40 protein-coding genes (1 of these 40 cut by a window edge) are annotated in these 49,953 nt (G+C 59.3%); 18 read left to right on the top strand and 22 right to left on the bottom strand.

What is annotated here, in order from left to right; translation table 11 throughout:
* Positions 1–208: 208 nt before the first annotated feature.
* The gene (locus tag ACIOU6_RS08235) at positions 209–811 is read right to left on the bottom strand and encodes a LysE/ArgO family amino acid transporter (RefSeq protein ID WP_221732065.1); all 603 of its coding nucleotides are present in this window, start codon (positions 809–811) and stop codon (positions 209–211) included.
* Between the two features lie 5 nt (positions 812–816).
* Positions 817–1,218: an ACT domain-containing protein gene (locus ACIOU6_RS08230; protein WP_221732064.1), complete on the bottom strand. Its 402-nt coding sequence runs from the start codon at positions 1,216–1,218 to the stop codon at positions 817–819.
* Between the two features lie 95 nt (positions 1,219–1,313).
* Between ACIOU6_RS08230 and ACIOU6_RS08225 the strand changes: the two genes are divergently transcribed.
* The 4 genes from ACIOU6_RS08225 to ACIOU6_RS08210 all read left to right on the top strand — a co-directional run bounded on the left by ACIOU6_RS08225 (position 1,314) and on the right by ACIOU6_RS08210 (position 5,211).
* Positions 1,314–2,207, top strand: a complete 894-nt coding sequence (locus ACIOU6_RS08225) for a LysR family transcriptional regulator ArgP (RefSeq protein WP_401135285.1) — start codon at positions 1,314–1,316, stop codon at positions 2,205–2,207.
* Between the two features lie 54 nt (positions 2,208–2,261).
* Positions 2,262–3,254: an NAD(P)-dependent oxidoreductase gene (locus tag ACIOU6_RS08220; RefSeq protein ID WP_221732062.1), complete on the top strand. Its 993-nt coding sequence runs from the start codon at positions 2,262–2,264 to the stop codon at positions 3,252–3,254.
* Between the two features lie 116 nt (positions 3,255–3,370).
* Positions 3,371–4,225, top strand: a complete 855-nt coding sequence (locus tag ACIOU6_RS08215; protein WP_221732061.1) for an ATPase — start codon at positions 3,371–3,373, stop codon at positions 4,223–4,225.
* 137 nt (positions 4,226–4,362) lie between these two features.
* The gene (locus ACIOU6_RS08210; RefSeq protein WP_401135281.1) at positions 4,363–5,211 is read left to right on the top strand and encodes a cache domain-containing protein; all 849 of its coding nucleotides are present in this window, start codon (positions 4,363–4,365) and stop codon (positions 5,209–5,211) included.
* Positions 5,212–5,331: 120 nt separating this feature from the next.
* On the opposite strand, the gene ACIOU6_RS08205 is transcribed toward ACIOU6_RS08210, so the two are convergent.
* Both ACIOU6_RS08205 and pobA read right to left on the bottom strand, forming a co-directional pair.
* Complete coding sequence (locus tag ACIOU6_RS08205; protein ID WP_401135279.1) at positions 5,332–6,849, bottom strand: MDR family MFS transporter; 1,518 nt, start codon at positions 6,847–6,849, stop codon at positions 5,332–5,334.
* 79 nt (positions 6,850–6,928) lie between these two features.
* The gene (gene pobA / locus ACIOU6_RS08200) at positions 6,929–8,122 is read right to left on the bottom strand and encodes a 4-hydroxybenzoate 3-monooxygenase (protein ID WP_401135276.1); all 1,194 of its coding nucleotides are present in this window, start codon (positions 8,120–8,122) and stop codon (positions 6,929–6,931) included.
* A 177-nt stretch (positions 8,123–8,299) separates the two neighbouring features.
* On the opposite strand from pobA, the gene ACIOU6_RS08195 reads away from it, so the two are divergent.
* Positions 8,300–9,184 carry a helix-turn-helix domain-containing protein gene (locus tag ACIOU6_RS08195; protein WP_339434067.1) on the top strand — a complete coding sequence of 295 codons (885 nt, stop codon included), beginning with the start codon at positions 8,300–8,302 and terminating at the stop codon, positions 9,182–9,184.
* A gap of 56 nt (positions 9,185–9,240) precedes the next feature.
* On the opposite strand, the gene ACIOU6_RS08190 is transcribed toward ACIOU6_RS08195, so the two are convergent.
* Positions 9,241–9,417, bottom strand: a complete 177-nt coding sequence (locus ACIOU6_RS08190; RefSeq protein ID WP_221732056.1) for a hypothetical protein — start codon at positions 9,415–9,417, stop codon at positions 9,241–9,243.
* Positions 9,418–9,537: 120 nt separating this feature from the next.
* Complete coding sequence (locus ACIOU6_RS08185) at positions 9,538–10,443, bottom strand: LysR family transcriptional regulator (protein ID WP_221732055.1); 906 nt, start codon at positions 10,441–10,443, stop codon at positions 9,538–9,540.
* A gap of 114 nt (positions 10,444–10,557) precedes the next feature.
* Here ACIOU6_RS08185 and ACIOU6_RS08180 point away from each other — a divergent pair, with 114 nt between their 5' ends.
* Positions 10,558–11,436: an MBL fold metallo-hydrolase gene (locus ACIOU6_RS08180; RefSeq protein WP_401135271.1), complete on the top strand. Its 879-nt coding sequence runs from the start codon at positions 10,558–10,560 to the stop codon at positions 11,434–11,436.
* Between the two features lie 45 nt (positions 11,437–11,481).
* A complete protein-coding gene (locus ACIOU6_RS08175) occupies positions 11,482–12,096 on the top strand; it encodes an NAD(P)-dependent oxidoreductase (protein ID WP_221732053.1) in 615 nt (204 codons plus the stop codon).
* Between the two features lie 122 nt (positions 12,097–12,218).
* Here the strand turns inward: ACIOU6_RS08175 and ACIOU6_RS08170 are convergent, their stop codons facing one another.
* A complete protein-coding gene (locus ACIOU6_RS08170; RefSeq protein ID WP_221732052.1) occupies positions 12,219–13,100 on the bottom strand; it encodes a LysR substrate-binding domain-containing protein in 882 nt (293 codons plus the stop codon).
* 146 nt (positions 13,101–13,246) lie between these two features.
* Between ACIOU6_RS08170 and ACIOU6_RS08165 the strand changes: the two genes are divergently transcribed.
* Both ACIOU6_RS08165 and ACIOU6_RS08160 read left to right on the top strand, forming a co-directional pair.
* Positions 13,247–14,884 carry a 5-guanidino-2-oxopentanoate decarboxylase gene (locus ACIOU6_RS08165; RefSeq protein WP_221732051.1) on the top strand — a complete coding sequence of 546 codons (1,638 nt, stop codon included), beginning with the start codon at positions 13,247–13,249 and terminating at the stop codon, positions 14,882–14,884.
* Positions 14,884–16,332, top strand: coding sequence for an aldehyde dehydrogenase family protein (locus ACIOU6_RS08160; protein WP_401135266.1), 1,449 nt, complete (start codon positions 14,884–14,886; stop codon positions 16,330–16,332). The genes ACIOU6_RS08165 and ACIOU6_RS08160 overlap by 1 nt, the downstream gene beginning before the upstream one ends.
* A gap of 141 nt (positions 16,333–16,473) precedes the next feature.
* Here the strand turns inward: ACIOU6_RS08160 and ACIOU6_RS08155 are convergent, their stop codons facing one another.
* A complete protein-coding gene (locus ACIOU6_RS08155) occupies positions 16,474–17,403 on the bottom strand; it encodes an AraC family transcriptional regulator N-terminal domain-containing protein (RefSeq protein ID WP_401135264.1) in 930 nt (309 codons plus the stop codon).
* A 336-nt stretch (positions 17,404–17,739) separates the two neighbouring features.
* Between ACIOU6_RS08155 and ACIOU6_RS08150 the strand changes: the two genes are divergently transcribed.
* Together ACIOU6_RS08150 and ACIOU6_RS08145 are read left to right on the top strand one after the other, a co-directional pair.
* Complete coding sequence (locus ACIOU6_RS08150) at positions 17,740–18,093, top strand: antibiotic biosynthesis monooxygenase family protein (RefSeq protein ID WP_221732049.1); 354 nt, start codon at positions 17,740–17,742, stop codon at positions 18,091–18,093.
* Positions 18,094–18,136: 43 nt separating this feature from the next.
* A complete protein-coding gene (locus ACIOU6_RS08145) occupies positions 18,137–18,379 on the top strand; it encodes a hypothetical protein (RefSeq protein WP_221732048.1) in 243 nt (80 codons plus the stop codon).
* 4 nt (positions 18,380–18,383) lie between these two features.
* Here ACIOU6_RS08145 and ACIOU6_RS08140 read toward each other — a convergent pair whose 3' ends face one another.
* Positions 18,384–19,013, bottom strand: a complete 630-nt coding sequence (locus ACIOU6_RS08140) for a flavin reductase family protein (protein WP_221732047.1) — start codon at positions 19,011–19,013, stop codon at positions 18,384–18,386.
* Between the two features lie 254 nt (positions 19,014–19,267).
* Positions 19,268–19,678 (bottom strand): heme utilization protein, encoded by a 411-nt coding sequence (locus ACIOU6_RS08135; protein ID WP_401135259.1) that lies wholly within the window; start codon positions 19,676–19,678, stop codon positions 19,268–19,270.
* A 341-nt stretch (positions 19,679–20,019) separates the two neighbouring features.
* On the opposite strand from ACIOU6_RS08135, the gene ACIOU6_RS08130 reads away from it, so the two are divergent.
* The gene (locus tag ACIOU6_RS08130) at positions 20,020–20,778 is read left to right on the top strand and encodes a hypothetical protein (RefSeq protein ID WP_221734372.1); all 759 of its coding nucleotides are present in this window, start codon (positions 20,020–20,022) and stop codon (positions 20,776–20,778) included.
* 144 nt (positions 20,779–20,922) lie between these two features.
* Here ACIOU6_RS08130 and ACIOU6_RS08125 read toward each other — a convergent pair whose 3' ends face one another.
* The 7 genes from ACIOU6_RS08125 to ACIOU6_RS08095 form a co-directional block, all read right to left on the bottom strand.
* Positions 20,923–22,242: an MFS transporter gene (locus ACIOU6_RS08125; RefSeq protein WP_221734371.1), complete on the bottom strand. Its 1,320-nt coding sequence runs from the start codon at positions 22,240–22,242 to the stop codon at positions 20,923–20,925.
* A 322-nt stretch (positions 22,243–22,564) separates the two neighbouring features.
* Positions 22,565–23,896: a sigma-54 dependent transcriptional regulator gene (locus ACIOU6_RS08120; protein ID WP_221734370.1), complete on the bottom strand. Its 1,332-nt coding sequence runs from the start codon at positions 23,894–23,896 to the stop codon at positions 22,565–22,567.
* Complete coding sequence (locus ACIOU6_RS08115; RefSeq protein WP_221734369.1) at positions 23,896–25,656, bottom strand: ATP-binding protein; 1,761 nt, start codon at positions 25,654–25,656, stop codon at positions 23,896–23,898. The genes ACIOU6_RS08120 and ACIOU6_RS08115 overlap by 1 nt, the downstream gene beginning before the upstream one ends.
* A gap of 84 nt (positions 25,657–25,740) precedes the next feature.
* A complete protein-coding gene (locus ACIOU6_RS08110) occupies positions 25,741–28,242 on the bottom strand; it encodes an RHS repeat-associated core domain-containing protein (RefSeq protein WP_401135256.1) in 2,502 nt (833 codons plus the stop codon).
* Positions 28,243–28,387: 145 nt separating this feature from the next.
* The gene (locus ACIOU6_RS08105; RefSeq protein WP_401135253.1) at positions 28,388–31,105 is read right to left on the bottom strand and encodes an RHS repeat domain-containing protein; all 2,718 of its coding nucleotides are present in this window, start codon (positions 31,103–31,105) and stop codon (positions 28,388–28,390) included.
* Positions 31,102–35,604, bottom strand: coding sequence for a SpvB/TcaC N-terminal domain-containing protein (locus tag ACIOU6_RS08100; RefSeq protein WP_401135250.1), 4,503 nt, complete (start codon positions 35,602–35,604; stop codon positions 31,102–31,104). The genes ACIOU6_RS08105 and ACIOU6_RS08100 overlap by 4 nt, the downstream gene beginning before the upstream one ends.
* A gap of 220 nt (positions 35,605–35,824) precedes the next feature.
* Positions 35,825–37,348: a fumarate hydratase gene (locus ACIOU6_RS08095; RefSeq protein ID WP_221730643.1), complete on the bottom strand. Its 1,524-nt coding sequence runs from the start codon at positions 37,346–37,348 to the stop codon at positions 35,825–35,827.
* Between the two features lie 459 nt (positions 37,349–37,807).
* Between ACIOU6_RS08095 and ACIOU6_RS08090 the strand changes: the two genes are divergently transcribed.
* The 3 genes from ACIOU6_RS08090 to ACIOU6_RS08080 are packed head-to-tail and all read left to right on the top strand — an operon-like array spanning position 37,808 to position 40,621.
* On the top strand, positions 37,808–38,914 hold the full coding sequence (locus ACIOU6_RS08090) for a diguanylate cyclase (RefSeq protein ID WP_221730644.1): 1,107 nt from the start codon (positions 37,808–37,810) through the stop codon (positions 38,912–38,914).
* Positions 38,907–39,842, top strand: coding sequence for an iron-sulfur-binding ferredoxin reductase (locus ACIOU6_RS08085; RefSeq protein ID WP_221730645.1), 936 nt, complete (start codon positions 38,907–38,909; stop codon positions 39,840–39,842). Before ACIOU6_RS08090 ends, ACIOU6_RS08085 begins: the two co-directional genes overlap by 8 nt.
* A 29-nt stretch (positions 39,843–39,871) precedes the next feature.
* A complete protein-coding gene (locus ACIOU6_RS08080; RefSeq protein ID WP_221730646.1) occupies positions 39,872–40,621 on the top strand; it encodes an enoyl-CoA hydratase-related protein in 750 nt (249 codons plus the stop codon).
* Between the two features lie 186 nt (positions 40,622–40,807).
* Here ACIOU6_RS08080 and ACIOU6_RS08075 read toward each other — a convergent pair whose 3' ends face one another.
* The 4 genes from ACIOU6_RS08075 to pyk all read right to left on the bottom strand — a co-directional run bounded on the left by ACIOU6_RS08075 (position 40,808) and on the right by pyk (position 46,806).
* Positions 40,808–42,094, bottom strand: a complete 1,287-nt coding sequence (locus ACIOU6_RS08075; protein WP_401135245.1) for a hypothetical protein — start codon at positions 42,092–42,094, stop codon at positions 40,808–40,810.
* A 213-nt stretch (positions 42,095–42,307) separates the two neighbouring features.
* Positions 42,308–43,591, bottom strand: a complete 1,284-nt coding sequence (locus ACIOU6_RS08070) for a delta-60 repeat domain-containing protein (RefSeq protein ID WP_401135242.1) — start codon at positions 43,589–43,591, stop codon at positions 42,308–42,310.
* 276 nt (positions 43,592–43,867) lie between these two features.
* A complete protein-coding gene (locus ACIOU6_RS08065) occupies positions 43,868–45,148 on the bottom strand; it encodes a hypothetical protein (protein ID WP_401135239.1) in 1,281 nt (426 codons plus the stop codon).
* Between the two features lie 206 nt (positions 45,149–45,354).
* The gene (gene pyk / locus ACIOU6_RS08060; protein WP_221730650.1) at positions 45,355–46,806 is read right to left on the bottom strand and encodes a pyruvate kinase; all 1,452 of its coding nucleotides are present in this window, start codon (positions 46,804–46,806) and stop codon (positions 45,355–45,357) included.
* Between the two features lie 172 nt (positions 46,807–46,978).
* Between pyk and ACIOU6_RS08055 the strand changes: the two genes are divergently transcribed.
* Both ACIOU6_RS08055 and ACIOU6_RS08050 read left to right on the top strand, forming a co-directional pair.
* On the top strand, positions 46,979–47,365 hold the full coding sequence (locus ACIOU6_RS08055; RefSeq protein ID WP_221730651.1) for a tol-pal system YbgF family protein: 387 nt from the start codon (positions 46,979–46,981) through the stop codon (positions 47,363–47,365).
* A gap of 228 nt (positions 47,366–47,593) precedes the next feature.
* Entirely contained in the window at positions 47,594–47,953 is a 360-nt protein-coding gene (locus tag ACIOU6_RS08050) for a PilZ domain-containing protein (RefSeq protein ID WP_221730652.1), read from the top strand.
* Between the two features lie 132 nt (positions 47,954–48,085).
* Here the strand turns inward: ACIOU6_RS08050 and ACIOU6_RS08045 are convergent, their stop codons facing one another.
* Positions 48,086–48,454: a DUF6124 family protein gene (locus ACIOU6_RS08045; RefSeq protein WP_401135235.1), complete on the bottom strand. Its 369-nt coding sequence runs from the start codon at positions 48,452–48,454 to the stop codon at positions 48,086–48,088.
* 465 nt (positions 48,455–48,919) lie between these two features.
* Between ACIOU6_RS08045 and ACIOU6_RS08040 the strand changes: the two genes are divergently transcribed.
* Positions 48,920–49,953, top strand: partial view of a hypothetical protein gene (locus ACIOU6_RS08040; protein ID WP_401135233.1) — the 5' end (the start) only. It continues 2,146 nt past the right edge of the window; only the first 1,034 of its 3,180 coding nucleotides appear in the window; it begins with the start codon at positions 48,920–48,922; the stop codon falls past the right edge of the window.

Genomic DNA, 49,953 nt, shown 5'->3' with positions numbered 1-49,953 from the left:
TAAAAACTCGTCGGCGGCAATTCGAAAGCCATGATGATTCTCCTAATCAGGTCTGTTGCGGTGAGCGCAAGGCCGATCACGGGCGGCCAGAAATGCGACGACGAGTTTTTACTCTTTGCGGCGCAGGGTTCGGATCATAGCACCGGGGTTGCGGCTTAACCACGCAACAACTGTGTGGGATAGAGGTTCCAGAGCCTTTTGGAATAAATCACGGAGCGAGTATCAATTGTCCTGCCACCGCGAACATCATCACCGCCACCAGCAGATCGAGGATCCGCCACGTACTCGGCCGAGCCAGCCACGGCGCGAGCCACGCCGCACCCAGCGCCAGCGTGAAAAACCACAGCAACGACGCACTGGCTGCGCCCACCACATAAGCGCCCGGCACCGATTGTTGCGCGCCAAGAGAGCCGATCAACAACACGGTATCCAGATAAACGTGCGGGTTGAGCAAGGTCACTGCCAAGGCGCTGAGCATCACTGCCCGCAGCGAGCGCACGGTCTGGTTTTCGCCTTGATTCAGGCTCTGTTTCGAGAACGCCCGGCGCAGCGCCTGGCTGCCGTACCAGATCAGGAACACCGCGCCACCCCAGCGCGCCACCGCCAGCAATGTCGGGTTCTGTGCCAGTACGGTGGCAAGGCCGAACACCCCAGCGGCCACCAGCAGCGCGTCGCACGCAACGCATAGCGCGGCGACCGGCAAGTGATGCTCACGACGCAGACTTTGTGCCAGTACAAAAGCATTCTGGGTGCCGATCGCCATGATCAGCCCCAACGCCACCAGCAAACCGTTCACATAGCTTTGCCACATAAGATTCACTCCGCGTTGGCTGCGAGATCGCGCAGCACTTGCATGGCGCGTTCGGCGTCGGCCTGACCGACAAACAGGTGATCGTGGTAGTAACCGGCGATCACGTTGCAACTGATCCCGGCCTTGCCCAGTGCGGTGGCGAATGCGGCAGTGAGGCCGACGGCTTCCAGCGCCGAATGCACGTTAAGGGTGATCCACGCGGCCACGTAATCGAAACTGAAGCCGGCCCGCTCGGCCAGTGAGCGATGCACAATCACGGTCAGGCCTTCTTGTTCACGAAAGCAGCCGACAATCTCCAGGCCATTTGGCAGATGCCCGTCGGGCAAGGTGCAAAACACATAGTCGCCGGCGTTGAGCTGCGGGCTCATGCTGCGCAGCAGAGTCGAGAGTGAGGTTTCGCCAGCCATGGAAAGGTCCTTGAGAGAGAGTGCTTGCTGGCTATTCTCCAGTCGGACGCGTTATAAGAAAAACCAATAATACTGATCGCTCATTAGGAAAAGTGATGTTCGATTACAAATTGCTCTCTGCCTTGGCCGCCGTGGTCGAGCAAGCCGGATTCGAGCGCGCGGCGCAGGTGTTGGGCCTGTCGCAATCGGCGGTCTCGCAGCGGATCAAACTCCTTGAGGCGCGGGTCGGCCAACCCGTGCTGGTGCGTGGTACGCCGCCGTCGCCGACCGAGATTGGCCGGCGCCTGCTCAACCATGTGCAACAGGTACGTTTGCTTGAACGTGATTTGCAGACCCTCGTGCCGGCGTTGGACGAAGAAGGTCTACCCGAGCGTCTGCGCATTGCGATCAATGCCGACAGCCTCGCCACCTGGTGGGCGGACGCCGTGGGTGATTTCTGTGCTGAACAGCATTTGTTGCTGGATCTGGTGGTGGAGGATCAGACCGTCGGCCTCAAACGCATGCGCGCCGGTGAAGTGGCGGCGTGTGTTTGCGCCAGCGAGCGGCCGGTGGCCGGCGCCCGCAGCGTCTTGCTCGGGGCCATGCGGTATCGCGCGCTGGCCAGCCCGGCGTTCATCGCCCGGCATTTCCCCGATGGCGTGCGCGCCGAACAACTGCCGCGCACCCCGGCGCTGGTGTTCGGTCCGGACGATTTCCTTCAGCATCGCTACCTCGCTTCCCTCGGCGTCGACGGCGGTTTCGAGCACCATTTGTGCCCATCCTCTGAAGGTTTTATCCGCCTGACTGAAGCCGGGCTGGGCTGGGGGCTGGTGCCGGAACTGCAAGTGCGTGAGCAATTGCAACGCGGTGTACTGCGCGAACTGTTGCCAGATAAACCGATCGACGTGCCGCTCTACTGGCATCATTGGCGCAACGGCGGTCAGTTGCTGGGCTTGCTGACCGAGCAATTGGTGCGATCTTCGCCACAATGGCTGGTGCCGTTGGACTGACAGCCAGCGTCAAGACACACGAATCAGGCAAATCGAAAGACAGCGGAGCTTTACATGAAAATTCTGGTCACCGGCGCAAGCGGTTTCATTGGCGGACGCTTTGCGCGTTTCGCTCTGGAGCAGGGCCTGGATGTGCGGGTCAACGGCCGCCGGGCCGAGAGCGTCGAGCATCTGGTACGCCGTGGCGCCGAGTTTGTCCCCGGCGATCTGACTGACCCGGATCTGGTGCGCGAACTCTGCACCGACGTCGAGGCCGTGGTGCATTGCGCCGGTGCCGTCGGGCTGTGGGGTCGCTATCAGGATTTTCATCAAGGTAACGTGCAGATCACCGAAAACGTTGTTGAGGCCTGCCTGAAGCGACGGGTTCGACGGCTGGTGCATTTGTCGTCACCGTCGATCTACTTCGATGGCCGCGACCACCTGAACCTGACCGAAGAACAAGTGCCCAAGCGCTTCAAGCATCACTACGCGGCGACCAAATATCTGGCCGAGCAAAAGGTTTTCGGCGCGCAGGAATTCGGTCTGGAAACCATCGCCCTGCGCCCGCGCTTCGTCACCGGTGCCGGCGACATGAGCATCTTCCCGCGCCTGTTGAACATGCAGCGCAAGGGCCGTCTGGCAATCATTGGCAATGGCCTGAACAAGGTCGATTTCACCAGCGTGCAAAACCTCAACGAAGCCATGCTCAGCAGTTTGCTGGCCGCCGGTTCCGCGCTGGGCAAGGCCTACAACATCAGCAACGGTACGCCGGTGCCGCTGTGGGATGTGGTCAATTACGTGATGCGCAAAATGGAGATCCCAGAGGTCACCCGGTATCGCTCCTACGGTCTGGCCTACAGCGTGGCCGCGCTCAATGAAGGGGCGTGCAAGCTCTGGCCGGGACGTCCGGAGCCGACGCTGTCGCGGCTGGGGATGCAAGTGATGAACAAAAATTTCACCCTCGACATCAGTCGCGCCCGGCATTATCTGGACTACGATCCGAAAGTCAGTCTGTGGACCGCCCTCGACGAGTTCTGCGGTTGGTGGAAAGCTCAGGACATTCGTTGAAACGAATCGGCCGACCGGCAATGAACCGCACTACAGGTTGAGGGTCAATCCCTGCGGCTGTGGGGTTTATACTTCGCCCCAATCTGCCATCACCGCGTTTCACAAAGGTTGCCTCAATGTCCATGCGTAATGATGCCCACGACGATTTCGATGATGTACCGAGCCTGCGTGCCGACACTTTCGACGACGATGACATTCCGACCACCGCCCGCACCTCCGTGCACTCGCGCACGCCGCCCGTGGTCAGGGTCAAAGCGGCGAGCACCGGGCCTTTGTGGGCGCTGGTTGGCGCATTGTTTTTCGCCTTCATCGGCCTTGCCTGGTGGAGCTTTCAGCAGATCTCGCTGATGGAGCAGCAACTGGTCGCAACCCAGGAAAGCTTCGCGCGCATCAGCGAAGAAGCCGCGGGGCGCCTGCAAGATATTTCCGGCAAGGTCGTCGCCAGTCAATCCAACGTCACCAGCGACAGCGAAGCGTTGAAGTTGCAGATCAAGCAACTGGAAGGCAAGTTGCTCGATCAGAGCAAACAGCAGCAGGGCGTTGCCGGCCAGACCAGTGAGCTGGACAAGCGTCTGGCGCAGATGAGCGCCCAGACCACCGAGCAACAAAACGCCAACAGCCAGTTACAGGCGCAGGTCAAAGCCCTGAGCGCAGAGCTGACCACGCTGAAAAACGCCCCGGCCGATACCAGCAAGGTCGACGCCCAGCTCAAGGGTTTCGATGCGCAGTTCAAGAGCCTCGGCGCGGACATCGCCGCACTGAAGAAACAGGGCAATCCGAGCGCGGCGATTGATCGTCTGGAGCAGGAAATCGTGGTCCTCAAAAGCGAACAGGAGAACCGCCCGGCAGCACCGCAAAGTGCCGCCAATACCGCCGAGTTCGATGCGTTCCGTCGCCAGATGACCCGCAACATCAACACGCTTCAGGCGCAGATCCAGAACTTGCAGCAGCAGATCAATGCCCGGCCTTAAAGCCTGATCAAACGTGTGGCGAGTGGGCACGTTCCCTCGCCACAACACGGTGTAATCTCCAGAAACCTTCTGAATATCCCTACATCATCCCAAGCCGTCTACGCTCTTGAAACACCAACAAGAACGAGGGATGCGCTATGGGTTTTTTGCATAAAGTGGCCTGGCTCGGCGTGATGCTCTTGGCCGGATTCGGCCAGGCCAACGCCGCGACCACTGCCAAGGATGACAGCCAGGCCGCCATCGCCTTGCTGGAAAAAGCACTGGCCTACTACCACGACAACGGCGACAAGGCGTTCGCCGCGTTCAGTCGCCAGGGCGAGTTTGTCGACAAGGATCGCTATGTGTTTGTGCTCGACACCAAGGGCGTCATGCTCGCCAGCGGCGGGCCCTCGTCGGCGTTGATCGGCCGTGATGTGAGCGAGGTGCTCGGGCCTGACCTGCAGAAAGCCTTCAAAAATGCCTTGAAAGTGCCGGAGGGCAACGGCATCCAGCAAGCCGAGTACCGTTGGCAGAATTGGTCGGATGGCAAGGTCGAGCGCAAGCATGTGTTTTACCAGCGCATCGGCCAACGGATTCTGGCGGTCGGTTATTACCTGCCGCGGGCGTCGTCGGAGCAGGCGATGGCGTTGCTGAACAAGGCTGCTACCGATCTGGGCAAAGACGAGAAGGGCACATTGACGGCGATCAACTCGCTCAAGGGCGGCTATTTGCAGGATGACCTGTATGTGTTTGTCGTCGACCTCGATACCCGGCGCTATGTCGCCCATGGCACCAATCTGCGCTTGATCAATACCGACTTCAGCAAGGTCAAGGACCCGGAAGGCAAACCGGTGGGTGAGCCGATACTGGCGCTGATTGCCAAACAGGATGATGGCGAATACGAATACCGCTGGAAAAACCCGGTGACCGGCAAGGTCGAGGACAAGCACGCCTACCTGAAGAAGGTCGGCCATTTTCTGGTAGCGGTCGGTTACTACAGCCCTTGATCACCCAGATCCTGTGGGAGCGGGCTTGCTCGCGAAGCGGTGTGTCATCCAGCATTGTTGTCGACTGACACTGCGCATTCGCGAGCAAGCCCGCTCCCAAAGGGTTCTCTGGTATGGCTGCTATTGGGTGCCGTGCTCTCTGCCGCGCAGCAAGTTGTTCGGCATCGCAATCGCCGCCGTCAGCCCCAGCCCCGACACCGCCGCACTGACCCACAGCAAATGCCGGAAGGTCACCGAAAGCTCCGCGCGCAAAGCGTTCCGAGCATCACCCGGCGCCGCTTTCAAACCATCAAGCAACACATTGCCCGAATGCCCCTCGCTCATCAGCGAACTGCTCGCCAGATGGGCGAAACTGGAGTCCTGTAAAAATGCCAGTAACAGCGCCGACATCAACGCCACGCCCACCGCGCCGCCGAGCGAGCGGAACAGGTTGGTGGTGCTGGTGGCCACGCCAATGTCGCGTTGCGCCACCGAGTTCTGCGTGCCGACCAGGGAGGTAGGGAACTGCATGCCGCCGGCAATCCCGCTGAGCAACATGAACAAGCCGCTAAGCAAAGTGGCCTCTGGCGGACTGAAGGCCATGCCCAGGATCGAGATCGGCATCAACATCGCGCCGGTCAGAATCTGCGGCTTGTAGCGCCCGGTCACTGAGGTGCGACGCCCAGCAAAGTAGGCGCCGATCGGCAGGCCCATGGCCAATGGCAGCAAGTGCAACGCGGCGCTGTCGGCCCCGGCGCCGGTGACGCTTTGAAAGCGCAGCGGCATCAGCACAATCAGCGAAATCGCCTGGAAACTGGTGAAGAAAATCGTGCACCAGCACAGCAGGGCGTTGCGGTTGGCGAACAGGTGCATCGGCAGCAAGGGCTCACGCGCGCGGCGTTCATGCCAGACAAACAGCGACAGCACCAGCACCGCGCAAACGAACAGCCCAAGCACTTCGCTGCTGCGCCACGAATGACCCTGACCAACCTGGGTGATGCCGAGCAACAGGGCGGTCAGGCCGATGATCATCAGCAATGTGCCGAGGTAATCGATGATCGGTTTGCGCTGCGGGATCGGCAGGCCGCGCAGGTTACGCCGCGCCACCCAATAAGCGCCCAGGCCCAGCGGCAGGTTGATCAGAAACACCCATCGCCACGACAGGTACTCGGTCATGTAGCCGCCCAACACCGGCCCGGCGACGCTGGCCACCGCGTACATGCTGCTGAAGTAACCCTGATAGCGTCCGCGTTCGCGTGGCGGCACGATGTCGCCGATGATCGCCTGACTGACCGAAATCATCCCGCCGGCCCCGATGCCCTGGAGAATCCGCGCCAGCACCAGTTGCTCCATGCTTTGCGCCATGCCGCAAAACAATGAGGCGAGGGTGAACAGGCCCATGCCGAACAGCATCAGTTTGCGCCGGCCGTACAAATCACCGAGCTTGCCGTAGATCGGCACCGCCACGGTCATCGCCACCATGTACCCGGAAATCACCCAGGCCAACAGGTTGACGTCTTTGAATTGAGCGGAAATGGCCGGCATCGACACGGCGACAATGGTCTGATCCAGTGCGCCAAGAAAGATCGCCATCATCAGCGCGACCAGCACGCTGCGAATGGCCGGTTTGGGCGTTTCAGGATGATTGAGATGGGGCACGGACAACACCTGCGGGCAGTGAAAATCCCGCAAATGACCTGGCAAGCGGGGAGGCTTGCCAGTTTAAGTCGGTAGGAAGCTATTCGATAGCCTCGTAAGGAAGTCCGACGTAATTTTCTGCAATGGTTTTTCGCCCCGCTTGCGAGCTGACAAAGTAGTCCAGTTCCGAGGCGCTGATGCGCTGGCTGAAATCATCGTGATCGTCGAAGCGATGCAGCATCGACGTCATCCACCAGGAAAATCGCTCGGCTTTCCACACCCGACGCAGGCAGATTTCGGAATATTTATCGAGCAGGTCGACGCGTCCTTCGCGATAAACCTTCTGCAGAATATTGAACAGTGTGCTGACATCGCTGGCCGCCAGATTCAAACCCTTGGCGCCGGTAGGCGGGACGATGTGCGCGGCATCGCCGACCAGAAACATCCGTCCGTGTTGCATCGGTTCGACCACAAAACTGCGCAACGGCGCGATGCTTTTCTCGATCGACGGCCCAGTGACCAGTTGTTCTGCAAGCGCCATGGGCAGGCGGGACTTCAGTTCATCCCAGAAGCGCTGATCGCTCCAGTCATCGACGTTTTCATCCGCCGGCACTTGCAGGTAATAACGGGTACGCGTCGTTGAACGCATGCTGCACAGGGCGAAGCCGCGTTCGTGGCGGGCGTAAACCAGTTCTTCATGCACCGGCGGCGTGTCGGCCAGAATCCCCAGCCAGCCGAACGGATAAACCCGTTCGAAGACTTTCAGGCAGTCAGCCGGAATCGACTGCCGGGCGACGCCGTGGAAACCGTCGCAACCGGCGATGTAATCACAATCGACGCGCCAGGTTTCGCCGTCCTTTTCAAAGGTGACAAAGGCTTCGTCGGTTTTCATGCCGTGAGGAACGACATTGCTCGCCTGATAAATCGTCGGTGCGCCCGCGTCCCGACGAGCGGCCATCAGGTCACGGGTGACTTCGGTCTGGCCGTAGATCATCACGGTTTTGCCACCGGTCAACGCGTGCAGGTCGATGTGCACCTGGCGCCCGTCCAGCGCCAGATCGAAACCACCGTGAACCAGACCTTCGGCGTCCATCCGTTGACTCACGCCAGCCTGGCGCAACAGCTCTACCATGCCTTGTTCAAGCACACCGGCGCGGATGCGGCCGAGGACATAATCGGGTGTCTGGCGTTCGAGGATGAGGGTGTCGATGCCAGCGTTGTGCAGCAACTGGCCGAGGAGCAATCCGGATGGACCTGCGCCGATGATGGCGACTTGGGTTTTCAGCGTTTTCATTGTTTTTATGACTCGCAAGCTTCACACGGCCAAGGCCGTTGAATGATTTTTATGGATCGAGTGCTTGCATTTTTCCCTTGCGGGTCTGTCAATTGAAGGTGAAAACTGAGCCGATACCTGTACATTCTGCCAATCGGTGCGATTATCGCCCACTACCCCGAGGCCTGGATTGAAGTGATGAACAAGCCTGAGCTGCCTTCGATTCCGGTGTTCAAGCTCTACGGTGAAAGCCTGGACTGGCCAACCCCTGACTTGCTGCACTGTGAAACCATTTCCTCACGCAGTCGCGAACATCAATGGGAAATCAAACCCCACCGCCACGCCGATTTGTGCCAATTGCTCTTCGTCTTCAAAGGTCAGGCAGAGCTTGAAATCGAAGGTCAACGCACACAACTGCACACGCCCGCGATTCAGGTGCTGCCACCGCTGTCGGTGCACGGCTTCCGTTTTTCCGAGGACGTCGAAGGATTTATCGTCACCCTCGCCACGCCGCTGATCCATCATTTGCAGGCGCAACTGGGCGATTCGGTACACGCCCTGGCCCTGGCTGAAAGCTATTCGGCGGGCAAGGACGGCGATTATCTGAACAGCCTGTTTACCGCGTTGCAGGCCGAGTACAACGGCCACCAACCGGCGCGGGAAATGCTCATGCATTCGCTGGTCAGCGTGATCATGGTCTGGGTCAGTCGTCAGGCGATCGTGCGCCATAACGCCAGCCAGCGGCCGCAGCGCCAGCGCGAATACCTCAACGGTTTTATCCAATTGGTGGAAGAAACGTACCGCCAGCATGTGAAGGTCGAAGACCTGGCGCATCGGTTGGGGATCTCGGTGTCACACCTCAACGGCACTTGCCGTGAACTGGCGGGGCAGCCGGCGTTGCAGATCATGCACGAGCGTCAGTTACTGGAAGCCAAGCGCTTGCTGACGTACACCAGCATGACGATTTACGAGATGTCGGAGTTGTTGGGGTTTTCCGATCCGACCAACTTCACGCGCCTGTTCCGGCGGCGGGTGGGGATTTCGCCAAAGGCTTTCCGCGACCGCCTGAAGGCCGAGCAGTAAACCTGTAAACACCTCAATCCCTGTGTGGGAGCGGGCCGCGTTTGCGCGTTGTTACATCAACGCAACGCACTCAGCGTGGCATTGTGCGGAATGCAGTGCTCCACGTTGCAACTGGCGTATTCCCGAGGCAGTTGTCGCAGTTGCTCGACCCGCCAGGCTGCAGTGCCGTACAACGCCAGTGTGGCGGCGCAGGTGATGAAAATTGCGAGGTATCTTCTTGTTTTGATGTTCATGGTGTCCGACCTCTGACCGAATACCCTTGGGTATTACTTTGAGCATAGGTCAGCGGTGGGGACTTGCCAGCCCCAGCGTTTGCGCATCTATCGTGACATTCAGAGCCGTTATGACCGGGGTTACAGGTCGATATCCCACGCCGGGTTTTCGGGGAATCTGAGTACCAGAAAATCCAGCATGCTGCGCAGCGCCGCCGGCATGTGTTTGCGCGAGGCATAGACCGCGTAGATGTTCATCTGCCGCGGTTCGGCGTGGGGCAACAAGCGAATCAACTCTCCCGCATGAATATGCACCCCAGCCTGATAGGTCGGCAGCATCGCGACCCCCGCGCCGGCCAGCGTCGCGCGCAATAATGTGCTGGCCTCGTTGGCGCTGATGCTGCCCTGTACCGGCACCGAAACCGGTTCGCCATCCTCTTGGAAATGCCACAGGCTCTTGCCGAAATACGAGTGGGTCAGGCAGTTGTGTTGATTCAGTTCTTCCACCCGTTGCGGCGCCGGATGTTCCTGAAGGTACGCGGGAGCTGCGCAGACCACCGAACGGCAAACGGTCAGGCGTCGGGCGATCAGGTTCGGGTCCAGATCATTGCTGGTGCGGATCGCCAGATCGATACGCTCATCCACCAGATTCACCGTGCGGTCGAGCATCTGCATATCGATGCTGACGCCGGGGTAGCGCTTGACGTAGGCGGCCATCGCGTCGGCCAGTTGTGCCTGGCCGAACGAGGTGCTGACGCTGATCCGCAGCAACCCGCGGGGTGCATCGTGGGGCTCGCTGACAGCGGCCTGCATATCGGTCGACAGCTCGATCATCTGCCGGCAGCGCGGCAGGATTTCACTGCCGGCGGCGGTCAGGCTCAACTTGCGCGTGGTGCGGTGCATCAGACGTGCGCCGACCCAGTCCTCCAGTTCCGCCAGATAACGCGAAACCACCGGGCGTGAAAGGTCCAGATGATCGGCCGCCGCTGACTGGCTGCCCAGATCCACCACCGTGACGAACACCCTCATTGCTTGGAGACGATCCATGATTTGCCCGCTTTCAGAAACAAACTATGTCCAAGCATCGCATTTTTTGTACTGACTCAGGCAACTAAGCTCTGTCCCATCGCCAGACACGGCATTCGGACACCGGAGCAACAGATGATCGGCTTCACCACTCTCAAACGCGTTTTGCTTGCCACTGCCACCCTCGGTTTCGCCGCGCATGCCGCTGCTGCCAACCTGACCCTCGATGTCTACAATCCTGGCACTCAAGCCATTTTCCCGGTGACTTCGGTACTGGTCAGTGGCGAAAAGGACGCGATCCTGGTCGACGCGCAGTTTGGTAAATCCCAGGCCGAGCAAGTCGTCGAAAAGATCCGCGCCAGCGGTAAAAAACTCACCACCATTTACATCAGCCACGGTGATCCGGATTACTACTTCGGCCTCGATACCCTGACCAAAGCCTTTCCTGACGCCAAGGTGCTGGCTTCGCAGCCGACTGTCGATCACATCAATCAAACCGTCGCCGGCAAACTCGCGTTCTGGGGGCCGAAAATGGGCGCCGACGTACCGGCTAAAACCATTGTGCCGGGCGTGCTCAAGGGCGACAGCCTGATGCTGGAAGGGCAGAAATTGCAGGTGATCGGGCTGGACGGCAAGCAACCGGATCGCAGCTTTGTGTGGATTCCGTCGCTCAAGGCTGTGGTTGGTGGTGTGGTTGTCGCCGAGAATATCCACGTCTGGATGGCCGATACCCAGACCGCGCAATCCCACGCCGACTGGCTCCAGACCCTGCATTCGATTCAAACCCTGAAGCCGAAAATCGTAGTGCCGGGTCACTACCTCGGTGACAGCAGCCGTTCGTTGGCCAGCGTGAAATTCACCGCCGACTACATTAAGGCTTTCGACACAGAAACCGCCAAGGCCAAAGACTCCACCGCATTGATCGCCGCGATGAAAAAGCGCTACCCGAAACTGGGTGAAGAAAGCTCACTGGAGCTGAGCGCCAAAGTCGCCAAGGGCGAGATGCAGTGGTAACCCAACGCTGAAAACGCAGCACTCTCAAGCCAACTGGAGAATGTCATGAGCAAGATCGCAATCATTGGTGCCACCGGTCGTGCCGGTAGCCAATTGCTGGAAGAAGCCCTGCGCCGCGGCCACAGCGTCACCGCCATCGCTCGCGATACCTCGAAGATCGGCGCCCGTGCCGGTGTGGCCAGCAAGAATGTCGATGTGCTGGATTCGGCGGCGCTGCAAGATGCCGTTGCCGGTCACGACGTGGTCATCACCGCCGCGCACTTCACCACGGTGCCGGCCAGCGCGATTGTCGGGCCGGTGAAGCAGGCGGGGGCGAAGCGTCTGCTGGTGGTTGGCGGTGCCGGTTCGCTATTGCTGCCGGACGACACGCGGGTGATCGACAGCGCTGGTTTTCCGGCAGAGTACAAAGTCGAAGCCAGCGCCGGTGCCGAGTTTCTGGATGCGCTGCGTCAGGAGATGGAACTGGACTGGACGTTCCTGTCGCCGTCGGCGGAGTTTGTCGAAGGTGAGCGCACGGGCACATTTCGAGTCGGCAAGGATCACTTGCTGGTAAGTGCCGAAGGTCGTAGCTGGATCACGTTTGCCGATTACGCGATTGCGCTGATCGACGAAGTTGAGGCGCCGAAGCATTCGCGTCAGCGGTTTACGGTCGGTTACTAAGCAACAGCGCAGAACAAATGTGAGAGCGGGCTTGCTCGCGAAGAGGGAGTATCAGTCAACATGTTGGGTGACGGATACACCGCTTTCGCGAGCAAGCCCGCGCCCACATTCGATTAGGGTGTTCAGCGGGTGTGGGCCTGCTCCACTAGCCAGATCATCAGTTCTTCCAGCTTCGGTGATGGCTCCCCGCCTTGCGGCAACACCACGTAATACGCCAACCCCGTCTTCACCTTCAGCTCGAACGGCATCACCAGTCGTCCGGCACGCAAGTCATCGCCGATCAGCGACCAATCCCCGATCGCCACACCCGTCCCGTGGGACGCCATCGACATTGCCTGATCCAGCGTCTCGAAATGCTGGCCCATGTACTCATTGCTCAATTGCAGATGGGCGGCCGTCAGCCACACCGTCCAGTCCTGAGTGTCGGGGGTCGGATGCAGCAGCAGATGATGTTGCAGATCGGACGGGGCGGATAACGCCGGAGGGCCTTTCAACAATGCGGGCGAACAGACCGGTGTCAGTTGCTCATCAAACAGATGCAGAGCTGTGGTGGAGTTGTCCGGCGGCGCTCCATAAATCACCGCCGCATCGAATGGCTCGCGCTGGAAGTCAACGCCGTGGGCCAGTGTGGTGGTCAGTTTGACCGGCACGTCCGGGCGTTCCCTCTGCCATTGCAACAGACGCGGTACCAGCCAGCGCATCACGCAACTTGGCGCTTTGATTTGCAGGGTTTGGCGCTTGAGCCCGATCTGCTCGGTACCTTCGCTGATCAGAGTGAAGATTTTCTCCACCCGTGGCAGCCATTCACGACCTTCACTCGTCAGCGCCAGGCCACGGGCCTGACGAATGAACAACTCATAACCCAGATGATCCTCAAGCCCGGCGATCTGTCGGCTCACCGCTCCTTGGGTGATGTGCAACTGCTCGGCCGCCCGGGTGAAGTTGCAGCACTGCGCAGTGATCAGAAAGGTGTGCAGGGCGGGCAGGGGGGGCAATCGCTTCATTGGGATCCAAGGTATGACGTGAGGACATGGCTAGTATGACTTTTAATCGATTGTTGCCGCTACCTGCCGCCCGTTCAATGAGCCCATTCCACGGCCCGCTCCCACCCAGGGCCCTGTGTTTCAACTGAATATAAAGGGCAATCGACATGGCGACGTGTGGCGAAGTACTGGTCAAGTTACTCGAAGGTTACGGGGTCGAGCAGGTGTTTGGCATTCCCGGGGTACACACCGTGGAGCTGTATCGCGGGCTGGCCCGTTCGAGCATCAACCACGTCACCCCTCGGCATGAGCAGGGCGCCGGGTTCATGGCCGACGGCTACGCCCGCACCAGCGGTAAACCGGGTGTGTGCTTCATCATCACCGGCCCCGGCATGACCAACATCACTACGGCGATGGGCCAGGCTTACGCCGATTCGATTCCGATGCTGGTGATCTCCAGCGTGCAGTCGCGCAGTCAGTTGGGGGGCGGGCGTGGCAAGCTTCATGAATTGCCGAACCAGAGCGCATTGGTCGGCGGCGTTGCGGCGTTCTCCCACACGCTGATGTCGGCCGCTGAGTTGCCGGTGGTGCTGGCGCGCGCCTTTGCGCTGTTTCAGGCCGGGCGACCGCGTCCGGTGCATATCGAAATCCCGTTGGATGTGCTCGTCGAGGAGGCCGATGACTTGCTCGCCAGCGTCCCGGTCAATGTCGACCGTGCCGGTGCTGCGCCGGCCGCCGTGAGCCGCATGACCGAACTGCTGGCCGGCGCCCAGCGTCCATTGATTCTCGCTGGAGGCGGTGCCATTGATGCTGCCGCTGAACTCACCGAACTGGCCGAGTTGCTCGACGCGCCAGTGGCGCTGACCATCAACGCCAAAGGCATGCTGGCGTCCAGTCATCCGCTGTTGATTGGCTCGACGCAAAGCCTGGTTGCCACTCGCGCACTGGTCGCCGATGCCGATGTGGTGCTGGCGATCGGCACCGAACTGGCCGAGACCGATTACGACGTCACGTTCGCCGGCGGGTTTGATATTCCCGGCAAGCTGCTGCGCATTGATATCGATGCCGATCAGACGGTGCGCAACTACCCGCCACATGTCGCGTTGGTCGCCGATTCGCGCAACGCGGCACAAGCACTGCTCAGCGCGTTGTCGCACAAACCATTGGCCGAGCGCCGCAACGATTGGGGCCAGATGCGTGCGGCACGTCTGCGCGAAGAACTGGCCGCCACTTGGGATGCACCGACCCAGGCTCAGACGCGTTTCCTCGAAACCGTCCTGTACGAATTGCCGGACGCGGTGTTCGTCGGCGACTCCACGCAACCGGTGTACACCGGCAACCTGACCTTCAATCCGGAGCGTCCGCGCCGCTGGTTCAACTCGTCGACCGGTTACGGTACCCTCGGTTACGCCTTGCCGGCGGCCATCGGTGCATGGCTTGGCGGTCACTGCGACAAAGGTGCGCGCCCGCCAGTGGTGTGCCTGATCGGCGACGGCGGTTTGCAATTTACCCTGCCGGAACTGGCCAGCGCCGTCGAAGCGCGCACGCCAGTGATCGTCCTGCTGTGGAATAACCAGGGTTACGAAGAGATCAAAAAATACATGGTCAACCGCGCCATCGAGCCGGTCGGCGTCGATATCTACACCCCGGACTTCATTGGTGTGGCCAAGGCGTTGGGCTGTGCAGCCGAGGCGATCAGCTCGGTTGAGCAATTGCGTGGTGCGCTGCGCGCCGCGACGGATCGTCAGGGGCCGAGCGTGATCGAAATCGACCAGCATCAATGGATGCAGGCGGTGGCCAAATGATGAGTTTTCCAACCACACTCGACGGCCTCTACATCGGCGGCCAATGGTCAGCCGGTCGCGAGCATTTGCGCGTGATCAACCCGGCCACCGAAGCGCTGCTGACCACGGTCAATGGCGGTGATGAGCGGGCCGTCGATCACGCGGTGACCGTGGCCGCCGAAGCCTTCAAGAATTGGTCGACCACCACGGGCGCCGAACGCGGCGTGATCCTGCGCAACATCGCCAACGGCGTGCGCAATGGTCGCGAGGACTTGATGAAGTTGCAATCGAGCAACAACGGCAAACCGCAATTCGAAGCGGGCATCGATGTCGACGACGTGATCGCCACCTTCGAGTATTACGCGGAACTGGCCGAGGGCCTCGACGCGAAACAAGACACTGATGTGCCGCTGCCCAGCGATGATTTCAGCGCACGTCTACGCCGCGAACCGTGCGGTGTGGTCGGGCTGATCGTGCCGTGGAATTTTCCGATGGTCACCACTGCCTGGAAACTTGCGCCGGCCCTGGCCGCCGGTTGCTGTGTGGTGCTCAAACCGTCGGAAGTCACGCCGTTGCCGGAGCTGGAACTGGCGGCAATCATCGCTGAATCGGGCCTGCCCAAAGGCGTCTTCAACGTGGTCTGCGGTACCGGTATGGCCGTGGGGGCGCCGCTGTCGGCGGATCCGCGTATCGCCAAGATTTCCTTCACCGGTAGCAACGCTGTCGGTGTGCAAGTGATGCAGCGCGCCGCCGAAAGCGTGAAGGGCGTTAGCCTGGAGCTGGGCGGTAAATCTTCGCTGCTGGTGCTCGAAGATGCTGATCTTGATTTGGCTGTCGAACTGGCCTGTGGCGGCGGTTTCTTCAACGCCGGGCAGATGTGCTCGGCCACCAGCCGGGTGTTGGTCGCCGATGAATTGGCAGATGATTTTCTCGTGCGCCTGAAGGCGCGCGCGGAAAAAATCCGCGTGGCTGAGCCGTTCGACCCGGACGTGGAAATGGGCGCACTGGTCAATCAGGCGCAGTACCAGCGTGTGCTCGGTCACATCGACCGTGGGTTGAGTGCCGGGGCGAAGCTGATCTGCGGCGGCCATCGTCCGGCGGATCTGCCGCGCGGCTATTTTTTGCAGCCGACCGTATTCACCGACGTGCCCCTCGACAGTGCGTTGTGGTGTGAAGAGATTTTCGGCCCGGTGCTGTGCGTGCGCCGTTTCAGCAGTGAGGCCGAGGCGATCGCCTTGGCTAACGACAGTCCATTCGGTCTGGTCGCCAGTGTGGTGACGCGTCAAGCCGAGACCGCCGACCGGGTCGCCAACGCCCTGCAAGCGGGGCTCGTTTGGCTCAACGCGCCGCAGGTGATCTTCCCGCAGACGGCGTGGGGCGGTTACAAACAGAGCAGCATCGGCCGCGAATTGGGGCCGTGGGGCCTGGCGGCGTTTCAGGAGATCAAGCATGTGATCCGGGCGCTCTGAAATTGAGTGGCCCGGACTGACGCCATCGCTAGCAGGCTAGCTCCCACAGGAGTTCGTAGTGAACACAGATGTTGTGGACACCACCACTGTGGGAGCCAGCCTGCTGGCGATGAGGGCAGCGAACACAGTAAAAACTCTGGATCAGACGGACAGACGCAACCGCGCCAGATCCCGCAACGGCGGCGCGCCGAACAAGCGGCTGTACTCACGGCTGAACTGCGACGGGCTTTCATACCCCACCCGATACCCTGCCGCCGACGCTTCCAGCCCTTCGGCCAGCATCAGACGCCGCGCCTCTTGCAGGCGCAATTGCTTCTGATACTGCAACGGGCTCATCGCCGTCATCGCTTTGAAACGATGGTGCAGCGTCGACACGCTGAGGTTCACTGCCTTGGCCAGATCATCAATGCGCAGCGGTTGCTCGAAGTTGCCGTTAAGCCATTTGATGGTCTGGCTGATGCGGTGGCTCTGACTGTTGGCAATCGCGATTTCATACAGTCGATGGCCCTGCGGGCTGCGCAGCAGGCGATAGAGAATCTCTCGACGGATCAGCGGCGCGAGCATGGCGATGTCTTTTGGCGCATCCAGCAATCGGGCCAGACGCAGCACCGCGTCGAGCATCGCGCTGTCGATTTTTTCAACGTACAAGCCGCGTCCGGTCGGCCGGGTCGGCACACCGAGCGGTCCGGCGTCGGCGATCAGTGCGGTGATCTCAGCCGGGTCGATGTCCAGGCGCACGGCGAGGATCGGATCTTGCGGCGACACGTTGACCACGCGCCCGCTCAACGGCATCGAGACCGAGACCACCAGATAATTCAGCGGATCGTAATTGAAGAACTCGTCGACCAGTCGCACTTCTTTACGACCCTGAGCCATGATGCACAGGGCGGGTTGTGCCAGCACCGGTGCGAAGTCATGGGACTTTGTGTGGCGCGACATGAACAGCGAGCCGATGGCCGTGGCGTAACTGCCATCGTCGGTGGTGTTGCGGCGAATGATCGCCGCCAGTTCAGCGCGTTGCTTTTCCATGTCGGCGTCGAGTGGGGCTTGAATCGGATCGAATGACGTCATGCACGGCATCCTCGGCAAGGGATGTGGAATGGAGCAGAGCATATGTTTGTGCAAGTGTGAACGGTAGACACATTCTGCGAAATGCTTGCCTGATTCTGCACGGTGTTGCTCATGTTCCCAGCCATAGCGGGACGCACAGCGTGGAACTTGCTTGAAACGCATGTGACAGCCATGTGACGAGGTTTTGCAGACTGTTGCAGCGACAACGCGCAGTCTCGCAGGATTGTGCAACGCGACGGCAGGAATCGACTAACGGCCTCTGGCGCTCGACCCATAATCTTGGATCCTGTCGCAGCCCGTCCCCGGCTGCCACGCGACTCCCTGGGAGGGTTGAACATGTCCAAGCAGATTCCCGTCAGTCATATGGCCTTCGTTCGAGCGCGCGCCGGACGCTCGGCGGAACTCGGTGTGCGCCTGAGCGCATTGATCGAACCGTCCCGCGCCGCGCCCGGTTGCCTGAGCTTTGCCTTGCAGCATTCGCAGTGTGATCCCGAGTTGTGGCTGGTCTGCGGTTTCTGGAGCAATCAGCAGATGATGACCGCGTATTTCAGCAGCCCGTCGATGGAAATCTTCGCCGAGTTGGTGCAGGAGCTGGTGGTCAACAGTCTGGATTTCCACACCTTCAAGGATGTCTCGGCAGCCCAGGCCCTTGGCCAGTGTTCGGCACCGGTACACAAACTCGCCGGTTGAGGGTTTAATGTCCGGCTTAATTGACTGAGCCAGGACTTGCGACATGGCACGTAAAGAGTTCGAACACTTCGAAGCAGTATCCGCAGTCGTCCCCGTCGAACTGGGTGGCAACAAGGGTTATTACGCGGCAATCGCGGTCAAGGCCCTGGTGGATGGCGGTGCACCGCGCTTTCACAAATTGCTGGCTGATCAGGTGTTCCCCGGCGCCATCGCCGCCGATGACGCCGCCATCAATGAGCTGGATCGCCTCAAGGGCGTCACTGAAGACGCCGAGCTGATCTGGTAATCCGTTACTTGGCCGCCCCCGGTCGCCACATCTTGAACAGGGCTTCAGGCCCCAGCTGGAAATAATCCGCCGGCCCGCCGCCGCGCAGAATCGGTTCTGCCGCGGCGGTGTCGTAGATCCCATCCTTCAACAGCCACTTGGCGATATGCACGGCGACCACTTCGCCCAGAATCAGCCAGCTCGGCACTGTCTCGCCATCGGCACGTTGCAACTGAATGATCTGCGTGACCTTGCACTCGAAGGACACCGGGCTTTCGGCGACGCGTGGCACGGAAATCACCTTTGACGCGACTGTCGTCAGGCCTGCCAATTCAAACTCGTTGACCTCAGGCGCAACCATCGCGCAGCTCTGGTTCATCTGCTCGGCCAGCGGGCGGGTGGCGAGGTTCCAGACGAATTCGCCAGTCTGTTCGATGTTGTTCAGGCTGTCTTTGCGTCCGACGCTGGAGAAACCAATGATTGGCGGAATGTAGTTGAAGGCGTTGAAGAAGCTGTAGGGCGCCAGATTCAACTGGCCGTTGGCATCCTGCGAAGAAATCCAGCCGATAGGGCGCGGACCGACGATGGCATTGAACGGATCGTGGGGCAGGCCGTGGCCGTGGGCGGGTTCGTAGAAATGGATGTCATCGGGCATGGCTTGGGATCCTGGAGTGCATTGGGTAGGGGCAATAGTGCAAGCCGGGTGATGCAATTTCCAGACAAATGCAAATCTTGTGGAGTGGGCTTGTTTGCGAAGAGGTCGTGTCAGTTGCCATCAGTATTGACTGAACGGACGCCTTCGCGAGCAAGCCCGCTCCCACAGGTTTTTTGTGTGGAACCTTATATTTTGTTTGCCCCAGAAATGACTAAGCCCGGCCGAAGCCGGGCTGTGCGCTGGTTAATGAATTATCAGCTGATCGAAGCGGATTGGGTGCGGTCGTAGCCGTCTTGGGCGACGGTGGCGGAGCCGGTGCGGTCGTAGCCGTCTTGGGCGACGGTGGCGGAACCGGTGCGGTCGTAGCCGTCTTGGGCGACGGTGGCGGAGCCGGTGCGGTCGTAGCCGTCTTGAGCGACGGTGGCGGAGCCGGTGCGGTCGTAGCCGTCTTGGGCGACGGTGGCGGAGCCGGTGCGGTCGTAGCCGTCTTGAGCGACGGTGGCGGAGCCGGTGCGGTCGTAGCCGTCTTGAGCGACGGTGACGGAACCGGTGCGGACGTAACCGTCGGCGGCAATGGCCGAGCCGGCGCGATCAAAACCGTCGGCTGCAAAGGTGTTGGCGGCCAGTACGGACAGGGTCAGGGCGAGGATCAGTTTGGTTTTCATGTTCGTTACTCCAGATTCGTTGGGGGTGTGTCTTGCATGGGTTGAATGTTACGCCAATAAAATTGATTAAAAAGCGCAAAATAATGCTAAAAACAATCGATTAACTTGATGTTAAGGGCGGCGCTTTTAAATCGCTTACGTCGTTGAAGCAAACGTCGCGCGGGTCATCGATCAGGTAGCAGCAGGATGCAGCGCCAGGATTAATCAGCGATTAATCGCTGTTTTGCCGTTTGTGACAGATTTTTCATGATTTACCGACCGCTTTTTCACCGCTGCAACGCGAGTCTGCCCACGGCCAGAAAACCAAGAACCGGCCGTCACACATTGGAGCGTTACCCGCGATGAATAAACTGCCTCAAATCACCCTGGCTTTCTGGGTCATGAAAATCTGCGCGACGACCCTGGGGGAAACCGCGGGGGATCTGCTGTCGATGACCCTCAATGTCGGCTACGCGATCAGCTCGTTGATTCTGATCAGCGTGTTCGTCCTGACGCTGATCACGCAATTGATGGCCAAGACCTACAAGCCGCTGCTGTACTGGATCGTGATTTTGTCCACCAGCACCGCCGGCACCACCATGTCCGACTTCATGGACCGCACGCTGGATTTGGGTTACGCCACCGGTTCGATGATCCTGATCGCGATTCTGTTGGCGATCTTCTCGGCGTGGCGACTGAGCGGTGACTCGCTCAATGTCAGCAAGGTGCAGACCTTCCGTGGCGAGATGTTCTATTGGATGGCGATTCTGTTTTCCAACACCCTGGGCACCGCGCTGGGGGATTACCTGGCCGACGATTCGGGGCTTGGTTTTGCCGGTGGCGCATTGCTGATCGGCTCGACGATTGCTGTGGTGGTGCTGCTCAAGTACTTCACGAAGATTTCGACGGTGTTGTTGTTCTGGGTGGCGTTCGTATTGACGCGGCCGTTTGGCGCAACGCTGGGCGACTTGATGACCAAGTCTCATGAGAAGGGTGGGCTGGACTTCGGCACCATTGGGTCGTCGGCGGTGCTGGCAGGGATTCTGCTGGCGATGATTGTGGGGGCTTCTTATGCGCAGAAGCGTTATGGCAAACAAGACGCTAGCGCTGAGTTGACTTGATACCGAGTGGCGACAATCGCTGGCAGCCAGCACCCACAGTGGTCGGTGGTGGTCACAAATGCTGTGTTCACCACCTAACCCTGTGGGCTGGCTTGCCAGCGAAGGTGCCAGCACAGCCACCGTTGCAGTGGCTGTGAAACCCGATCAGTCCGTCACGATCCGCGAATGCTTCTGGGTGTCTCTCATGGTGATGTACACCAATAGCGACACGGCGATGCACGCGGTCACGTACCAGTAGTAACCGCTTTCCATGCCAATGCTCTTGAACCACAGCGCGATGTATTCGGCAGTGCCGCCGAAGATCGAGACGGTCAGTGCGTACGGCAGGCCGACGCCCAGCGCACGGATTTCAGTCGGGAACAATTCCGCTTTTACCACGGCGTTGATCGAGGTGTAGCCGCTGACGATGATCAGCGCCGCCATGATCAGGAAGAACGCGCCCCACCAGGTTTGAATGGTGTGCAGGGTCATCAGGATCGGCACGGTGAAGATCGTACCGAGCACGCCGAAGGCGATCAGGATCGGACGACGACCGATCTTGTCCGACAGGCCACCGATGATCGGTTGCAGGCACATGAACAGGAACAGCGTGGCCGCGGAAATGGTGGTCGAGTCGGAGATGCTCATGCCGACGGTGTTCACCAGGTACTTCTGCATGTAGGTGGTGTAGGTGTAGAACGCCAGTGTGCCGCCCATGGTCAGGCCGACCACGGTCAACAGTTCTTTGGGGTGACGCATCAAGGTGCGCATGGCGCTTTCCTTGGCTTTTTCTTTTTTGGTGAACGACTCGGTTTCTTCCATGCCGCGACGCAGGTACAGCGCAACGACTGCGCACAGCGCGCCGATGGCGAACGGAATACGCCAGCCCCACGCGTACAACTGCTCGGTGGTCAGGGTTTGTTGCAGCACGATCAACACGCCCAGCGCGATGAGCTGGCCGGAAATCAGGGTCACGTACTGGAAGCTGGAGAAGAAACCGCGACGTTCCTTGGTCGCCATCTCCGACAGGTAGGTGGCCGAGGTGCCGTATTCACCGCCGACCGACAGGCCCTGCAGCAGACGGGCAAACACCAGCAGGATCGGTGCACCGATGCCAATGGTTTCGTAATTGGGGCTGAGGGCGATGAGCAAGGAGCCAAAGCACATCAGGTAAACCGAGGCCATCAGGGCTTTCTTGCGCCCGACTTTGTCGGCGTACAGGCCCATCAGCCAGCCACCGATCGGGCGCATCAGGAAGCCCACGGCGAAGATCGCGGCGGTGTTCATCAGTTGCGCGGTGGAAGAGCCTGCGGGGAAAAAGGTCTTGGCGAAGTACAGCGAGAAGGCGGCATAGACGTACCAGTCGTACCACTCGACCATGTTGCCGACGGAACCGCTGAAGATCGACTTGATCCGGCTGGCGGTGGTTCGTTCTTTGACCGGCACGGCAGCCGACCCAAGAGGCAGGGCGTTGGAGTTATCCATTGAAGGATCCTTCGTTTAATTGTTTTTGTGGAGCGCGTGTAAACGCAGCCTGTTGGGGCTATAGCAGGAGCTGTGCCAACGGGGAGAGGGCCGGTTTAGAGGGGGGAGCGGGGTTTGTTGAGCGGAAATCCGCTTATGGCTGGTGGGTGGTGAGCGGAAAATTGCTCATTCAGGCGGGTAGATCTTTATTGCCTGTGCCGGCCTCTTCACGGGCAAGCCACGCTTGCACAGGGTTTTGTGCTGAACACAGAAGGTGTGAACACTACCGACCACTGTGGGAGCGGGCTTGCTCGCGAAGTGGCCCGAACCGGCACTGCAAAATTCAGCTGCCTTGAACAAACATCTCCCGAGTCAGCCCATGCCGCTGCATCTTTTCATTGAACGTGCGGCGCGGCAGCTGCAGCTCTTCCAGCACCGCTTTCACATCGCCCTTGTGCCGGGTCAGCGCGGCGCGCAAGCACTGCGCTTCAAACGCCTCCTGCTGCGCTGCCAGCGACTGCCCCGGATCAATTCCCGGTGCCGGCTCATCCAGCCCCAGCACCTGACGTTCAGCAACGTTGGCCAGTTCGCGCACGTTGCCCGGCCAGTCGTGGCTGAGCAGATGACTCAACTGCGCACCACTCAAGGATGCAAAGGTTCGGCCCAGACGCAGAGCGGCATTTTGTGCGAAGGTCTCGAACAGTAAGGGAATGTCTTCGCGGCGATCCCGCAACGGTGGCAGACGCAGCTCGGCAACGTTCAGGCGATACGCCAGGTCTTCGCGAAAGCGTCCGGCACGGGCTTCATCGAGCAAGTCGGGTTTGGTCGCCGCGACGATCCGTAAATCCACGCGGATACTCTGGTTCGACCCCAGTCGTTCAAGCTTTTGCTCTTGCAACACTCGCAGCAACTTCACCTGCTGGGCCAGCGGCATGCTTTCGATTTCGTCGAGAAACAGCGTGCCGCCATCGGCGTATTCGAGTTTGCCGATGCGCTTGCCGGACGCCCCGGTAAACGCGCCGCTCTCATGGCCGAACAGTTCGGCTTCGAACAGCTGTTCAGGAATCGCTGCGCAGTTCAGCGCCACAAAAGGCTTGTCCGCACGCGGGCCGAAATCGTGCAGACAACGCGCCACCAACTCTTTGCCGCTGCCGGTTTCGCCGCGAATCAACACGTTGACCGGCAACGCTGCCAGATCCAGTACCTGCCGGCGTAACGTCTGCAACCCACGGGACACGCCGAGTAACGTCGCATCGAGTTTGGCGCGGTTGTCGGCCTGCTCGTGCAGGGCACGGTTTTCCAGGATTAACCTGCGTTTTTCCAAGGCCCTGCGCAGGCTGCCGAGCAATGTTTCCGGGCTGAACGGTTTTTCCAGAAAGTCGTAGGCGCCGTCGCGCATCGCTTCGACCGCCATCGGCACATCGCCGTGACCGGTGAGCAGAATCACCGGTAAGTCGGCATCGCGGCGCTGCACCTCGGCCAGCAGTTCCAGACCACTGAGACCGGGCATGCGCACATCGCTGAGGACCACTCCGGGAAAGTGCGCGGGCAGTGCGGCGAGGCATTCTTCGGCGCGGCTGAACAGTTGCACCTCAAAGCCCGACAGGCTCAACCACTGCTCGACTGCGCTGCGAATGCTGCTTTCGTCATCAACCACCATTACCGAGTTGAGCATCAGATATGTGCCTCCAGATCGATCGGCACAGACAGGGTGAACACCGCACCGGTCTCGCCATTTTCCACACTCAAACGTCCACCGGACTCATGGACGATCGCGAAGGATACCGCCAGGCCCAGACCCAGACCGTCGCCCACCGGTTTGGTGGTGAAGAACGGATCGAATACCTGGTTCAGATGCTCTGCGGCGATGCCGCCACCATTGTCGCTGACGCTCAGTTGCCACAGTTGCTCATCGGCCTGCAGGCGGATTTCCAGACGCTTGCACGGTTTGCCCTGCATCGCATCGAGCGCGTTGCGCAACAGGTTGATCAGCACTTGTTCCAGACGGATCGCATCACCGCGTACCCACGCCGGACGCGTCAGGTGCAGCACCAGACTGACCTGTTCGTCGCGCAGCCGCGCATCGAGCAGTTGCAGGGACTGATCAACCACCGTCGCCAGATCCAGGCGCTCGCGCAAACCGCCGGGGCTTTTTCTGGCGAAGGTTTTCAGATGGCCGGTGAGGGCGGCCATGCGCGTGAGCATATCGTCTACCGGTTTGAGTGCCTTATAGGCGTCATCGACCCGGCCATGGTCGAGCAGCAGGCGCAGCGTTGCCAGTTGCATGCGCTGAGCGGTCAGCGGTTGATTGATTTCGTGGGCGAGTGCGGCGGACATCTGGCCCAATGCCGCGAGTTTGGCCGATTGCACCAGACCGTCCTGTGCGGTGCGCAACTCGCGAGTGCGTTCCTCGACCAGTTGCTCCAGCTCTTCACGGTTGCGCTGGCGGATTTTCGACAGGCGCCAGCGCTGGTTGAGAAACAGCAGCAGAAACACCAGCGCCAGCCACACGCCGGCAGCGGCGAGCCCGGCGTTGCGCAGGTCTTCGAACGCCACTTGCGGGCGACGCAAAAGGTGCAGCGTCCAGCCTTCGGCGGCCAGCGGCAGCGATTCCCACAAATAATCTGCTGTGCCTTGCGGACCTTCGACCCGGCGCAGTTCGCTGTTGTCATCGAAAAGGCGTAGCGACAGATGGGTCAGTTGCACCAGCGACTGTTTGTCGTACTGACGGGTGGCCTTGATCTCGGCCAGATCGCTGGCGCTCAACGGTCGCAACGAGCGATAGCGCCAGCCGGGCTGGTTGGCGATGAAAATGATGCCGCGTGCATCGCTGACCAATAGCGTGTCGTTGCCCTGGCTCCATTCGCGTTCAAGTTCGGGGAATTCCAGCTTGACCACCATCGCCCCCAGGAACTCATTGTTATCGCCGAGCACCGCGCTGGAGAGGAAGTAGCCGGGAATCCCGCTGGTCACGCCCACGGCGTAAAAACGCCCGCTGCCCTGGGTACGGGTCTGACTGAAATAGGGGCGAAAACCGTAGTTGTGGCCGACGTAACTGCTCGGCAGCCGCCAGTTGCTGGCAGCCACGGCGAGGCCGGTGTGGTCGAGCAGTTCCAGGGTCGAGGACTGCGCCGCACCGTTGATCTTTTCCAGCTTCAGATTAAGGGCCGCTTGTTCCTCGGCATCGACCGGGCCGGCCAGTGCCGACCGCAATTGCGGGTCCAGCGCCAGCACATCGGGAAGGGCGCGATAGCGGTCGATCAGGGTGTGCAATGAATTGGCGTACAACGCCAGTTGCTGGTTGGCGCGGGTCGCGTCCTCCTCCAGCGCCTGCCGTTCGGCGTGGCGGATGGCCAGAGTGGCCGCGAGCGCGGCACCGGCGATGATCAGCAGGGTATACAACGACAGACGCAAAGTACGGGAAGTCGGCAGCATGCTGGGCAGACGGGTGGCAGGTCGGGCGGGCACGATAGCATGGGCGGGCGTGGACCGGCGCGCTGATCGGAGCGGCCATGGATGTCACACGACGGTTTCGCCGACAGACGCCCGACGAATGAATTTCGTCCGGGGTTTGGGCACGGGCCTGGTCATGGGTTGCGCCATCGGCTGCGCAGCGATGTTGTCCATCATCGCCTGGAGCCGATGGTTCGCTTGCTCTGCTTCACTGAGGTTGTCATGTATTTCCTGGACTGCTTCCAGTCCGTCCTGAATGCCGCGAGATGCCGCCGCTGCCAGACCTGATACTGAGCGGTATGCGTCAGCGATTGAGTGGCCAGCCTCCACCATTTCTGTGAATTCAAGTTGATCCAGCGGGGACATTTCCTTGACCTTTTCCAGCAGCGCCTCTGTGGCTGATTGCCGGATCTGGTTCAGGTTGTCCTGAATGATTTGGGGGATTGTGCCGTTGGCGACATCGTTGGCTCCTTCGGCGACGGCCTGTATGGCATCACGGATGTCAGCAGTGTGTAGGGTTTCTGTCACGCGGATGCCACGCTTGAAAAAGCGGTAACGGACATACGCCGCCCCCAATCCACCCACTAAACCACCGATGAAGCCGCCTATCGTATTGCCTATGACGGGGGCGAATGATCCGGCCACTCCGCCGACGACGCCCCCGACCGTGAACCCCAGACTGAAGGCTCCCATCCCCTTCTTGGAGAAAAGGAAGCGGCGGAAGGTCATGTTGTCACGGATTTCCTGGCTGACATCCGCTTCATCATCAGGACCATCAAATCTGTCGGCAGTGTCATGTACCTGGTTTGCGACACTGGCTGTGGTTCGAAACAGGCTCGCGATCCGATTGAAATCGAACCCCTTTTGTCCATCAGGATCAACGTAAATCATCGGGTTGTTCGACACGAAGGTGTACAGATTCAAACCCTGCACATCGCCGGCTGGATCTGCGCTGATCCAGCGTTGCACCCATGGCGCGTAATAACGGGCGCCGTAGTAATAAAAACCGCTGGCGTCCATCTCCTTGCCCGAATAGCGAATGAATTTGTAACTGACCTCAATCGCCGATCGGGTAGCCATCCACGCCGTGGCACCAAACGGGTAATAGCCTTCGTGGCTGATCACTTGGGCGCTCTGATCCAGTTCCATCACGCAGGAGCCCAGGTGATCGTCGAGGCTGTAGCGGCGTTGATTGTTTTCGGCGCCTGGCGGGGGATTTTTCGTCCAGTGCAGGCAGCGCACATTGCCAACACTGATGACGTGCAACACCTCGCCATTGTCCTTTGTGCGAATTTCCAGCCCCGGCAAATAGCGCACCTGATGGAAGTGTTCGGCGGCGTCGGTAAAGGTTTCATGACGTTTGAACACCCGCACACCTTGGCTGTAGTGGTAGTGCTCGGCGTCGTCGCGAGCGTCTTCACGGTGGATCAGCGTCACGCAGGCCAGCTCGTCTCGCACGTTCCATTGCATGTCCCCGGTAGCCAGCGTCTGCAGATTGCCGTGGCGGTCGAACAGCTTGTCGAAGCCAGGGGGCGGGTCGCCCGGTTTCCAGCGCACGCCGCGGTTGCTGGTCGAGTCGATACACATCTGGACGGTGTGATTGGCTCCGGCCCGTACGTGGCACAACTTGATCAGGTTTCCACCGGGGTCGTACTCATAGGTCTGGGTGTAGTTGAGGCGGTTGTTCGGGTCGGTCGGTTGCGGCAGGCCGGGAATGTCCGAGAGCGGGCCGTCGTCATAGCCGGTGGCGCAGGTCAGTCGGTACAGCGAGTCGTAGCAGAAATCACGGTGACCCTCGATGAGCTGGTTGGCAAACCACACCGGCTGGAAGGCGTGGTCTTCAATGCGGGTGATATTGCCGACCGGGTCGTAGAAATACTCGAAATCCTGCAGCACCGCACCGGCAGCTTTGCGGCTGCGCTGGGTGTGCAGGCGACCATCGGCCGGATCGTAAGTCCATTGGCTGAGCACGCCGTTACCGGCCTGCTGTTCGATGATCTGGTCGACGGCGTTGTATTGCGCATCGAGCAGAACCGGCTGCCAGTCGGGCTGGCCGTTGATCAGCAATTGCACCTGCTTGAGTTGCCCGGCCAGGCCATAGCGCGACTGCTGCCGATGGTCGCCGGCATCGGTCTGTTCCAGTACGGCACCCAAGGGGCTGAACACCCGTTGACTGGTGAAGGCTTCGCCATCGCCAAAGGTGCGGGTTTCCTGTATCGGCTGGCCGGACAGGGCGAAGCTGTCGGTGTGCCGCGTGCCGGAGCGATCCTGGCTTTGCAGCAATTGCCCGCGCAGGTTGTAGCCAGCATCGGCAGTGGCGTCGGCATAGCTGAACACATCGACCAGGGCCTCGCCGTTTTCCTCGACGGCCACTGCGCGCAATTGGTCGTCGAAGGCAGTACGCCAATGGCTGCCGCGCTCGTCCCAGCGTTGCTGCGGCTCACCGGCCAATCCCGGCAGGTTCAGGCGCCAGCCGGCGTCGACGCTGTCGGACTTCAGTACTGCGCCGCCCAAGCCATAAACGGTGGTCAGGCTGGGCACCGTCAGGCGCGGATCCCATTGAGCCACCAATCGCCCACTTGCATCGTGACACTGACGGCTTGTCAAAGACGTTGCACCGTCACCCTCAACACTACGCAAATAGTCGACCTGACAAATCGGCAGGCCACGGCCATCGCTCACAGAGAGTGATGGCGTGCGCCAATGAGGCGATCTAATTCCCATGGATCCACCAGTTGTACAACCGGGAATGTTTTTTAGCGACTGGGTGAGCCTGCTGTCGTAAAAACCGGTTATCCGTTGTGTTCCTTTCCTTGTACGCGGCCACTCCCCTGAGTCCGTGGGCGATGTCGGCCTGAACAGCCGCGGTTTGTGCGCGCAAAGTCGCCAGACCGACATCCGAGCCTGATGCTTTGAAGGCGGCTTCGTATAAATTCGACTGCTCTGTAACAGCCTGCTGCCACTGGAGATACATCGTCTCGATTTTGGCGATCTTGACGGGATCCAGACCGTTTTTGATGTCTTCTGCTTCGATAGCTCGAGCCAACATGCTGAGAGCGCCGGGAATAATCGAGATCCAACTGGATATAACTCGGTTCAGGAGAAAATCAGGGGCTGAGCTCGCTATTGAATTCAGCTTGTCCTTGATGTCTTGCATGCCTGTTTTTTTTTGGGAAGTAGTAGAGATCCCCAAGTCCTCATTGATCTTTTCGACCGACATCGTCGACGTTTGTGGTATCAACGGGCCCAGGCGGACGCCAACCCTGTCCGCAATCTCATTACTCACCGGATCCAACACGGCATTGACCAGATCGCCGGCGAGGTTGCCGGCGGTCAATCCACCGGTTCCCAGAAAAGGAATACCAGGAACGCTTGGAACGACGCTATCAACCCCTCCCGCCGCTCTGACGCCCACTTCATAGCCAGCAATACCTTTGCCTACCTCCGCAACGAAATTGGCCAGGAGGTTTCTTCCCAAATGTTTCTGATGAATGACGTCATGCATGACCTTATTGGTCTGGTCGGCAAATCCCCCTACAGTGGAAATGAACTCAGAAGAAAGCTTGATGGCAGCCTCCAGTTCACTTTCACCCGCGGCATCCACAAAACGCAGCGGATTGTTGCTGACAAACTCATACAAATTCAGTCCGTCCACATCCCCCGCCGGGTCGGGGCTGATCCAGCGTTGCTCCCACGCTGCGTAATACCGTGCGCCGTAGTAATAAAAACCGCTGGCATCCATCTCTTTGCCCGAATAACGAATGAACCTGTAACTCACCTCAATCAAGAACTTTGCAAGCATCCAGGCAGTGGCACCGAACGGGTAATAGCCTTCCTGACTGGTGATCTCGGCGTTCTGGTCCAGTTCCATCGTGCAGGACCCCAAGTGATCCTCGAGGCTGTAGCGCAGTTGATTGATCTCGACGCCTTGGGGTGGTTTTTTTGCCCAATGCAGACAGCGTGCGCTGCCGACACTGATGACGTGCAGTTCTTCACCGTTGTCCTTTGTGCGAATTTCCAGCCCCGGCAAATAGCGCACCTGATGGAAATGTTCGGCGGCGTCGGTAAAGGTTTCATGACGTTTGAACACCCGCACGCCTTGGCTGTAGTGGTAGTGCTCGGTGTCGTCGCGAGCGTCTTCACGGTGGATCAGCGTCACGCAGGCCAGCTCGTCTCGCACGTTCCATAGCATGTCCCCGGTAGCCAGCGTCTGCAGATTGCCGTGGCGGTCGAACAGCTTGTCGAAGTCAGGAGGCGGGTCGCCCGGTTTCCAGCGCACGCCGCGGTTGCTGGTCGAGTCGATACACATCTGGACGGTGTGATTGGCTCCGGCCCGTACGTGGCACAACTTGATCAGGTTCCCACCGGGGTCGTACTCATAGGTCTGGGTGTAGTTGAGGCGGTTGTTCGGGTCGGTCGGTTGCGGCAGGCCGGGAATGTCCGAGAGCGGGCCGTCGTCATAGCCGGTGGCGCAGGTCAGTCGGTACAGCGAGTCGTAGCAGAAATCACGGTGACCCTCGATGAGCTGGTTGGCAAACCAGACCGGCTGGAAGGCGTGGTCTTCAATGCGGGTGATATTGCCGACCGGGTCGTAGAAGTATTCGAAGTCTTGCAAGACCGCACCGGCAGCTTTGCGGCTGCGCTGGGTGTGCAGGCGACCATCGGCCGGATCGTAAGTCCATTGGCTGAGCACGCCGTTACCGGCCTGCTGTTCGATGATCTGGTCGGCGGCGTTGTATTGCGCATCGAGCAGAACCGGCTGCCAGTCGGGCTGGCCGTTGATCAGCAATTGCACCTGCTTGAGTTGCCCGGCCAGGCCATAGCGCGACTGCTGCCGATGGTCGCCGGCATCGGTCTGTTCCAGTACGGCACCCACGGGGCTGAACACTCGTTGACTGGTGAAGGCTTCGCCATCGCCAAAGGTGCGGGTTTCCTGCATCGGCTGGCCGGACAGGGCGAAGCTGTCGGTGTGCAGCGTGCCGCCATTGTCTTTGTGCGCCAGCAACTGACCGCGCAGGTTGTGCCCGGCATCGGCCGAGGCATCGGCGTAGGTGAAAGCTTCGACCTCACCGTTCTGTTCGATCGCCACCACACGCAACTGGTTATCGAAGGCCGTGAGCCATTGGTGGTCGCGCTCGTCCCAACGCTTGCGCGGCTCGCCCGCCAGCCCGGGCAGGTTCAAGCGCCAGCCGGCGTCGACGCTGTCGGATTTCAGCGCGGCACCGCTCAAGGCATACACCGTGGTCTGGCACGGAACCAACAGGCGCGGATCCCACTGCGCCACCAGCCGTCCCACCGCATCATGCTGCTGACGGTTCACCAGAGGCGTGGTTTGTGCAACGGTACGCAAGTAAGCGACCTGCCGAACAGGCAGGCCACGGCCGTCGCTCACCGAGAGCGTGGGTGTACGCCAATGCTCACTGGCGGTCATGACCGAGGAACCATTGTTTCGGGCGAAGGCTCGGCGGTGTCGTTGAAGTCTTCGCTGATGTGGTACCAGGGATGGTAGGTCTCGCGGGAGAACTCGCCTTTGGCGTTGATCAGTTTTATTTGCCGTCCCAAAGCGTCATAGAACAGTTGATCGAAGTAGCCGAGCTCGCGAAGGGATTGATCCTTGATGTAGCCATGCACATTGGCCAAAAACGCTCGGAACTGGCGATTCGGTTCCCCCTTGTTGTTGTATTCCACGCGTTGGCTGATGCGCCAGCGCGGATCGGCATGTACCTCGACATACTGGCCGTCTTGAACGACGAGTGAGCCATCCACCACCTTGTACGCCATGCCCGGGTCTACAAGTTGCTGGGTTTGCAACGCCCGGCCAAAACCATCGACGCAGGCCTTGATGATCTGGATTTGTGCGGGGATCTCGTCGTCGGGGTAACGGTCGGCGCTCAGCACGACGCTGTGCACCGGCTCCCGGTGAGCCGATGTGATCGCTTCAAGCAAGGCCTGTTCTGGTGACGTCAGCGTGTTGCGTCGTGCAAGCCTTTGACGCGCGCTAGCCCGAATATGTCCGCTGGGCAACAGGTATCCCTCGTTCACCCACGGCTCGGTCGCAGCAACGACACCCATCCAGCTGAACAAGTCCTTGCGCAGGGTGCTGGCGGCTTTTTGCACCGCCAGCGCCGGATTTTCGATGGCCGGGTCCGGGTGATGATCCGCCGGACGATCGTATTCGCTCAGCGGTCTGAAACCCGCGGCGACACCCTTTTCGGTGCCGTAAAAACTGGTGGCCAACGGTTGCCCGGAAGGTTCGTAAATCGCCTCTTCAACGTTGTCGTTGGGATCGATGATGCGCAGTGGTTGCAGGGCGTGATAGTCGTAATCGATGCGGGTGGTGCAGCCGTCGGGCAGCACGATACGCGTGAGTGCCAAATGGTAATCGTCGTATTCGGCCCTGGTCGTGCCGTGGCTGGGGGTTTCGCGGTAACCGAGCACTTTGTAAAAGCCTTGGAGGTCGGCGTATTCGGCGATGGAGAACGTTGACGACCACAAGTCGTGTTCCGTGCCAGTCAAGGGGGGGGACCAGAACAGAAACTGCATTGGCGTGTAACCGATCCTCTCCAGTTCGGCGCGGATGTCGAACGGCGGCGGCAGGACGCCGTAAGCGTCCAGTGCAATCTTGTCCAGTTGCGCCAGTTCCAGCGGGCCTGCCAGTGCTTCGAATTCGGCAACGCCGTCGGCCAGCAGCGTGCCGTCGGTTTTCACGTAGCGCTGCACGGACTGGGTCGTCAATACGCGCTCGGAGTTCCAGTGCGGCGAATCCTGATGATCCCTCAGTTGGTCGAAAGAGACCTGCGCCGGCGAAAGACCGGTCGGCAGCGTGCCTTTGGGCAGAACCAACGCATTGCTGCGCAGTTGGTATGGCAAGCCCAGTCGCCAATGCTGAGGATCTTCATCCAGGTCGATGAAGCGGGAACGGGTTTCGCTCAGATAGAACGACTGCTGCGCCTCGTCATGGGCGTCGCGCCACCACTGTTGTTCATCCGGGTCGGTAAATGGCGGCGAGTCTTCACGGGTCAGGCGACGTGCATAGCTTACCGTCAGTGCGTGGGTCGACAGCCCGTACTCGTTCCAGCGCAGGTTGACCTCGTGACGGCACAGTGGGTCCTCGATAAACCGGTCGTACTGGTAGCTGATTTTTTCCAGCATCAGCGGCAGTAAAGTCGCTGCCGCATACGAACCCTTGGGGCGCACTTCGCGTACCAGATAGCGCATCTCCTGCACCGCATACGGCGTGGCAATGCCCGGTTCGTCGACCTGGGCATCGGCATAGGTTTCGATGCGGGTGACCGCCCCGACCAGCGCCCGGGAAATCTGGTATTGGCTGTCGGCGTCGTGTGGCTCGATCGGTTCGTCGACTTCGTCGGCAGCGTGATAACGGCTGAACAGCGTCTTGCCCAGTGCAACAGCCTGTGCGTCCTCGTTGAAATAAAAGTCGCGGGGCCGATCCATCGATTGCCCAGTATGGAACCAGGTGCAGACCCGTACGGGGTCGCTGAACCCGACATCGTCATCGCCGGTGGCGCTTTCGCTGTCGGTCTGCTGCAACTGACCAAAGCCACGGAACTCGCGGTCCTTGCTGTCGTAGACACCTTCGCGCCAAGTAAATATCTGGGTCAGGCAGTTCCCGGTGACCTCATCCAGTTGCTGCTGTTTTTTCACCACGGCCACCGGGAACGGCAGGTTCGAGACCGGTATTTGGTTGAGTTTCAGTATTCGTTGTTTTTCATCGAGCCATTCCTGTGCGGAACTGCGATAGACCACGCTGGCACTGCAGCCCATATTGTTGTTGCTGGACGTCAGCAGATAAGGCTTTGCCGGCACGAAGTCGTAACGCCAATGCTGCGGTTGAACGTACGGCACCGTCAGGATCAGGCTGGCGCAGCCCAGCCCTTGCAGGTCGGCGAAGCTCACCTGGCAAAGGCGGTCATAACGCACGCCTTCGGGCCACGGCACGGTGATGGGAATCTGCTCCAGACCATTGCCGCCGCGGTTCAGATAAATCTCGAAAGTGTCGGATTGCAGATAGATCAGCGCCGAGGCACCGGAGCCGTCGAGGTCGGCGAGGCGTACGCGCGACGAATCGAATTGCTCGTAAGTGAAGGGCAAGTCGCTGATCTTGCGACCTTCGCCAAACGTACCGTGGCCCAGATTGGGCCAGCATGTGATTTCGTCATGGCGGATGCGGCTTAGCTCGGGCATGTCGCTGCCCAGCAAGTTGCCCAGCAGTACCAGTTCGGTGGGTGAATCACTGAACAACGGCAAGCGGTCGTCGTCAGGCTTGTGATTGACGTCTTGAGCCGCGGCAAAGCCCTGCTCGCGGCGGTTGGCGTACAGCCGCACCGAGTTCGGGCCGATCAATGCAACGGAACTCAAACCGTCTCCACTCAAGTCGCCGAGTGTCGACAGGGTGTTGAAAAACTCCAGCGGGAATTTGTCGAAGGGGACGAAGTCGGCGAAGTTACGCTGTGCATTCAGCGTACGGAAACCACTGATGCCCGGCTGCGCAGTGATCCAGTCCAGGCGTCCGTCACCGGTCAGATCGGTGAGCAATTGCTGTACCGCGCGGTTGCGATCGGCCACCGGGATCTTGTCCAGTTGCGTCCAGGGCCCGTAGTCGATGTCGTCGGTTTGCGGTGTGGCACGCAATGGTTCGCGGTAATACCAGCCCTGGTCATAGCGGCAGAGAAACCCTGGAATGCCTTCACCGTAGAGGTCAACGCACTGGTAGAAGTTGCCGTCTTCAATGCCTGGCTGGGTTTGTGACTCGAACAAACGAGCTGAGGTTTTATTGAGGTCGAAGGGCGAGTAGTCGAACTCCACCGGCGGCGAGTTCTCGACAAAGCCACTGGCATCAAAGGCCTGATAATGGGCCGCAGCGATCTGGCTGAAGGCCCATTGCGTCACGGTTTGCGGGTCGCGGTATTCCAGCAGCAGACGACGTACCAGTTTCGGCGAGTCGTCCGCTTTCGTGGGGAAGCGGTGGAACATCAGCACTTGCTGGCAACGCCTGCGGGTGCCCACCTCAAAGCCCTGCCCGTAGGTCGAGAAGCGGTCTGCGCGGTTGAGCCACGGCTTGAGGGTAGCGCCGTCATACACCGGAACCTCGGTCAGCGACGTGGTGCGCTCACCGTAGTCAAACAACAGCTGAAAATGCCACTGTGGCGGCGCGGTATCCTCCAACTCCCAGGCATACAGTTTTTGGCTCGCGGTGAAGTTGCCGTAGTGCACCCGCTCCAGATAGCGCTGGGCACGGTAGTCGTGGACGGGGTCGGGATCCTGATCATCGGCCTTGTACACGTAACCGATGTGTTCACCGCGAGCGTTCATGCTTTCGCAGAGCAGCCAGGCGCCAATGCGCTGCGGGTCGTCCGGGTCTGCGCTGCGTGAATTCTCTGTTTTGCCGTAGACATGCAGCGAACCGTCGGCGCCGTGTATCAGCCAGAAACCCGGCGCAACCCCCTCTCCTGAACCCGGCGCGCGCTGCCAGTATTCACGCAACGCAAAATCACCTTCCACCCGGGGCCAGTAGCGCACCACGCTGTGCGGGCCGACGTCATCGCCGTCATAGGTGGATTCAAGGCGCGACTTGATCGTGCCGTCGGCTTCCAGTTCCGGCATCCACACCTCACCATCGGCGCCGATGATTTCATCGTGATCGGTGTAGTGCGGCACGCCCTTGCTGGTACGTCGGCTGATCTCACTGAGGCCCAGTCCCCAGCCGATGCCGAATGGACCATTGCCGGTCTGGCTGCTGTAGGACAGGGACAGTTGCGGATCCCAGCCTCGCCCGGCGGATGTCGGCAAAGGCAGTACGAATGAGGCGGCACCCGTAGGGCCGACCGCGCCCCAACTTTTGCCGATCGTGGCGATCGTCGAGCTTTTGGCAATGGAGGGTGTAACGATGCTCAGCTCTTGTTCGGCCATGATTGCGTCCGGTGCACTTGCGGTGGCGTAGTTGATTGGACGCTACCAAGAATCGGACGAGGCGTAACCTGTCAGATCTGACAGGTCAATAAGATCAAATTGTGTGCATTGGCGCGGTTTTTATCGCCAAAGCAATGGTTGGGCCGGATGTCGGGGGCGTAGGCACAAAAAAACCGGCCCGTCGTGAGACGGGCCGGCTTCGTTTGCCGCGATGAAACGCTTACTGCACTTCTACCGCCAGGCTTTGGCTGATCTTCTGTTGCCAGATCGCAGGGCCGGTGATGTGTACCGACTCGCCTTTGCTGTCGACAGCAACCGTCACTGGCATGTCCTTGACCTCGAACTCGTAGATCGCTTCCATGCCCAGTTCGGCAAACGCCAGCACTTTGGACTTCTTGATCGCTTGCGCCACCAGGTAAGCCGCGCCGCCGACCGCCATCAGGTACACGGCTTTGTTGTCCTTGATCGCCTCGATCGCAGTCGGGCCGCGCTCGGACTTGCCGATCATGCCCAGCAGACCGGTTTGCTCAAGGATCTGACGGGTGAACTTGTCCATCCGCGTTGCCGTGGTCGGACCTGCCGGGCCCACCACTTCGTCACCGACCGGATCAACCGGGCCGACGTAGTAGATGAAGCGACCTTTCAGATCCACCGGCAAGGTTTCACCCTTGTTCAGCATCTCGACCATGCGCTTGTGCGCCGCGTCGCGACCGGTGAGCATTTTGCCGTTGAGCAGCACGGTTTCGCCCGGCTTCCAGCTCTGCACGTCTTCCGGGGTCAAGGTGTCGAGGTTGACGCGACGGGCCGACGGGCCGGCTTCCCAGACGATTTCCGGGTAGGCGTCCAGCGGTGGCGCTTCCAGCGAAGCTGGGCCGGAACCGTCGAGCACGAAGTGCGCGTGACGGGTGGCAGCGCAGTTCGGGATCATGCACACCGGCAGGGAGGCGGCGTGGGTCGGGTAGTCCATGATCTTCACGTCGAGCACGGTGGTCAGGCCGCCGAGGCCCTGGGCGCCGATGCCCAACTGGTTGACCTTCTCGAACAGCTCCAGACGCATTTCTTCGATGCGGTTCTGCGGGCCACGGGCCTTGAGTTCGTGGATGTCGATGGATTCCATCAACACTTCTTTAGCCATGACCGCGGCTTTCTCGGCGGTGCCGCCGATGCCGATGCCGAGCATGCCCGGTGGGCACCAGCCAGCGCCCATGGTCGGAACGGTCTTCAGTACCCAGTCGACGATCGAGTCGGACGGGTTGAGCATGGCCATTTTCGATTTGTTCTCGGAACCGCCGCCCTTGGCCGCCACGTCCACTTCCACGGTGTTACCCGGGACGATGGAGTAGTGGATGACTGCCGGGGTGTTGTCCTTGGTGTTTTTACGAGCGCCCGCCGGGTCGGCGAGGATCGAGGCACGCAGGACGTTTTCCGGCAGGTTGTAGGCGCGGCGCACGCCTTCATTGATCATGTCGTCCAGGCCCATGGTGGCGCCATCCCAGCGTACGTCCATGCCGACGCGCACGAACACGGTGACGATACCGGTGTCCTGGCAGATCGGGCGGTGGCCGGTGGCGCACATGCGCGAGTTGATCAGGATCTGCGCCATCGAGTCACGGGCCGCTGGCGATTCTTCGCGCAGGTAGGCTTCGTGCATCGCCTGGATGAAATCCACGGGGTGGTAATAGGAAATGAACTGCAGGGCGTCGGCAACGCTCTGAATCAGGTCGTCTTGCTTGATCACGGTCATGAGTCGCGCTCCTCTAAAAGACGGGAACATTTTAATAGGGCAGCTTTGAGCTTCGAGCTTCGAGCGGCAAGTCAAAGGCAGTACGTGGACTGTTTGAGCTTGCGGCTTTGAGCTTGCAACTTGAAGCTGGCCCTTTGGGCCGGGCACGCCGGGGCTGCTGGCGCGACGCTAAAAAGGCGCGGCAGTATACCGCGCCTCGGTGGGGCATACACGCGCCGGGATTCATTCGTTGGTCGAATGGCTTGACGGGGGGCGGGGGATTGCATTGGCAAATCGAGATCCTTGCCCCTCAGTCAGGCCCTGTCTCCCAGGGCGGTGAGGGGCTTTTGAGGCCACGCTTTTGACGCCAATTATCCGGCCCGAAAATCAATGGTCATTTATCGACTACGCCACTAAAGTGGCAGCCGGTCTGTAGGGTAGGACACTCGGTCAGCCTCCAATCGCACGGTGAGTCAACGATTGACCCATAACGCCATTCAACGTCTTTTGCTTAAACGCTTCGCCCTCGCTGCAGCCACCTATGGATTGGCTTTGCTGCTGCTGTGGCTGGCGTTTTTTACCGGTCATTTCGGCGAGTCCCTGCGTGCTGTGACCATCGGCAGTACGCTGGTGGTGATCAGCCAAGCCACCTTGTTCGGCCTGTTCTGGACCGGACGCAATATGCGTTTTGCCGACCCCAGCCTGACCGAAGCGCAAGTGCTGCTCGGGCTCGGCTGGCAGACGTGGCTGATCGCTCATCTGGACGAGGCCCGGGGCGCGTTTTTGGTGTTCTACGTGCTGATCCTGCTGTTCGGTCTGTTTCATCTGAGCCGACGGGCGTTCATCCGCTGTGCCCTGTTGGTGTTCTTCAGTTTCTGCGCGATTACCCTGTGGGACGGATACCACTTCCGCCTGCCGGAGCCAGCGCTCGCCGTGCTGCAAGTGTGCATCCTGGCGATGGTGCTGGCGTGGCTGGTGATTTATGCGCGCTTTGTTCAGGTTTCGCGTCAACGCATACGCCAGCGCCGGTTTGCCTTGCAGGCACATCAGGACACCTTGCGCGGGATGATGCGCCAGCTCGAAGACCTGGTCGCCACCGACGAGTTGACCGGGCTGTTCAATCGTCGACACTTTCTGCGTCTGGCCTCGCGTGAACTGAATGCGATGGACAGCGAAGCGGTGCACGGCCTGGCGCTGATCGACCTCGACCATTTCAAACGCATCAACGACTTGCACGGTCACGCCGCCGGCGATCAGGTGTTGCAGGCCTTTGCCGCTGTCGCCCAAGCGTGTCTGCGCGACGGCGATGTATTGGCGCGTTATGGTGGTGAGGAATTCGTGGTGTTGCTGCCCGACTGCGACGCCGAACGCCTGACCGCCTGCTGTGAACGTCTGCGCGTGGCCTTTACCGACGTCGAATTGGTCGGCGTGAATGTGCGTGATCTCAGCCTCTCGGCCGGCATGACCCTGTTGACCTTGGGCGATGATCTGGATGACGCCCTGCAGCGTGCCGACCAGGCGCTCTATCGAGCCAAGCGTGACGGGCGCAATCGCTGTGCTGCAGCCTGGGAGAACGTAGATGCCTGAGCTTCGCGTTGGTCAGCAGAACTGGTCGGTAGCGGCAGGTAGCAACCTGCTCGATGCCCTCAATCAGAACGGCGTGGCGGTGCCATATAGCTGCCGCGCCGGCAGTTGTCATGCATGCCTGGTGCAGTGCGTGCAAGGCCTGCCGGCCGACAATCGCCCGGATGCCTTGAGTGCCGAACAGCGCCAGCAGGGTTGGCGGCTGGCTTGTCAGTGCCAGGTTGTCGAAGACTTGCAGGTGCACACCTTCGATCCGGCGACGGACGGACGCCCGGCAGTTGTCGAGGCGCTGGACTGGCTGAGCGATAGCGTTCTGCGTTTGCGCCTCAATCCGCAGCGTCCGCTGCGCTACAGCGCCGGGCAACATCTGGTGTTGTGGATCAATCACATCGCACGTCCGTATTCGCTGGCCAGCCTGCCGGAAGAAGACCGTTTCCTGGAGTTTCACCTCGATTGCCGCCAGCCCGGGGAGTTCAGCGATGCGGCGCGTTGTCTGCAGATCGGCGACCCGATCCGCCTCGGCGAACTGCGCGGTGGTGCGTTGCAATACGACGCCGACTGGCATACACGACCGTTGTGGCTGCTGGCGGCGGGTACAGGCCTGGGGCCGTTGTTCGGTGTCTTGCGTGAAGCGCTGCGTCAGGATCACCAAGGCGCCATCCGCGTCATTCACCTGGCCCATGACGCCAGCGAGCACTATCTGGCCAAACCCCTTGGCGCACTGGCCACCCAGCGTGAAAACCTGACCGTCGAGCTATGGACGGCGGCCGAGGCACCCGCCGCTTTGGCGCAACTGCGCCTTGTTTCCCGGCAAACCCTGGCCTTAGTCTGCGGCTCGACGGCCAGTGTCGACGCCTTCGCCCGGCGTCTGTACCTGGCCGGATTGCCGCGCAATCAACTGCTGGCCGACGTATTCCTCAGCCGTGGTTGAGCGCTGATCCATCAGACGCGAGACACGCCATGACCGAAGCCATCCTGCTGGAACGCGAGCGCGGTTTACTGACCCTGCGCCTCAATCGCCCGGACAAGAAAAACGCCCTGACCCGCGCCATGTACAGCCGTCTCGCCGAGGCGTTGAAGCAGGCCGACAGTGATCCTGAAATCAACGCCGTACTGATCACCGGCAGCGCCGAGTGTTTCACCGCCGGCAACGACATCGCCGACTTCATCCAGCAGCCACCGAACAATCTGGACAGCCCGGTGTTTCACTTCATGCTCAACCTGCTTGAATGTCGTAAGCCAGTGATCGCGGCCGTGGCCGGCGCGGCGGTGGGGATTGGCACGACGCTGTTGCTGCATTGCGATCTGGTTTACGTCAGCCGCGATGCGCGGCTGCGCATGCCATTCGTCAACCTGGGTTTATGCCCGGAATTCGGCTCTAGCCTGATCCTGCCGCGCTTGCTCGGCCAGGCGAAAGCAGCTGAGTTGTTGTTGCTCGGCGAAGGTTTCAGTGGCGAGCAAGCCGCCCAGTGGGGCATTGCCACCGAAGCGTTGGGCAGTGGAGAAGCCGCGTTGGCCAAGGCACGGGAAATGGCACTGCGCTTCGATGAGTTACCGCCGCAAGCGGTGCGTATCAGCAAGCAACTGATGAAAGCTCCGGATCGCGAGCTGATCCGCCAAGTGATCGAGGAGGAGGGCGCGCTGTTTACCCAGCGGTTGCGTTCACCCGAGGCGCTGGCGGCGTTGACCGGGTTTATCAAGCGGCATTGAATTTTCGCTGACGGTAGCGGCCTTTCGGGAGCAAGCGTCCTCCCAAATCTGAAATTCATTCCCCTGTAGTGAGCATGCTCGCGATTGCATTTGATCAGTCAAAACCCCTCTGGGATCAGAAAGACAAAAGCCCCACCATTCACATGACGGGGCGACATTGAATTGCAGACAGACTGTGTGTCGGCTTCAACTCTTCCCGTGGAAACGAAGGATCACGCCCTGAACCACCGACGTTGACAGAAAGCCCGCGATCACGATTTTTCCATCGTCCTGCAGAGTGAGGCCGTCGAAACGATTAACCGCCCCTAGTGAAGTAATGACCCAACCTTGGTCGTTGAAAGAGAGATCGTCTTTCGCATCGCTCAGCAGTCTGGCCACTATCACGTTGTTATCTTCTCCTGGCCAGTGGCTATTGCCGAGCAGCACGATTTTTCCGTCAGGTTGCATGACTGCATTTCGCCATGTGGTGTTGCGGCCATCCACTTGGGTCAGCAAAGGTTGTCCACGGTTGAACTGAATATTGGCTTTACCATCCGGTTCGAGGCTGATCAAAAGGCCCTGTTCAGCGCTGCCTGCCCACCCTAACGCCAGAAGCCGATTGTTCGGCTGGCGAATCACTTTTCTGACGGTCGTGAACTGTGTTGACGGCGATGAAAGGACGACAAATCCGCCGTTGCCAAAAGCGGGATCGGGCCGACCGTCGGGGGTGTAGCACGCGAATAATGGCATTGACTCACCCGAAGCTAGCAACAGATTGCCACCGACCATGATCCTGCCCTTTTCGTCGATGTATCCGCTGTTCATTGTTATGGCATTGGGGTCATGTTCCGGATGAACCACTTGGACATAACCTTTTCCATTGAAGGAAGTGTCCAGAGAGCCATCGATGTTCAGCAAATAGGCGAGGGGGGAGGGGGACAAGTCCTTATTAAAGGTTTTTACGATCAGGATCTTGCCTTCAGTCGATGCGCTTACGCTGTATGAAGAGTCTTGATCCTGACGTTTCGATTGACCGGGGAACTGAGCCTGCAAGCCTTGGGGTATTGGCAGAGTCACAAGACCGTTGGAGCCGAATTCGCGATCCAGTTTGCCGTCGGAGAAGAAACGGGCCAGTGCGGGGGCGTTGCCTGACAGTCCAATCATTAGAATTTTGCCATCGGCCTGCAGGATGATGGAATTGCCGATGGAGACCGGTGCAGAGCCAAGCGAGCCGCTGACAATGCCATCCACGCCAAACGATTTATCCAGCGATCCTTCAGGCAACAAGCGGCCCAATATGTAGTGCCCTCCGGAATCATGAGGAGCATCGCCCGTAAAATAAAGGCGTTCCAGTGTCGAAGGGGATTGCGCTGTAACGTCTAAAAGTAGGGTTTGCGACCGCAGGTTAGGGATGTTCAGGTGCCAAATGCCTTTCTCACCAAAACTTTCATCCAGTGAACCGGCTTGTCGCACTGATGGGCTTGGAGTGGCCATGTAACGCTCCTTGAATGGATTGTTTGCGGCTTTAGTAGCTGCCCATCATCCTGCCGCGTCTACTGGCAGGTCTGACAGTTGACACTGGTTTGTTCGTTGTGCGTGCCGCGCCTCACGGTCAAGGGGCGCTGCCTTTCGAGCGCCGCATCAGAATGTAAAAGCCCCGTCATTCATAGGCCGGGGCTTTTGCTTTCTGCTCGCTTGAAGTGACAATCAGCCACGTCCGTGCAAGCGCAGTACCTGACCTTGAAACTCCGGGGTAATCCCGGTTCCTGCCACTACGATCTTTCCATCCTTCTGTAGCGTGACAGCGTAGAAAGTTGTTCTGCCGCCAACGTCCGTACCCACCCAACCGATGCCCGCGAATGTTGTATCAAACGAACCGTCACTGAGTATTCTTGCGACGACGGCTGGCGCTGTTTCATCCAGTTGCTTGCCTATCAAAACGATCTTGCCATCCGGTTGCATGAGTCCGCTGGCCCAGTAGGTGGGCTCATTATTCAATCGGGTGAGCAACGGTTGACCTCGATTGAACTGGATATTGGCGCTGCCATCCGGTTCCAGACCGATCAAGAGACCTTGGGGCGTTTCGGTTCTGCCGATGCCCAGCAGACGGTTGTTCGGTTGTTGAATAATGGCCACCAGTCTGGCGGACTCCGACACTGACACAATGACAAACCCGCCATTGCCAAAGCCTTGATCGAGGCTGCCGTTGAGTCCGTAGCGCGCGAACAGGGGCGCCGACGTGCCTGAGCGTGGCGCCAGTTGGCCGCAGACGACAATGTTTCCATCCTGATCGATCAAACCGCCATGCACTTTGACGTCAGCAGGATCGGCACCCGGATAAATAACCTGGACATACCCCTTGTCATTGAAAGAAGTGTCCAGCGAACCATCGTTGTTGAGCTGGAAAATAAAGGCGCGGGTGTCCGCCAGATGAGTGATGACGTAAGAATTTACGATCAGGATTTTTCCATTGTCGAGGGGCAAGACGTTTGCCGGCACGCTCTGATCTTTACCTCCCCCCACGTCCATGAGCATCAGGGCATTGAGCTCTTGAGGTCGCGGGAGTACGACATGGCCCGCCATCCCAAATTCGACGTCCGGCGTGCCGTCGGGCAGGTATCGGGCCAATGCCGGATCACGTGCGCCTCCTACAGACCCGGTCACGAGAATTTTGCCGTCACTGAGAACGCTCACGGCGTTCCCCTGGGACTCGTTTGTTCCGGCAAAAAAACCGGTCACGACGCCATTCGTGCCAAAGCGGTTGTCCAGCGTTCCGTCAACCAGCAAGCGCCCCAGCAGGTAGGGCGAATGGGTGACGCCGCTTTGTACTTTACCTGTGAAATACAGGTGCCCGGTGGCGTGTGCTGCCGTGAGGCCGAAGAGCAGTGTTTCAGGTTCCAATGAGTCGAGGGCCAGACGAAAAATGCCTGAATCTGCAAAACTTTCATCAAGCGACCCTGCGGCCTGCACAGATCGATCTGAGTGGTTCATGTGGCTGTCCTTGAGTAGGGGGCGACTCAAGTAGCTACCCATCACCATCCCCCGTCTACTGTCAGGTCTGACAGTAGACGGGGGATGTCACTCAGTGATTTACGGTTAGCTGTGTCAGCGATGAGGTCATCACAGGTGCCACACCTGCCTGACCCGAACGCAAAAAGTCCCGCCATTCAAATGGCGGGGCTTATTTTTCAGAAAGTCAGGTGGACCAATATCCTGACGCCATCGATACCCATGGCTGAAGAGGTTGTCAGCGGTGATTGCGCACTTTCAACCAAGCAGGCCGCGCATGATTTTGATGTTCGTATCGGTTGTCCAACTGAAAAACAGTACTTTGTCAGGCATGAACGCGATGGCGAGTGATGAGCCCGTGGTCTGCGGGAAACGCAGGGAGCCGGTGCCTTTGCCGAATGAGGTGTCGAGTGTGCCGTCACTGATGAAGCGAGCGATGACAACGTTCTGTGTGGCCTCCATCGGCAAGTCTGCTCTCCCTGCCACGAGAAGTTTTCCGTCGCTCTGCACTGTGCCCGCAAGCCACCCGGTTTCTGCATAGTCGAGCACTGTCTTGAGCGGTTGTGCGCGGTTGAACTGAATATTGGCTTCGCCGTTTGGCTCTCGACTGATCAGCAATCCTTTTCTGATGCTTGCAGAAGCTTCACCGATGGCTAAAAAACGTTGATTGGGCTGCAAGGCCAATTGATGAATTGCAAAGTATTCATTTTTTTCACCAACGCTCAGATAACCCGTTTTGTTGAACGATGTGTCGAGTTGGCCCGTACCGTCGAGCTGAATGAACAGTGCTTGGGGCGCGTCGGACGGCTGCACGATCACCCAGCCGACTGCGAGATATTTGCCATCAGGCAAGCGCATGACGCTTTCCAAAAATGTTTGCAGCGCGTTCTCGGGTTGAGCGGTGAAATGTCCCGTTTTGTTGAAAGTCTTGTCCGGCGAGCCATCGCTGTTCAGCACAGTGATGACGCCGAATGGACTATCCAGGTTCTGCAGCAACAGGATTTTTCCATCTGACATTACTGAGGCCTGAGCCTGATCGTTATTGGGTTGACGGTCAGTTGCAGTTGTTGATGCGCAGCGGGTGGCCGGTGATTCCACGATGACTAAACCATTGTTGCCGAAGGTAGCGTCCGCAGTACCGTTCAGCTCCATCCGAAACAGTGCTTTTTTCGATGGGGAGCCGCTGGCTCTGAAGTCTCCGACGACGAGAATTTTGCGGGTTGCTTGAATATCGACCAAAAAAATCTGTCTTGGGAAAAATCGACTTGTACCAAAATCGCCGAAGACGTAACCCTCCTTGCCGAAGGTCGTGTCGAGTGTGCCGCCCTCAGTCAGATGAAAGTAGGCATACCCCATGACGCCATTCACAGCGATGGTCGAACAAGCGTAGTAAGAGTCTCCCGCTGGACCAAGAACCAATGCTTGTGGAGAAATCACCTGATAGTCGGAGGGGGGTGACACCTCGTAGGCACCATCGGCGCCGAAGTTCGGATCCAGCTCCCCCGTGCTGCTGAACAGTTTTTCATCCGTCGTATTCATCTGTTTGGCTCCTAGAAGGCAAGGCCTTCTTTCGTTCTTGATGGGATGCAGGCATCGACCTTGGCAGGCTCCTAGTGGGACAGGAATCACGAACTTCATCTACTGTAAGACCTGACAGTTGACGCATGAGTAATTCCAGTGTTGGCCTTTACAGGGGCGAAAAAAAACCGCCATTCACATGGCGGTTTTTTTCTGCATCCGATCACTCAGACCTGCGGGTCGCCTACGTGCAGGATCTTCATGCCGTTGGTGCCGCCGGTGGTGTGGTAGCTGTCGCCCTTGGTCAGGATGACCCAGTCGCCTTTTTCCACAACACCGCGTTTGACCAGCTCGTCGATAGCCTTCTGGCTGACTTCGTGCGGTTCCAGCGAGGCTGGGTCGAACGGAATCGTGTACACGCCACGGAACATCGCCGCACGCGCCTGAGTCTCGCGGTGTGGCGAGAAGGCGTAGATCGGCACCGAAGAACGGATGCGCGACATGATCAGCGGGGTGTAACCACTTTCGGTCAGCGCGATGATCGCTTTGACGCCCGGGAAATGGTTGGCGGTGTACATGGTCGCCAGCGCGATGCTTTCATCGCAGCGGGTGAATTCCTTGCCGATGCGGTGGCTGGAGGTTTTCAGCGTCGGGTGCTTTTCAGCGCCGACGCAGATGCGCGCCATCGCTTGCACAGCTTCCAGCGGATACAGGCCAGCGGCGGATTCGGCCGAGAGCATCACGGCGTCGGTGTAGTCGAGCACGGCGTTGGCCACGTCGGACACTTCGGCGCGGGTCGGCATCGGGTTCTGGATCATCGACTCCATCATTTGGGTCGCAACGATCACAGCCTTGTTGTGGCGGCGTGCGTGCAGAATGATTTTCTTCTGAATGCCCACCAGTTCGGCGTCGCCGATTTCCACACCGAGGTCACCACGGGCAACCATCACCGCGTCGGAAGCCTTGATCAGGCCGTCGAGGGTTTCGTCGTCGGCCACGGCTTCGGCGCGTTCGATCTTCGCCACCAGCCAGGCAGTGCCGCCGGCTTCGTCACGCAGTTGACGGGCGTATTCCATGTCAGCGGCGTCACGCGGGAAGGACACCGCCAGGTAGTCGACTTCCATTTCAGCGGCGAGCTTGATGTCGGCCTTGTCTTTTTCAGTCAGGGCCGGAGCGGTCAGGCCGCCACCGCGACGGTTGATGCCTTTGTGGTCGGACAGCGGGCCGCCGATGGTCACAGTGCAATGCAGTTCAGTGGCCGTGGCGGTATCAACGCGCATGACCACGCGGCCGTCGTCGAGCAGCAGCTCGTCGCCCACGCCGCAGTCCTTGACCAGATCCGGGTAGTCAATGCCGACCACTTGCTGGTTGCCTTCGGTCAACGGATGGCTGGTGGAGAAGGTGAACGGGTCACCGATCTTCAGCTCGATCTTCTTGTTGGCGAATTTGGCGATACGGATTTTCGGGCCTTGCAGGTCACCGAGCAGGGCGACGAAGCGGCCGTGCTTGGCAGCGAGGTCACGCACCAGTTTCGCGCGAGCCTTGTGCTCGTCGGGGGTGCCGTGGGAGAAGTTCAGACGGGCAACGTCCAGGCCAGCCAGAATCAGCTGTTCGAGAACTTCCGGCGAGTTACTGGCCGGGCCAAGGGTAGCGACGATTTTGGTACGACGGACGGACATGCAAAGACTCCTGAGTTCAAGCGCTAGCGAAGGCTACTATGCTCCAAGGGTGTAGTCATTGTTCGTTTGCACTACTTATCGTTTTCTTTATTGAACTTGGTCACTTTGGGGCAAACGCGCCTGAAGATTTCCGACGATGGGTCGATACAGAGCTCAAGACAGGAGAACCCTCATGCGATTGTTGCCCATTGCCGCCCTTGCCCTCAGCGTCCTCGCCGTGACGGGCTGCACCCGTTGGTCGATGAACCATCATTTGAACAACGCCTACAGCGCCTATGATCGCGGCAATTGCGAGCAGGTGATGCTCGAACTGTCCAAGGTCGAGCGCGCCAGCCGTGCCCGCCCCTATGTGTGGCCGGAAGTGACAATGATGCGTGGCCAGTGCCTTGAACGGCAGAAAATGTTTGTCGATGCGGCGCAGACCTACCAGTTCATCATCGCCTCCTACCCGAGCAGCGAATACGCCTACCGCGCACGCGCGCGCCTGGAGACCTTGCAGAGTCTGGGCCATTACCCGATCCCGGTCGCCACACCCGTCGTGCGGCCAACCCGCTTTTAATGGAAGTTGTCAGACAAAATCTGGCCGGCTGTACAGCCTGAGCTATAGTCCAGTGAACCGGGTTTAGAGTCGAGTCTCTAACTTGGGCAACACCTGCGACTGGCAGATGTAAGGTGATGGCGATTGGGTGACCATCACTCCGGAAGCGGGGAGAGCGCGTCTGCGATACGGGCGCGTTCCGAAGCAAAGGCGCGGCTCTGTGATAGAGCCCTGCATGGCGAACCGCATATGTTTACCGACCGCCGGATAGAACGGCATCAACTGCCGTATTTCCTCAAAGTGTTCAACCGCGTCACCGACAAACCCATCGGCTTCCTGGGCAATGTGTCTGAGGACGGGCTGATGCTGATCAGCCATTTGCCGATGATGACGGGGGTGGATTTCAATCTGCGTCTGAAGATTCCCGCCAGTGACGGCTGCCTGCAAGTGATCGACCTGACGGCATGCTGCTTGTGGTGTCACGAAGACGCGACCCCGCTGCAATATGACGCCGGGTTCGTTGTGCAGCGACCGCCGCCGGAATATGGGGAGCTGGTGCAGGCGCTGAAGCAATACTTCAGCTTTCAGCCGTTGCCGGCTTCTGCCTGACCCCAAATCTTTAGAAAGCTTCGCGGGCAAGCCCGCTGCCACATTGGCCTGTATTCCTTCAATTGAAAGGCGGTCGAATGTGGGGGCGGGCTTGCTCGCGAAAGCATCAGCACCTACAACCCATCGCCAAGATCAGGTAATGGCAATCGCCCGTTCGTTATCCAGCGTCTTCTGCGCCAGTAACAAACCCATCTCACTCAATTGATAGATCGCCATCGCCAGATGCCGCGGCTTGTCTTCGAGGCTGTCCGCCAGATCCAGCAGCAGAATGCTGACCGACGAAAACGTTTCGTAAGTCTGGATGGCCACGGCTTCGGGGTTGATGTCGGGGGCGACCATGAACATCTGCATGCCGCGATCCACGGAATTGCGCGGGTCAGGTTTCGGTTTGAGGTAATGGTCGAGGGCTTTTTCGGCGGCCTCGTGGAGTTTTTTTGATTGGGCGGATGTGTAGGGGGAAACCGAGTCGGTTTCGGGGGGATTGGGTGTTTCTTTAAACATTTTTTGCACACTCGTAGTTGGTGCCACCACCTGTTCGCGACTAAACGAAAGGGTGGCGGCTGTAAGCAGGTTAGTCGACCGGGAGTGCACGAACCGGCGCGCCCTAGGGCGCCCTGCGAACAGCCACCATCGAGTGCGGGAATAGGAAATACCCGACGGGATGACGCTTATACGCAATGCACATAACCCGGGCGACTAAACCCGACCACTGATTGGCAGCGGCACGGACCAAGTTACGGGGCATCAACAAAGTGCACAAGCCGGCGGATTCTGAGGGATGTGTAGGCAATGGCGCAAGGCAACGTAGCCGTGTGCGGGCATCTGAAGGATGTCGCCAGATTACTGCGTGGGAAATATTACCGCCCGTCGGGACTGTCAGATTTTACAGGTGTCAGTGTCAGGCCGTTCGACTTAGCGTGAGAAAACGCATCGTCGCTGGCGACGCCAACAACTGGAGCTTGAGAGATGACTTCCGACGACAAGGACCAAACCGATCCAGGCATTTTCGGGCAACAAGAAAAAGAGCCCATAACTCAAGTGGGTAACCTGAACGTTGCTGGCGATGCGGTTGTTTCTGGCGAGGTGTCGCTGGAAGTGAATGATGGTTTAAACGATAAACCCCCTCCCATACAGTTGTTGTCGCCATCCAACTTTTCTATTCAAGGGAGGGCTTTCAGTTTTACGTTCCGAATTCCTTGGGCTGGGGTTCACCAAGTGTGGGTGGATTACATGGAAGATGGCGAAATTAAAAGTCAGATTTCCGGGGAGTGGTTTTCTGCGGGAACGGTAAATTCGCTTAACTTCAGTTATACGCGTGATGGTGCAAAGTCACTGCGTATTCAATGGCGGCGTGGTGAAATTTTTTCGGATTATAAGTTTCTCGATTACTACATTAGTGACCCTTTGAGTTTTGACGAGATTTCAGACGATTTCAAAATTCAAGGTTATGGTGGTACCGGAACGACCGCCCATGCGGTGCATGTGCTTGGGGCGAATAACCGCACGCAGATTGGCCCTGAATTTCCTTGTGGAACTAGATGGGAAGCGCCGCTTTTTACATATTATCCCCCCAGAAGAGTAGCAGTAGGGATGTATCAAACCGCACGATACAAGGAGCATACGTACCATCGCCTGTCTTCAACCAAAGAGATGCTTTTTTTATACATGCCGAGGCTGAGTATGCCGGTCGCTGGGCAAATCGTGCGTATTTCTGATTTAAGTTTTATTGGGAAGGGGCACCCCGGATTAACACTTAAAGTCGTACGGCAGGATAATCACTATGCTTTATTGAGTGAAACTTCAGTTGAAGCTCCAGAAGTGTGGCAGCTGTCTGCGCTAAAGGATCGTGTCGGATTTGGTGAGTTAACCGTTGAGGTGCAGTATCACCACGCTAACATTGGTCACGGCTACTCAAAGGCCGTCACGTTTTTTGTCAATGGCATGCCCGAGATTCTTGAACCGCAACCTTCTACCTTACAGGACTCATCTTTTTTGTTAGA

It is taken from the genome of Pseudomonas sp. NPDC087615, from assembly GCF_044743445.1.
Classification (GTDB): Bacteria; Pseudomonadota; Gammaproteobacteria; order Pseudomonadales; family Pseudomonadaceae; genus Aquipseudomonas; species Aquipseudomonas baetica_A.
Note: the sequence above shows the minus strand (reverse complement) of the source record. Positions and strands in the feature narration are given on the sequence as shown.

Bases quoted from the DNA above. Each gene is read 5' to 3' on its own strand.
- ACIOU6_RS08230 (WP_221732064.1), bottom strand. From the start codon at position 1,218: ATGGCTGGCGAAACCTCACTCTCGACTCTGCTGCGCAGCATGAGCCCG.
- ACIOU6_RS08100 (WP_401135250.1), bottom strand. From the start codon at position 35,604: ATGGCCGAACAAGAGCTGAGCATCGTTACACCCTCCATTGCCAAAAGC.
- ACIOU6_RS08160 (WP_401135266.1), top strand. From the start codon at position 14,884: ATGAGTTTTCCAACCACACTCGACGGCCTCTACATCGGCGGCCAATGG.
- ACIOU6_RS08195 (WP_339434067.1), top strand. From the start codon at position 8,300: ATGAACAAGCCTGAGCTGCCTTCGATTCCGGTGTTCAAGCTCTACGGT.
- ACIOU6_RS08150 (WP_221732049.1), top strand. From the start codon at position 17,740: ATGTCCAAGCAGATTCCCGTCAGTCATATGGCCTTCGTTCGAGCGCGC.
- ACIOU6_RS08185 (WP_221732055.1), bottom strand. From the start codon at position 10,443: ATGGATCGTCTCCAAGCAATGAGGGTGTTCGTCACGGTGGTGGATCTG.
- ACIOU6_RS08130 (WP_221734372.1), top strand. From the start codon at position 20,020: ATGAATAAACTGCCTCAAATCACCCTGGCTTTCTGGGTCATGAAAATC.
- ACIOU6_RS08215 (WP_221732061.1), top strand. From the start codon at position 3,371: ATGTCCATGCGTAATGATGCCCACGACGATTTCGATGATGTACCGAGC.
- pyk (WP_221730650.1), bottom strand. From the start codon at position 46,806: ATGTCCGTCCGTCGTACCAAAATCGTCGCTACCCTTGGCCCGGCCAGT.
- ACIOU6_RS08190 (WP_221732056.1), bottom strand. From the start codon at position 9,417: ATGAACATCAAAACAAGAAGATACCTCGCAATTTTCATCACCTGCGCC.
- ACIOU6_RS08105 (WP_401135253.1), bottom strand. From the start codon at position 31,105: ATGACCGCCAGTGAGCATTGGCGTACACCCACGCTCTCGGTGAGCGAC.
- ACIOU6_RS08125 (WP_221734371.1), bottom strand. From the start codon at position 22,242: ATGGATAACTCCAACGCCCTGCCTCTTGGGTCGGCTGCCGTGCCGGTC.
- ACIOU6_RS08080 (WP_221730646.1), top strand. From the start codon at position 39,872: ATGACCGAAGCCATCCTGCTGGAACGCGAGCGCGGTTTACTGACCCTG.
- ACIOU6_RS08235 (WP_221732065.1), bottom strand. From the start codon at position 811: ATGTGGCAAAGCTATGTGAACGGTTTGCTGGTGGCGTTGGGGCTGATC.
- ACIOU6_RS08135 (WP_401135259.1), bottom strand. From the start codon at position 19,678: ATGAAAACCAAACTGATCCTCGCCCTGACCCTGTCCGTACTGGCCGCC.
- ACIOU6_RS08145 (WP_221732048.1), top strand. From the start codon at position 18,137: ATGGCACGTAAAGAGTTCGAACACTTCGAAGCAGTATCCGCAGTCGTC.
- ACIOU6_RS08170 (WP_221732052.1), bottom strand. From the start codon at position 13,100: ATGAAGCGATTGCCCCCCCTGCCCGCCCTGCACACCTTTCTGATCACT.
- ACIOU6_RS08050 (WP_221730652.1), top strand. From the start codon at position 47,594: ATGTTTACCGACCGCCGGATAGAACGGCATCAACTGCCGTATTTCCTC.
- ACIOU6_RS08175 (WP_221732053.1), top strand. From the start codon at position 11,482: ATGAGCAAGATCGCAATCATTGGTGCCACCGGTCGTGCCGGTAGCCAA.
- ACIOU6_RS08225 (WP_401135285.1), top strand. From the start codon at position 1,314: ATGTTCGATTACAAATTGCTCTCTGCCTTGGCCGCCGTGGTCGAGCAA.
- ACIOU6_RS08045 (WP_401135235.1), bottom strand. From the start codon at position 48,454: ATGTTTAAAGAAACACCCAATCCCCCCGAAACCGACTCGGTTTCCCCC.
- pobA (WP_401135276.1), bottom strand. From the start codon at position 8,122: ATGAAAACGCTGAAAACCCAAGTCGCCATCATCGGCGCAGGTCCATCC.
- ACIOU6_RS08210 (WP_401135281.1), top strand. From the start codon at position 4,363: ATGGGTTTTTTGCATAAAGTGGCCTGGCTCGGCGTGATGCTCTTGGCC.
- ACIOU6_RS08120 (WP_221734370.1), bottom strand. From the start codon at position 23,896: ATGCTCAACTCGGTAATGGTGGTTGATGACGAAAGCAGCATTCGCAGC.
- ACIOU6_RS08140 (WP_221732047.1), bottom strand. From the start codon at position 19,013: ATGCCCGATGACATCCATTTCTACGAACCCGCCCACGGCCACGGCCTG.
- ACIOU6_RS08115 (WP_221734369.1), bottom strand. From the start codon at position 25,656: ATGCTGCCGACTTCCCGTACTTTGCGTCTGTCGTTGTATACCCTGCTG.
- ACIOU6_RS08055 (WP_221730651.1), top strand. From the start codon at position 46,979: ATGCGATTGTTGCCCATTGCCGCCCTTGCCCTCAGCGTCCTCGCCGTG.
- ACIOU6_RS08220 (WP_221732062.1), top strand. From the start codon at position 2,262: ATGAAAATTCTGGTCACCGGCGCAAGCGGTTTCATTGGCGGACGCTTT.
- ACIOU6_RS08075 (WP_401135245.1), bottom strand. From the start codon at position 42,094: ATGGCCACTCCAAGCCCATCAGTGCGACAAGCCGGTTCACTGGATGAA.
- ACIOU6_RS08155 (WP_401135264.1), bottom strand. From the start codon at position 17,403: ATGACGTCATTCGATCCGATTCAAGCCCCACTCGACGCCGACATGGAA.
- ACIOU6_RS08095 (WP_221730643.1), bottom strand. From the start codon at position 37,348: ATGACCGTGATCAAGCAAGACGACCTGATTCAGAGCGTTGCCGACGCC.
- ACIOU6_RS08165 (WP_221732051.1), top strand. From the start codon at position 13,247: ATGGCGACGTGTGGCGAAGTACTGGTCAAGTTACTCGAAGGTTACGGG.
- ACIOU6_RS08180 (WP_401135271.1), top strand. From the start codon at position 10,558: ATGATCGGCTTCACCACTCTCAAACGCGTTTTGCTTGCCACTGCCACC.
- ACIOU6_RS08085 (WP_221730645.1), top strand. From the start codon at position 38,907: ATGCCTGAGCTTCGCGTTGGTCAGCAGAACTGGTCGGTAGCGGCAGGT.
- ACIOU6_RS08070 (WP_401135242.1), bottom strand. From the start codon at position 43,591: ATGAACCACTCAGATCGATCTGTGCAGGCCGCAGGGTCGCTTGATGAA.
- ACIOU6_RS08065 (WP_401135239.1), bottom strand. From the start codon at position 45,148: ATGAATACGACGGATGAAAAACTGTTCAGCAGCACGGGGGAGCTGGAT.